This is a genomic window from Streptomyces sp. NPDC007971 (assembly GCF_042958635.1).
Lineage (GTDB): Bacteria > Actinomycetota > Actinomycetes > Streptomycetales > Streptomycetaceae > Streptomyces.
The window spans coordinates 339,406-396,052 of the sequence record NZ_JBIBJK010000007.1 but is presented as its reverse complement, the minus strand read 5'-3'; the positions used below and the strand labels follow the sequence as shown (position 1 = coordinate 396,052).

At 71.9% G+C, this 56,647-nt stretch carries 49 protein-coding genes, 1 tRNA gene, 3 pseudogenes and 1 riboswitch (2 of these 54 running past the window's edge); of the genes and pseudogenes, 16 read left to right on the top strand and 37 right to left on the bottom strand.

What is annotated here, in order from left to right; all coding sequences use genetic code 11:
* Positions 1-478, bottom strand: partial view of an AMP-binding protein gene (locus ACFZCP_RS17655; RefSeq protein ID WP_391427902.1) — the 5' portion only. 1,034 nt of this gene lie to the left of the window's left edge; the window shows 478 of its 1,512 coding nt (coding positions 1-478); the start codon lies at positions 476-478; the stop codon falls past the left edge of the window.
* An 82-nt stretch (positions 479-560) separates the two neighbouring features.
* Entirely contained in the window at positions 561-1,748 is a 1,188-nt protein-coding gene (locus ACFZCP_RS17650) for an acetyl-CoA C-acyltransferase (protein ID WP_391427900.1), read from the bottom strand.
* A 156-nt stretch (positions 1,749-1,904) separates the two neighbouring features.
* Here ACFZCP_RS17650 and ACFZCP_RS17645 point away from each other — a divergent pair.
* Both ACFZCP_RS17645 and ACFZCP_RS17640 read left to right on the top strand, forming a co-directional pair.
* Positions 1,905-2,699, top strand: a pseudogene (locus ACFZCP_RS17645) (alpha/beta hydrolase); the annotation flags it as partial.
* Positions 2,700-3,028: 329 nt separating this feature from the next.
* Complete coding sequence (locus ACFZCP_RS17640; RefSeq protein WP_391427899.1) at positions 3,029-3,835, top strand: SAM-dependent methyltransferase; 807 nt, start codon at positions 3,029-3,031, stop codon at positions 3,833-3,835.
* A 301-nt stretch (positions 3,836-4,136) separates the two neighbouring features.
* Here ACFZCP_RS17640 and ACFZCP_RS17635 read toward each other — a convergent pair.
* Positions 4,137-5,006: pseudogene (locus ACFZCP_RS17635) on the bottom strand (Cof-type HAD-IIB family hydrolase).
* Positions 5,007-5,202: 196 nt separating this feature from the next.
* Between ACFZCP_RS17635 and ACFZCP_RS17630 the strand changes: the two are divergent.
* The 8 genes from ACFZCP_RS17630 to ACFZCP_RS17595 all read left to right on the top strand — a co-directional run bounded on the left by ACFZCP_RS17630 (position 5,203) and on the right by ACFZCP_RS17595 (position 14,417).
* On the top strand, positions 5,203-6,012 hold the full coding sequence (locus ACFZCP_RS17630; RefSeq protein WP_391427957.1) for an SAM-dependent methyltransferase: 810 nt from the start codon (positions 5,203-5,205) through the stop codon (positions 6,010-6,012).
* 60 nt (positions 6,013-6,072) lie between these two features.
* Complete coding sequence (locus ACFZCP_RS17625; RefSeq protein ID WP_362682287.1) at positions 6,073-7,476, top strand: glutamine synthetase family protein; 1,404 nt, start codon at positions 6,073-6,075, stop codon at positions 7,474-7,476.
* A 2-nt stretch (positions 7,477-7,478) separates the two neighbouring features.
* Positions 7,479-8,627, top strand: coding sequence for an amidohydrolase family protein (locus ACFZCP_RS17620; RefSeq protein ID WP_391427898.1), 1,149 nt, complete (start codon positions 7,479-7,481; stop codon positions 8,625-8,627).
* A gap of 42 nt (positions 8,628-8,669) precedes the next feature.
* Positions 8,670-9,197 (top strand): NUDIX hydrolase family protein, encoded by a 528-nt coding sequence (locus ACFZCP_RS17615; RefSeq protein WP_362683263.1) that lies wholly within the window; start codon positions 8,670-8,672, stop codon positions 9,195-9,197.
* Between the two features lie 296 nt (positions 9,198-9,493).
* Positions 9,494-10,288, top strand: a complete 795-nt coding sequence (locus ACFZCP_RS17610) for a hypothetical protein (RefSeq protein WP_391427896.1) — start codon at positions 9,494-9,496, stop codon at positions 10,286-10,288.
* A gap of 162 nt (positions 10,289-10,450) precedes the next feature.
* Entirely contained in the window at positions 10,451-11,863 is a 1,413-nt protein-coding gene (locus ACFZCP_RS17605) for an amino acid permease (RefSeq protein ID WP_391427895.1), read from the top strand.
* A gap of 70 nt (positions 11,864-11,933) precedes the next feature.
* Entirely contained in the window at positions 11,934-13,268 is a 1,335-nt protein-coding gene (locus ACFZCP_RS17600; protein ID WP_391427894.1) for a SpoIIE family protein phosphatase, read from the top strand.
* A 114-nt stretch (positions 13,269-13,382) separates the two neighbouring features.
* The gene (locus ACFZCP_RS17595; protein WP_391427893.1) at positions 13,383-14,417 is read left to right on the top strand and encodes an MASE1 domain-containing protein; all 1,035 of its coding nucleotides are present in this window, start codon (positions 13,383-13,385) and stop codon (positions 14,415-14,417) included.
* 28 nt (positions 14,418-14,445) lie between these two features.
* Here ACFZCP_RS17595 and ACFZCP_RS17590 read toward each other — a convergent pair.
* Positions 14,446-14,522 (bottom strand) — tRNA-Pro (locus tag ACFZCP_RS17590).
* A gap of 125 nt (positions 14,523-14,647) precedes the next feature.
* Here ACFZCP_RS17590 and ACFZCP_RS17585 point away from each other — a divergent pair.
* Together ACFZCP_RS17585 and ACFZCP_RS17580 are read left to right on the top strand one after the other, a co-directional pair.
* A complete protein-coding gene (locus tag ACFZCP_RS17585; RefSeq protein ID WP_391427892.1) occupies positions 14,648-15,355 on the top strand; it encodes a transketolase in 708 nt (235 codons plus the stop codon).
* A gap of 223 nt (positions 15,356-15,578) precedes the next feature.
* Positions 15,579-16,499 carry a transketolase C-terminal domain-containing protein gene (locus ACFZCP_RS17580; protein WP_362682308.1) on the top strand — a complete coding sequence of 307 codons (921 nt, stop codon included), beginning with the start codon at positions 15,579-15,581 and terminating at the stop codon, positions 16,497-16,499.
* Between the two features lie 77 nt (positions 16,500-16,576).
* On the opposite strand, the gene ACFZCP_RS17575 is transcribed toward ACFZCP_RS17580, so the two are convergent.
* The 11 genes and pseudogenes from ACFZCP_RS17575 to ACFZCP_RS17525 all read right to left on the bottom strand — a co-directional run bounded on the left by ACFZCP_RS17575 (position 16,577) and on the right by ACFZCP_RS17525 (position 27,306).
* A complete protein-coding gene (locus ACFZCP_RS17575) occupies positions 16,577-16,936 on the bottom strand; it encodes an MmcQ/YjbR family DNA-binding protein (RefSeq protein ID WP_391427891.1) in 360 nt (119 codons plus the stop codon).
* A gap of 118 nt (positions 16,937-17,054) precedes the next feature.
* The gene (locus tag ACFZCP_RS17570; protein ID WP_362682314.1) at positions 17,055-17,957 is read right to left on the bottom strand and encodes a LysR family transcriptional regulator; all 903 of its coding nucleotides are present in this window, start codon (positions 17,955-17,957) and stop codon (positions 17,055-17,057) included.
* Between the two features lie 170 nt (positions 17,958-18,127).
* Positions 18,128-19,327, bottom strand: coding sequence for a glycine C-acetyltransferase (locus ACFZCP_RS17565; RefSeq protein WP_391427889.1), 1,200 nt, complete (start codon positions 19,325-19,327; stop codon positions 18,128-18,130).
* Between the two features lie 145 nt (positions 19,328-19,472).
* Entirely contained in the window at positions 19,473-20,501 is a 1,029-nt protein-coding gene (tdh, locus tag ACFZCP_RS17560) for an L-threonine 3-dehydrogenase (protein ID WP_391427888.1), read from the bottom strand.
* 214 nt (positions 20,502-20,715) lie between these two features.
* The gene (locus ACFZCP_RS17555) at positions 20,716-21,291 is read right to left on the bottom strand and encodes a GAF domain-containing protein (protein WP_391427887.1); all 576 of its coding nucleotides are present in this window, start codon (positions 21,289-21,291) and stop codon (positions 20,716-20,718) included.
* A 61-nt stretch (positions 21,292-21,352) separates the two neighbouring features.
* Positions 21,353-21,952: an ATP/GTP-binding protein gene (locus ACFZCP_RS17550; RefSeq protein WP_362682327.1), complete on the bottom strand. Its 600-nt coding sequence runs from the start codon at positions 21,950-21,952 to the stop codon at positions 21,353-21,355.
* A complete protein-coding gene (locus tag ACFZCP_RS17545) occupies positions 21,930-22,301 on the bottom strand; it encodes a DUF742 domain-containing protein (RefSeq protein ID WP_391427886.1) in 372 nt (123 codons plus the stop codon). Before ACFZCP_RS17545 ends, ACFZCP_RS17550 begins: the two co-directional genes overlap by 23 nt.
* A gap of 2 nt (positions 22,302-22,303) precedes the next feature.
* Positions 22,304-22,738, bottom strand: coding sequence for a roadblock/LC7 domain-containing protein (locus ACFZCP_RS17540; RefSeq protein WP_362682333.1), 435 nt, complete (start codon positions 22,736-22,738; stop codon positions 22,304-22,306).
* Positions 22,739-22,812: 74 nt separating this feature from the next.
* Complete coding sequence (locus ACFZCP_RS17535; RefSeq protein WP_391427884.1) at positions 22,813-25,173, bottom strand: ATP-binding protein; 2,361 nt, start codon at positions 25,171-25,173, stop codon at positions 22,813-22,815.
* Positions 25,174-25,607: 434 nt separating this feature from the next.
* A pseudogene (locus ACFZCP_RS17530) lies at positions 25,608-25,827 on the bottom strand (IS5/IS1182 family transposase); the annotation flags it as partial.
* Between the two features lie 282 nt (positions 25,828-26,109).
* Positions 26,110-27,306: an MBL fold metallo-hydrolase gene (locus ACFZCP_RS17525; RefSeq protein WP_391427882.1), complete on the bottom strand. Its 1,197-nt coding sequence runs from the start codon at positions 27,304-27,306 to the stop codon at positions 26,110-26,112.
* A 184-nt stretch (positions 27,307-27,490) separates the two neighbouring features.
* Here ACFZCP_RS17525 and ACFZCP_RS17520 point away from each other — a divergent pair, with 184 nt between their 5' ends.
* Positions 27,491-28,669 (top strand): Glu/Leu/Phe/Val dehydrogenase dimerization domain-containing protein, encoded by a 1,179-nt coding sequence (locus ACFZCP_RS17520; protein WP_391427881.1) that lies wholly within the window; start codon positions 27,491-27,493, stop codon positions 28,667-28,669.
* Between the two features lie 405 nt (positions 28,670-29,074).
* The gene (locus ACFZCP_RS17515; protein ID WP_391427880.1) at positions 29,075-30,973 is read left to right on the top strand and encodes an AMP-binding protein; all 1,899 of its coding nucleotides are present in this window, start codon (positions 29,075-29,077) and stop codon (positions 30,971-30,973) included.
* 10 nt (positions 30,974-30,983) lie between these two features.
* Here the strand turns inward: ACFZCP_RS17515 and ACFZCP_RS17510 are convergent, their stop codons facing one another.
* Complete coding sequence (locus ACFZCP_RS17510) at positions 30,984-31,817, bottom strand: sterol desaturase family protein (protein WP_391427879.1); 834 nt, start codon at positions 31,815-31,817, stop codon at positions 30,984-30,986.
* Position 31,818: 1 nt separating this feature from the next.
* The gene (locus ACFZCP_RS17505; protein ID WP_391427878.1) at positions 31,819-32,532 is read right to left on the bottom strand and encodes a GntR family transcriptional regulator; all 714 of its coding nucleotides are present in this window, start codon (positions 32,530-32,532) and stop codon (positions 31,819-31,821) included.
* Positions 32,533-32,765: 233 nt separating this feature from the next.
* On the opposite strand from ACFZCP_RS17505, the gene ACFZCP_RS17500 reads away from it, so the two are divergent.
* A complete protein-coding gene (locus tag ACFZCP_RS17500; RefSeq protein WP_391427877.1) occupies positions 32,766-33,386 on the top strand; it encodes a TetR family transcriptional regulator C-terminal domain-containing protein in 621 nt (206 codons plus the stop codon).
* A 62-nt stretch (positions 33,387-33,448) separates the two neighbouring features.
* Here the strand turns inward: ACFZCP_RS17500 and ACFZCP_RS17495 are convergent, their stop codons facing one another.
* From ACFZCP_RS17495 to ACFZCP_RS17485, 3 genes are all read right to left on the bottom strand, one after another.
* Complete coding sequence (locus ACFZCP_RS17495; protein ID WP_391427956.1) at positions 33,449-34,234, bottom strand: GDSL-type esterase/lipase family protein; 786 nt, start codon at positions 34,232-34,234, stop codon at positions 33,449-33,451.
* A 257-nt stretch (positions 34,235-34,491) separates the two neighbouring features.
* A complete protein-coding gene (locus tag ACFZCP_RS17490; RefSeq protein ID WP_391427876.1) occupies positions 34,492-35,508 on the bottom strand; it encodes a peptidoglycan DD-metalloendopeptidase family protein in 1,017 nt (338 codons plus the stop codon).
* Between the two features lie 4 nt (positions 35,509-35,512).
* A riboswitch (cyclic di-AMP (ydaO/yuaA leader) is annotated at positions 35,513-35,709 on the bottom strand.
* A gap of 270 nt (positions 35,710-35,979) precedes the next feature.
* Positions 35,980-38,064 carry an alpha-galactosidase gene (locus ACFZCP_RS17485; protein WP_391427954.1) on the bottom strand — a complete coding sequence of 695 codons (2,085 nt, stop codon included), beginning with the start codon at positions 38,062-38,064 and terminating at the stop codon, positions 35,980-35,982.
* 171 nt (positions 38,065-38,235) lie between these two features.
* Between ACFZCP_RS17485 and ACFZCP_RS17480 the strand changes: the two genes are divergently transcribed.
* Positions 38,236-39,033 (top strand): tyrosine-protein phosphatase, encoded by a 798-nt coding sequence (locus ACFZCP_RS17480; RefSeq protein ID WP_391427875.1) that lies wholly within the window; start codon positions 38,236-38,238, stop codon positions 39,031-39,033.
* A gap of 28 nt (positions 39,034-39,061) precedes the next feature.
* On the opposite strand, the gene ACFZCP_RS17475 is transcribed toward ACFZCP_RS17480, so the two are convergent.
* From ACFZCP_RS17475 to ACFZCP_RS17395, 17 genes are all read right to left on the bottom strand, one after another.
* Positions 39,062-39,184 carry a DUF6126 family protein gene (locus tag ACFZCP_RS17475; protein ID WP_391427874.1) on the bottom strand — a complete coding sequence of 41 codons (123 nt, stop codon included), beginning with the start codon at positions 39,182-39,184 and terminating at the stop codon, positions 39,062-39,064.
* Positions 39,181-39,804, bottom strand: coding sequence for a helix-turn-helix domain-containing protein (locus ACFZCP_RS17470; protein ID WP_391427873.1), 624 nt, complete (start codon positions 39,802-39,804; stop codon positions 39,181-39,183). Before ACFZCP_RS17470 ends, ACFZCP_RS17475 begins: the two co-directional genes overlap by 4 nt.
* 264 nt (positions 39,805-40,068) lie before the next feature.
* Positions 40,069-41,454 carry an aminotransferase class III-fold pyridoxal phosphate-dependent enzyme gene (locus ACFZCP_RS17465; RefSeq protein WP_391427872.1) on the bottom strand — a complete coding sequence of 462 codons (1,386 nt, stop codon included), beginning with the start codon at positions 41,452-41,454 and terminating at the stop codon, positions 40,069-40,071.
* The gene (gene dxs, locus ACFZCP_RS17460) at positions 41,451-43,499 is read right to left on the bottom strand and encodes a 1-deoxy-D-xylulose-5-phosphate synthase (protein WP_391427871.1); all 2,049 of its coding nucleotides are present in this window, start codon (positions 43,497-43,499) and stop codon (positions 41,451-41,453) included. The genes ACFZCP_RS17465 and dxs overlap by 4 nt, the downstream gene beginning before the upstream one ends.
* Before the next feature lie 35 nt (positions 43,500-43,534).
* Positions 43,535-44,650 (bottom strand): flavodoxin-dependent (E)-4-hydroxy-3-methylbut-2-enyl-diphosphate synthase, encoded by a 1,116-nt coding sequence (ispG, locus tag ACFZCP_RS17455; protein ID WP_391427870.1) that lies wholly within the window; start codon positions 44,648-44,650, stop codon positions 43,535-43,537.
* 4 nt (positions 44,651-44,654) lie between these two features.
* On the bottom strand, positions 44,655-45,677 hold the full coding sequence (gene hpnH / locus ACFZCP_RS17450) for an adenosyl-hopene transferase HpnH (RefSeq protein ID WP_391427869.1): 1,023 nt from the start codon (positions 45,675-45,677) through the stop codon (positions 44,655-44,657).
* A gap of 5 nt (positions 45,678-45,682) precedes the next feature.
* Positions 45,683-46,375 carry a 1-hydroxy-2-methyl-2-butenyl 4-diphosphate reductase gene (locus ACFZCP_RS17445; RefSeq protein ID WP_391427868.1) on the bottom strand — a complete coding sequence of 231 codons (693 nt, stop codon included), beginning with the start codon at positions 46,373-46,375 and terminating at the stop codon, positions 45,683-45,685.
* Positions 46,376-48,403, bottom strand: coding sequence for a squalene--hopene cyclase (shc, locus tag ACFZCP_RS17440; RefSeq protein ID WP_391427867.1), 2,028 nt, complete (start codon positions 48,401-48,403; stop codon positions 46,376-46,378).
* 116 nt (positions 48,404-48,519) lie between these two features.
* Positions 48,520-49,584, bottom strand: coding sequence for a polyprenyl synthetase family protein (locus ACFZCP_RS17435; protein ID WP_362683272.1), 1,065 nt, complete (start codon positions 49,582-49,584; stop codon positions 48,520-48,522).
* 71 nt (positions 49,585-49,655) lie between these two features.
* Complete coding sequence (hpnE, locus tag ACFZCP_RS17430) at positions 49,656-51,176, bottom strand: hydroxysqualene dehydroxylase HpnE (RefSeq protein ID WP_391427866.1); 1,521 nt, start codon at positions 51,174-51,176, stop codon at positions 49,656-49,658.
* Complete coding sequence (locus ACFZCP_RS17425) at positions 51,173-51,313, bottom strand: DUF6380 family protein (protein ID WP_391427865.1); 141 nt, start codon at positions 51,311-51,313, stop codon at positions 51,173-51,175. The genes hpnE and ACFZCP_RS17425 overlap by 4 nt, the downstream gene beginning before the upstream one ends.
* The gene (gene hpnD, locus ACFZCP_RS17420) at positions 51,313-52,263 is read right to left on the bottom strand and encodes a presqualene diphosphate synthase HpnD (protein ID WP_391427864.1); all 951 of its coding nucleotides are present in this window, start codon (positions 52,261-52,263) and stop codon (positions 51,313-51,315) included. Before hpnD ends, ACFZCP_RS17425 begins: the two co-directional genes overlap by 1 nt.
* Entirely contained in the window at positions 52,260-53,156 is an 897-nt protein-coding gene (gene hpnC, locus ACFZCP_RS17415) for a squalene synthase HpnC (RefSeq protein ID WP_362682396.1), read from the bottom strand. Before hpnC ends, hpnD begins: the two co-directional genes overlap by 4 nt.
* A gap of 360 nt (positions 53,157-53,516) precedes the next feature.
* The gene (locus tag ACFZCP_RS17410) at positions 53,517-54,311 is read right to left on the bottom strand and encodes an ATP-binding cassette domain-containing protein (protein ID WP_391427863.1); all 795 of its coding nucleotides are present in this window, start codon (positions 54,309-54,311) and stop codon (positions 53,517-53,519) included.
* Positions 54,298-55,227 carry an ABC transporter permease gene (locus ACFZCP_RS17405; RefSeq protein ID WP_391427862.1) on the bottom strand — a complete coding sequence of 310 codons (930 nt, stop codon included), beginning with the start codon at positions 55,225-55,227 and terminating at the stop codon, positions 54,298-54,300. The genes ACFZCP_RS17410 and ACFZCP_RS17405 overlap by 14 nt, the downstream gene beginning before the upstream one ends.
* Before the next feature lie 172 nt (positions 55,228-55,399).
* Positions 55,400-56,281, bottom strand: coding sequence for a glycosyltransferase (locus tag ACFZCP_RS17400; RefSeq protein ID WP_362682406.1), 882 nt, complete (start codon positions 56,279-56,281; stop codon positions 55,400-55,402).
* 5 nt (positions 56,282-56,286) lie between these two features.
* Positions 56,287-56,647 carry the 3' end of a CDP-alcohol phosphatidyltransferase family protein gene (locus tag ACFZCP_RS17395; RefSeq protein WP_391427861.1) on the bottom strand. It continues 419 nt past the right edge of the window, so 361 of the gene's 780 nt are visible here — the last part of the coding sequence; its start codon lies off the right edge, out of view; the stop codon is at positions 56,287-56,289.

The following is a 56,647-nucleotide window of genomic DNA, read 5'->3' as shown; positions in this document are numbered from 1 at the left end:
TGTAGAAGACGACCGCCGGGTCGTCGGCGCTGCGGGTGACGTACGACGGCAGGGGCTCGGCGCCGGCCGCGAGCCCGTCGAACTCCTCGCCGAGGGTGACGGTGCGCACGCCGAGGGCACCTGCGGCGGCGCGTCCCGTCTCCGCCTGCGCCGGGTGCACGAGCAGCAGCGTGGCTCCGCTGTCCCTGAGCACGTGCTCGACCTCCGGCGCCGAGAGGAGCAGGTGCACGGGGACGACGACTGCGCCCGCCGCGGCGATCGCGTAGTAGGCGATGGGGAACGCGGCGGTGTTGGGAGCCATCAGGGCGACCCGGTCCCCCGGCCGTACGCCCAGTTCGGTGAGCGCGCCCGCCTGCCCCCTGGCCCGTCGCCACACCTCGTGGAAGGACAGCCGCAGATCCCCCTCGACCAGCGCGGTCTTCTCGGGACGGCGCCGGGCGTTCTCGGCGAGGATGGCGGCGACGGACAGGGTTGCCATGGAGTGATGCTCCGTTTCCTTGCTGCGGCTCGTGCTACCGAATCCCCTTGCGGGGAGCCCCCGTTGAAGAGTTGAAGAGCTGTCAGTGCCTCTCGACCAGCACCGCGCTCCCCTGGCCCACTCCGACGCACATGGTCGCAAGGCCCCGCTCGGCGCCCGTGCGCCGCATCCGGTGCAGGAGCGTGGTCAGGATGCGGGCGCCGGAGCAGCCCAGCGGGTGGCCGAGAGCGATCGCGCCGCCGGAGGGGTTCACCAGGTCCGGGTCGATGCCGAGCTGGTCGACGCAGGCCAGGGCCTGGGCGGCGAACGCCTCGTTGAACTCGGCCTCCTGGAGATCGCCGACCGTCCAGCCGGCCCGGGTCAGTGCCTTGCGGGTGGCGGGGACGGGGCCGATGCCCATCACATCGGGGTGGACGCCCGCCGAGGCACCGGCGACGTACCGGCCGAGGGATTCCAGGCCCAGTTCGTTCAGGGCCTCCTCGCTGACCAGCAGGAGCGCAGCCGCGCCGTCGTTCATCGGGGAGGCGTTGCCCGCCGTGACCGTGCCACCTGCCCGAAAGACCGGCCTGAGACGGGCCAGTTTCTCCAGCGAGGTGTCCTCGCGGACGCACTCGTCCTGCTCGACGAGGATGCCGTCGGGGGTTTCCACGGGCAGCAGTTCGCCGTCGAAGTGGCCGTTCTTGCGTGCTGCCGCGGCCCGTTGGTGGCTGCGCAGCGCGAACTCGTCCTGCCGCTCGCGGGAGATGCCGTACCGCTCCGCGACCTCCTCGGCCGTCTCGCCCATGGACAGCAGGCCGTGCAGGTCCTTCATGGCCGGGTTGACCAGGCGCCAGCCGAGGCGGGTGTCGTAGGTCTCGATGCGCTGCGGCAGGGCCTCGTCGGGGCGGGGCAGCACGAAGGGGGCGCGGCTCATCGACTCGGAGCCGCCCGCGAGCACGATGTCGGCCTCGCCCGCGGCGATGGTGCGCGCGGCGGTGGTGACCGCTTCGAGGCCGGAGGCGCACAGCCGGTTGACGGTGGCGCCGGGCACGGAGTCGGGCAGGCCTGCCAGCAGCGCGGCCATGCGGGCGACGTTGCGGTTGTCCTCGCCGGCCTGGTTGGCGGCGCCCCAGTAGACGTCGTCGATGCGGGCCGGGTCGAGGGCGGGCACGTCGGCCACCAGACGGCGGATCACGGTCGCCGCGAGGTCGTCGGGCCGCAGGGCGGACAGGGCTCCGCGGAGCTTGCCGATGGGGGTGCGGCGGGCGGCCGCGAAGTGGACGGGACGCACGGCTGGGACTCCTGACCGACGACGCTGTGGATCAGCACGAATCTGTGACTGTGGCGCAGCACCACTTAATTAGCACTGCTAGTTTTAAACTATAGACCTCGGACCGGCTCCCTGGGAAGATCCTCCGGAACCTTCACCCAGGCAGCCGGAGGAGACATGTCTCACGTCCGCGAGCACGTACTCGACGGCATCGCCGTGCGCGAGTGGCCGCACCCCGAGCCGCACTACCTGGCGCTCGTGGTGCACGGCTACGGCGAGCACGCGGGCCGGTACGACGCACTGGCGGACCTGCTCACCGGGCACGGCGCGGCTGTGTACGGGCCCGATCACGTCGGGCACGGGAAGTCGGCCGGGGAACGGGTGGTGATCGAGGACTTCGAGGACGTGGTCACCGACGTGCACGCGGCGGCGGACCTCGCCCGTGCCGCGCACCCGGGCCTGCCGCTCGTCATGGTCGGCCACTCCATGGGCGGGCTGATCGCGGCTCGCTACGCCCAGCGCCACGGCGGCGAACTGAGCGCGCTGATCCTGTCCGGGCCGGTGATCGGGGCCTGGGAGCTGCCCGGACGACTGCTCGCTCTGGACGAGATCCCGGACACCCCGATCAGCCCGGCCGCACTCTCCCGCGACCCCGCCGTGGGTGCCGCGTACGCGGCCGACCCGCTGGTCTGGCACGGGCCGATGAAGCGGCCCACGCTCCAGGCGTTCGTCCGGACCCTGGAGTCGGTCGCCGAGGGCGGGGACGTGGGCCCGCTGCCGCTGCTGTGGCTGCACGGGGACGACGACCGTCTGGTGCCGCTGCCCGGGAGCCGGATCGGCGTGGAGCGGCTCAGCGGCGGCCGCCGGGCCGAGCGGATCTTCCCCGGGGCACGGCACGAGGTGTTCCACGAGACGAACAAGGCGGATGTGTTCGCGGAGGTGATCCGCTTCCTCGACTCGACGCTCCCGGGACGGCACCGGCAGGTGGGCACCGCCGCGGCGGACACGGCAGGCACCCCCGCGGCGGACACGGCAGGCACCGCCACGGGCAGCGCCCTCACGGGCAGCACCCCCACGGGCGGCGCCCCCGCATCGGGCACCCCCACGAGCGGCGCCCCCGCGGCGGGCATCGGCGCCCCGGCGAGCACCCCGCCGTCCAACCACGCGCCCAAGAGCAGCCGTTGACCGGGTCCGGAGTGGGACACGTGGCCGAAGCTCGTCTGCGCCGCCTCCCATGATCGTGTCAGACTGCTCGCGCGCCCCCGACGCGCACGGGGGCCAGTCGAGCGGAGGAGCAGCACGTGACGGGGACCCAGCCGGCCGGGTACGAGATCGACACCACCCGGCCGCATCCGGCCAGGGTGTACGACTGGTTCCTCGGCGGCAAGGACAACTACCCCGTGGACGAGCAGCTCGGGCGGCAGATCACGGCGATCGACCAGGGTGCCCCGCGGGCGGCGCTCGCCAACCGGGCGTTCATGCGCCGGGCCACGCGGGCGCTGGCCGCCGAGGCGGGCATCCGCCAGTTCCTGGACATCGGCACCGGTATACCGACCGAGCCCAACCTGCACCAGATCGCCCAGTCGGTCGCCCCGCAGGCGCGGGTCGTCTACGTCGACAACGACCCGATCGTACTGGCACATGCGGGCGCCCTGCTGCGCGGCACCCCCGACGGCGTGACCGAGTACGTCCAGGCCGACGCCCGCGATCCGCACGCCATCCTCGAACAGGCGACGGCGATCCTGGACTTCGACCGCCCCATCGCCCTGTCCCTGATCGCGCTCCTGCACTTCATAGCCGACGAGGACGGCGCCCACGACCTGGTCGCCACGCTGGTCGGGGCGCTGGCCCCGGGCAGTTGCCTGGTGGTGTCGACGATGACGGCCGACTTCGAACCGGAGAACGTCCGCAGGGGCATCGACGCGTACGCCGCCGGCGGGGTGACCCTGGTGGCCCGCTCGCAGGCCGAAGTGGGCACGTTCTTCGAGGGACTCGACCTGCTGGAGCCGGGCATCGTGTCGGTGGCCGACTGGCGCCCCGAGGACGCACCCGACGGAGCCGGGCCGATCTCGCTGTACGGCGCGGTGGGCCGCAAGCCCGCGGCCTGACCCCGCCGCAGCCCGCGGACGGGTCGCACTCCGCGCACCGGGCACACCCACAGACCGGTCACACCCACGGACCGGTCACACCCACGGACCGGTCACACCCACGGACCGGTCTCGCCCACGGACCGGTCTCGCCCACGGACCGGTCTCGCCCGCGAGGACGCCCCGTCCCGGGTCCGGCGACGCTCCCCTCCCGGCTCACTGTCGGCCCGCGCAGGCCGACGTCGGGCAGTCGGTGCACGTCGGTCGACGTCGGTCCCCGACTGCCGTCGGGCACGGCGGCCGGTCCGGACCCGGAGCCGGCCTACGAGCGCGGCAGCGGTATGCCGAGGACCTCGGCGACGGTCCGCAGGACGCCGTTGTCGTTGTTGGACGGGGCGAGGTGGCGGGCCCGGCGGAGGACCTCCGGATGGGCGTTGGCCATGGCGAAGGACCACTCGGCCGCGTCCAGCATCTCCAGGTCGTTGAGGTAGTCGCCGAACACCATGGTCTGGGCGGGCGTGATGCCCAGCTCGCGCTGGAGTCCGCGCAGCGCGGCGCCCTTGTCGGCGGTGCGGTTCATCACGTCGACCCAGTGCTCGCCCGAGACGACGACCCGGTGGGTGGCGGCGAACGCCTCCAGGGCCGGGGCGGTGGTCCGCTCGGCGGGCCCGAAGTCGAACAGCGCCACCTTGATCACGTCGTCCTCGACGGCGGTGACGTCCTCGACGATCCGGTGCTCGACGTAGTACTTGCGGACCTCCGCGAGGAACGGCTCGTCGCTCCGCTCGACGTACGCCGACCGCTTGCCTCAGACCACGGCACCGACGTCGACGCCGTCCGCGCGCAGCCGCCGTACCGTGCGGGCCAGGTCCCCGGCGACGGAGCGCTCCAGCGGATCGGAGCTCAGCTCCACGCCGTCACGGACCACATAGGTCCCGTTCTCCGCGATGAACACCATGCCCTCGGCGACCTCGGCGAACTGCCGGGCCAGGGTCGCGTACTGGCGGCCGCTGGCCGGGCTGAACAGCACGCCGCGGCGGCGCAGTTCGGCGAGCATCGGCCAGAGGCCGTCGGGTAGCCGCTTGTCGTCGTCCAGCAGGGTTCCGTCCATGTCGGTGACGACGAGCCGGATGCCGGCAGAAGGGGCGGTCGGACCGGGGGCTTCGAGCAGGGACGCGGGCGTGGCGGGCATGTCCTTCTTCCGGTCGTGAGCGGGATGCCGGGTGGGCCCGCGGGAGCCCCGGGGCAGCTCCAGTGTTCCTCATGTCTCCGGACGCCCCAAAGGCCGCCCGGGCCCGCACGCTGCGCGGTTTCCGGGACAGCACGATCGGGCGGCGGCACAATGGCTCGCGGACGTGAGCACGGGAGAACGGGAGAAGGGCGGCTACGTGAACGAGGACCGGTCCCCGACCGCAGGGCCCGCGAGGCTGAACACCTCCGTGGCGCACAACGCGCGGGTCTGGAACTACTGGATCGGCGGCAAGGACAACTACGAGGTCGACCAGCGGGTCGCCGAGCACGTGGCCGGGATGTTCCCGGTGATCCGGGCGGTGGCCCGCGCGGACCGGGACTTCCTCGGCCGGGCGGTGCGCTTCCTGGCAGCCGAACGCGGGATGCGGCAGTACCTCGACGTCGGCACCGGCCTGCCGACCGTGGACAACACGCACGAGATAGCGCAGCGGATCGCATCCGAGTCGCGGATCGTGTACGTCGACAACGACCCGATCGTGCTGGTGCACGCCCGTTCCCTGCTCACCAGCTCACCGGAGGGCGTCACCGACTACGTCGACGCCGACGTGCGCGACCCGGACGCCATCATGGGGCGCGCCGCCGAGACCCTCGACCTGGACCGGCCGGTCGCGGTGATGATGCTGGGCATCCTCAACTTCGTCCTGGACACCGGACAGGCCCGGGACATCGTGCGGCGGATCATGGCGGCGGTGCCCTCCGGCAGCCATCTGGTGCTCACCCACCCGACGTTCGACGCCGAGGTGGGCGGCGAGGGCAACCTCGCCGCGATGGAGTTCTGGAACGCCAACGCCACCCCGCCGATCACCGCCCGCAGCCGCGCCGAGATCGCCTCGTTCCTCGACGGTCTGGAGCCGGTCGGGCCGGGGCTGGTGCCGTGCTCGCAGTGGCGCGCCGGGCCGGACGCCGCCGTGGTGCCGCAGTACGGCGCGGTGGCCGTGAAACCCTGACCCCGCCCCCGCGGGGCCGACCCCGGCGCCGGCCGGGGCCGAGCCCGTCGAGGAGGACGCATGACCACCCTTGCCGATCCCGTGCCCGGCGGGCGCCCCGCAGACCTGGGCCGGGTCGCCGCCCTCACCGCCGACCTGGCCGCCCGGGGAGTGCACGGGATCGTCCTCGCGTACGTCGACACGGCGGGCGTCGGCCGGGTCAAGACGATCCCCACGGCCCGGCTGGAGGCCGCCGTGGCCCGGGGTGTCGGCATGTCGCCGGTGTTCGACACGTTCCTGGCCGACGACTCGATCGTCAGCACCGACGTCCTCGGCTCGCCCGACGGTGACCTCAGGCTCTACCCCGACCTCGACCAGTTGGTGGTGCTGGCCCGGCAGCCCGGCTGGGCGTGGGCGCCCGTGGACCGGATCACCCAGGAGGGCGAGCGGCACCCCGGCTGCGCCAGAACCTTTCTGCGCCGGATCGTCGCGGACGCCGCCGAACGGCACGGTCTCGCCTTCAAGGCGGCCGTCGAGGTCGAGTGGGCCTTCGGGCTCGGCTCGGCACCCCGGGGGGAGTTCGTCCCGGCGGTGTCCGGCCCGGCGTACGGCGCGACCCGGCAGGTGGAGCTGAGCGACTGCACCGCCGACCTGCTGGCGGCCCTCGCGGCGCAGGGTGTGGACGTCGACCAGATCCATCCCGAGTACGCGGCGGGCCAGTTCGAGGTCTCGGCGGGCGCGCTGGACCCGGTGGCGGCGGCCGACCGCAGCGTGCTGGTGCGGCAGACGATCCGGGCGGTGGCGCAGCGCCACCAGTTGCGGGTCTCCTTCTCGCCCGCGTACCTCGCCGAGGGCGTAGGCAACGGCGGCCATCTGCACCTGTCCTGCTGGCGCGACGGGGTGAACCTGCACGCGGGCGGGGACGGCCGCCACGGCATGACGGCCGCCGCGGAGTCGTTCGTGGCCGGGGTGCTCGCCCGTCTGCCCGCGCTCATGGCGGTGACGGCGCCGAGCCCGGCCAGCTATCTGCGGCTCAGGCCCTCGCAGTGGGCGGGCGTGTTCACCGCCTGGGGCCGGGAGACCCGCGAGGCCGCGCTGCGGATCGTCACCGGCACGTCCGGCTGCCAGGACCAGGACGCGAACCTGGAGGTCAAGCCGGTCGACCTGGCCGCCAACCCGTATCTGGCGCTGGGCTGCGTGATCGCCGCGGGGCTCGACGGGATGGCGGCGGCCCGGACGCTGCCGCGGGAGATCACCGGCGATCCGGCCCGGTACGGCCCGGACGAGGCCGCCGCCCTCGGGGTGGAGCGCCTGCCCGTCGCACTGCCCGAGGCGGTCGAGCGGTTCCGGGCCGACCCGGTGCTGCGGACGGCGCTGGGCCCGGTCCTGGCGGACGCAGTGAGTGCCGTACGGCTCGGGGAGGCGGCGGCCGTCGACGGGCTGGACGACGCGCAGGTGGCCGCCGCCTACCGCTGGACGTACTGACGATGCCCGCCGCCGGCCCGGTCCACGAGGCGCTCGCCGCACTGCCGCTGGTCGACCACCACTGCCACGGCGCCGTGACGGCCGACCTGGAACCCGGGCAGTTCGAGTCGCTGATCACCGAGGGCGACGCCTGGCCCGGCGTGTCGCCCTTCGACAGCCCGGTCGGGGTGGCCGTGCGCCGCCACTGCGCGCCGCTGCTGGACCTGCCCCGGCACGCTCCTCCCGCCGACTACCTCGCCCGCCGCTCGGCCCTGGGCTGGCGCGAGGTCAACCGGCGTTTCCTGACCGCCGCGGGTGCCGGGGTCTTCTGCGTCGACACCGGCTACGCCCCGCACTCCGTCACCTCCCCGGCCGAGCTGGCCGAGGCCTCCGGCGGCACCGCCCACGAGGTCGTACGGCTGGAGCAGATCGCCGAGGCGGTGGCTGCCCGCGGCGGGCCGGCGGGCGCGTACTCGGCCGCGTTCCGGACGGCCGCCGAAGAAGCCGTCCGGCGCCCGGGCGTGGTCGCGGTCAAGTCGGTGGCCGCCTACCGCACCGGCTTCGCCCTCGACCCGGGGCGCCCCGCGGACGCGGAGGTGGCCCGGGCTGCCGGGCACTGGTTCGCGGCCGGCGGACGCCTGAGCGATCCGGTCCTGGTCCGGCACCTGCTGTGGACGGCCGTCGAGCTGGGCCTTCCCCTCCAGTTGCACACCGGCTTCGGCGACGCAGACCTGCGGCTGCACCGCGCCGATCCCGCTCTGCTCACCGACTGGCTGCACCTGACGGCCGGTGCGATCCCGGTCCTGCTGCTGCACTGCTGGCCGTACCAGCGCCAGGCGGCCTACCTGGCCTCGGTGTTCGAGCAGGTGTACCTGGACGTCGGCCTGGCCCTGCACTACACCGGCCCGGCCCGCTCCCGGGCGGTGCTGGAGGAGGCACTGGAGATCACCCCGTTCCGCAAACTGCTGTACAGCTCCGACGCCTATGGTGTGGCCGAGTTCCACCACCTGGGTGCGGTGTCGTTCCGCCAGGGGCTGGCCGAAATGCTGCAAGCCCGGGTGGACGCCGACGAGTTGAGCCTGACCGACGCCCTGCGCATCGCGGCCTGGACGGGACGTGACAACGCCGGCCGGCTGTACGGACTTCCCGCAAACGATCCGGCCCGTGACTGAGCGGGCGCCCCACTCGGAAAGTATGATCAAGCAATGGCTGACATGACCGAAACCACGCCCGGCTGGCTCACCACGGACGAGCTGGAAATGGCCAGGGCCCGGATGCCGATCCTGTACGTCGAGGCCGTGCCCGTACGCGTGGACGACAGCGGCGAGGTCACGAGCATCGGACTGCTGCTGCGCATCGGCCCGGACGGAACGGTCAGCCGGACCCTGGTCTCCGGCCGCGTCCTGCACCACGAGCGGGTCCGCGACGCCCTTCTGCGCCATCTGGAGAAGGACCTCGGCCCGGTCGCGCTGCCCCGGGTACCGGCCTCGATGCAGCCGTTCACGGTCGCGGAGTACTTCCCGACGGCCGGGATCACGCCGTACCACGACCCGCGCCAGCACGCCGTGTCCCTCGCCTACGTCGTCCCGGTGACCGGCGACTGCCGGCCCCGGCAGGACGCCCTGGACCTGGTGTGGTTCAGCCCGCAGGAAGCCGCTTCCGAGGCCCTGCACAGCGAGATGCCGGGCGGGCACGGCGTGTTGCTGAAGCAGGCGCTCGCGCACGTGGGCGTCGTGTCCTGACACCCTGCCCCCGCCGCTCCTGACGCCCGCGCCCGCCGCCGGGGCCGCCTGCCGCCCATACCGCCGGGGCCGCCTGCCGCCCATACCGTCGGGCCGCGGGACGGCCCGCGCGGCGCGGCCGGCGGTCCAACCGATCTTCGTACCCCTCGCGTCCCGGCGGTGACCAGGGTTTTCTCCACGTCGTTCAGGTTGTGGTCAGGCTCGCCGCGACGCGTGGCAACACCTGTACCTGAAGCCCCAAAACAATGGCAAAGGGGACTGGGGAACAGGCAGTTGACCGTGCGAGGGTGCGAGCCATGAGCACAGAGCACGTCCTCGACCAACGGCACCGCAGCACCGCCCGCGCCCTCCTCGGCGAGAGCGCGAACAAGGTGCCCGAGGTGACCGTCTACTTCTGGATCATCAAGGTCCTCACCACCGGCATGGGCGAGACCGCGTCCGACTTCCTGGCGCACCAGCTCGGCCCCGTCCCGGCGGTCGGTCTCGGCGGTCTCGCGTTCGCGGCCTCGCTCGTGCTCCAGTTCGCCGTCCGCCGGTACGTGGCCTGGGTGTACTGGACGGCGATCGTCATGGTCAGCGTGTTCGGCACGATGGCGGCCGACATCCTGCACGTGGGTCTCGGCGTTCCCTACACCCTCTCGACGCCGCTCTTCATGGTCGCCCTGGCCGCGGTCTTCGCCCTCTGGTACGCGAGCGAGCGGACCCTGTCGATCCACAGCATCCGCACCCGCCGCCGCGAGGCGTTCTACTGGGCGGCCGTCCTCGCCACCTTTGCCCTCGGCACCGCCGCGGGCGACCTCACGGCGACCATCGGCCTCGGCTACCTCGGCTCGGTCGTCCTGTTCGCCGTCGCGATCTGCGTCCCCGCCCTCGCCCACCGGGCGGGCACCCTCGGCGCGGTGACCGCCTTCTGGACGGCGTACGTCATCACCCGTCCCCTCGGCGCCTCGACGGCGGACTGGATGGCCCTTCCGACGGCCCGCGGCGGCCTGGACTGGGGCCTGGGCCCGGTCACCCTGTCCTGGACGGTGGCGATCCTGGGGTTCGTCGCCTACCTGGGAGTGTCGCGGCGGGACGCCGGCAGCGCGTAGGACATTCATCGGCCAGATCCCCCCTGAGCTGCAGTTCTTGCGCTCCGGGGCGGGTGAGGCGAAACAAGAAACGGTGATTTGGTGCCAGGTCGGGGCGTCCCCGACCATGGCCTCGCCCCGGTGATCCCGGGAACATCAGTTTGATGAGAGGCGCACCACCCCATGCACGTCACCGGGACCGCCCCGCAACCGGCTCCGACCCAGCCGGAGACCCGCACGGTTTCCCCCGAGGACCCCGAGGGCGGCACCGGCCGGCACACCCGCCGTTTCGGACTGCCCGTCGCCACCGCCCTCGTCATGGGCAACATCATCGGCGGGGGCATCTTCCTGCTCCCGGCCTCCGTCGCCCCCTTCGGCACGGTCAGCCTGGTCGCCTTCGGCGTCCTGACCGTCGGCGCCATCGCCCTCGCCCTGGTCTTCGGCCGCCTCGCCGAGCGCGACCCGCGCACCGGCGGCCCCTACCTCTACGCCCGCGAGGCCTTCGGGGACTTCGCCGGCTTCCTCGCCGCCTGGGCGTACTGGATCACCACCTGGGTGTCGAACGCGGCCCTCGCGGTCGCCGCGGTCGGCTACCTCGACGTGCTGATACCGGTGGGCGACCACCGTTGGAGTGCCTGTCTGGCCGCGCTGACGCTGCAGTGGCTGCCCGCGCTCGCCAACTTCGCGGGCACCCGCTACGTGGGCGCCGTCCAGCTGGTCTCCACCGTGCTGAAGTTCGTCCCGCTGCTGCTCGTCGCCCTCGGCGGGCTGTTCTTCTTCGACCCGGCGAAGCTCGGGCCGTTCAACGCGGGCGGCGGCAACGCGGTCGGCGCGGTGTCCGCGTCCGCCGCCCTGCTGCTCTTCTCCTACCTCGGTGTGGAGTCCGCCGCCGTCAGCGCGGGCGAGGTCGAGAACGCCCGCCGCAACGTGGGACGCGCCACCGTCATCGGCACCGCCGGCGCGGCGCTCGTGTACCTGCTGGGCACGCTGTCCGTCTTCGGTACGGTCCCGCACGACCACCTGGTGACCTCCACCGCGCCCTTCTCGGACGCCGTGAACGCCATGTTCGGCGGCACCTGGGGCGGCTGGGCCGTCGCTCTGGCCGCGCTCGTGTCGATGACCGGCTGCCTCAACGGCTGGACGCTGCTGAGCGCCCAGACCCCCTACGCCGCGGCCCGGGACGGCTTGTTCCCCGCCGTGTTCACCCGGCGCCGGCGGGGTGTGCCCGTCGTCGGGGTCGGCGTCACGGTCGTCCTGGCCTCGCTGCTCACCCTCTACAACTACGTGTCGGGGTCGGCGAAGGTCTTCGACATGCTGGTCCTCGTCACCACCTTCACCGCGACCGTGCCGTACCTGCTGGCCACCGCGGCACAGGTCTTCCACCTCGTCTCCGGCCGGGGCGGGCCGGTCGACCGGGCACGGCTCGTGCGCGACGCGGTGATCACCGCCGTGGCGACCGCCTTCTCCGTCTGGCTCGTCGCCGGCGCCGGATACGCGGCGGTGTACCAGGGCGTGCTGTTCCTGTTCGTGGGGATCATCGTGTACGCGGTGATGGCGGCGCGGCGACAGCGTCGTGGCGCGTATATGTACAAATAGCTGTTTACCCTGATTCGTACCACGCTGTGGTCCCGAATCGACCGGGACCGTGCCAGGAGGCCGGAATGTGATGGCGGGAGACAAGGGCGGGAATCGGCCGCGCCGCCAGCAAATCCCCGACCTGCACGCACGCCTCCGTTCCGAGCTGGGCCGGATCGACGAGCAACTGCGCGGCCTGGTGTCCTCCATCGACCGGCTGCAGGGCCTGCTGGACGCGGTCGTGGCCATCAGCCGTGAGGTGGAGCTGCCCGCGGTGCTGCGCCGGATCGTCACCACCGCCATGGAGCTGGTGGGCGCCCGCTACGGGGCACTGGGTGTGCTCAACGAGAACGGAGAGCGCCTGGCGCAGTTCATCACGGCCGGCCTGTCCGAGCAGGAGCGCCTCGATCTCGCCGAGACGGGCCTGCCGCGGGGTCTGGGAGTCCTCGGTCACCTCATCCGCCACCCCGAGCCCCTGCGGGTCGACGACATCCCGGCCCACCCCTCCTCCGCCGGGTTCCCGCCCGGCCACCCGCGCATGAGCACCCTGCTCGGTGTCGCCATCAGCGTGCGCGGCGAGATCTACGGTGACCTCTACCTCGCCGAACGACGCGACGGACGGCCCTTCGACGCGCAGGACGAGAACGTCGTCGTCGCCCTCGCGAGCGCCGCCGGCATCGCGATCGACAACGTCCGCCTGTTCGAACGGGTACGTGTCGGGGCCGAGCAGTTCCAGCGGCTTCTCCTGCCCACGCTGCCCGACCTGCGGCCGTTCACCGCGGCCACCATCTACCGGCCTGCCGCCAAACCCAGCCAGCTCGGCGGGGACTGGTACGACGCCGTCCGCCTGCCCGACAACGCCGTGGCGATCGTGATCGGCGACGTGGTCGGACACGATCTGCATGCCGCGGCCGCCATGGCCTCCACCCGCAACATGCTGCGCGCGCTGCTGTTCGACCTGAGCAGTCCGCCCGGGGCGATCCTCGCCCAGCTCGACCGGACCCTGGAAGCCCTCACGCACAACCCCGTCACGACCACCACCCTGGCCCGCATCGAACCGGAGGGCGCGGGCTGGCGGCTCCGCTGGAGCACCGCGGGCCACGTCCCGCCCCTGGTGATCACCCGCGAGCGCCGGGTGGACTACCTGCTCGGCGAACCCGGGCTGCCGCTCGGCGTCGACACCGCGCAGCCCCGCCCCGACCACTCCCGCCTCCTCCCGCCGGACGCGACCCTGGTCTTCTTCACCGACGGACTGATCGAACACCCCGACCAGCCCATCGACGAGAGTCTCGCCCGGCTCGCCCGGCTCGCGGCGGCGTACGCCGCCCTGCCCCTGCCGGAGTTCGTCCAAGCACTGGCCGACCACCACCCGAGCGACGGTCACGACGACATGGCCATCGTCGCTCTGCGCACCCCGGGCGTCTGACCTCCGGGGCTCCCCCCTGCGGGGCCCTGCTCCCGCAGCCCGGCGGTGCCGTGGAGGATCCGTGGGATCCGGCGGATGATGAGTTGCGGGGCGTGACGACACGGAGGTCGCCCGATGGCTGTCGTGCGGCGTGAACGGCTCCGGCGCGGCAGCGTCGCCGCCCTGGAGATCTGCGTCATCGCCGCGCTGTACTTCGGGGCGGCCAAGCTGGGTCTGCTCCAGCAACTGGTGCGCGACCAGGTCACGCCACTGTGGCCGCCGAGTGGCATCGCGGTGGCGAGCCTGCTCCTCCTGGGCCCCCGGATCTGGCCCGGGATCGCACTGGGTGCGTTCCTGGCCAACGCCTCACTGGGACCGTCGCCGCTGGCCGTGATCGCGATCATGACGGGAAATACCCTCGCCCCCGTCTGCTCCTACGCACTGCTGCGCCGCGTGGGGTTCCGCAACGAGCTGGACCGCCTGCGGGACGCCCTCGCCCTGATCTTTCTCGGCGCGTTCACCGGGATGCTGGTCAGCGCGACGGTGGGCACCACGAGCCTGGTCCTGTCGGGCGGGCTGAGCGCCGGCGACTTCTGGCCGACGTGGTCGGTCTGGTGGACCGGCGACGCGATGGGCGTCCTGGTGGTCACGCCGTTCCTTCTCGTCCTGCGTTCGGCGCACCGGCCGAGGGGTGCGTCGCCCGTCCGGTGGGTGGAGGCGCTGCTGCTCCTGGCGGCCACCGCCGCCGTCGGCGTCCTCGAAGCCAGCCACGCCCCGCTGCTGTTCCTCGGCTTCCCCCTGCTGATCTGGGCGGCCTTCCGCTTCCAACTGGCCGCAGCAGCGCCCTGCGCGCTGGCCGTGTCCCTCTTCGCGATCATCGCCGCCGCCAAGAGAGCAGGCCCGTTCGCCGGTCAGGAGCTGCTCATCGACATGATCACCCTGCAGGCGTTCAACGGTTCCGCCGCACTGACCGCGCTGCTGCTGTCGGCAGTGGTCAGTGAGCGCAACGAGAACCAGCGGGAGATCGCGCGCGCCTGCGGACAACTCGCCGGAATGGTGGCCAGCGTCGCCGCCGGAGACCACCACCTGCTGCTCGGCTGCGCGGAGGACGAGGAGGAACTGCCGGCGGAAGGCCCAGGGACACAGCAAAGGCCGCCTCCTCAGTTCTGAGAAGACGGCCTCCGACCGGCTGTGAAGCTGGTCGGGACGACAGGATTTGAACCTGCGACCCCTTGACCCCCAGTCAAGTGCGCTACCAAGCTGCGCCACGTCCCGGTGCCGTTTGACCTGGGGTTTCCCTGGTCGAAACGCGCAGGGAAACTCTACCGCACTCGGGTCGGTGGTCGCGCATCCGTTTCCGACTTGACCTCGAGTTTGGTTGAGGTTGCACGATCCTCGGTATGACGATCACTGCGGACGACAGCCGCACCTACGGCTACGAGGACCTTCCCCGGCTGATGGGGCTCATGACGGGCGACGAGAAGCACGGTCCGGCGGCCACCTCCACGCTCGACGTGCTGTGGGTGCTGTACGACCGGGTGCTCCGCGTCACGCCGCAGCGCGGCGAGGACCCCACCCGGGACCGCTTCCTGCTGAGCAAGGGGCACGGACCGATGGCGTACTACGCCGTGCTGGCGGCGAAGGGCTTCGTGCCGGTCGAGTGGCTCGCGGACTTCGGGGCGTACGACTCCCCGCTCGGGCACCACCCCGACCGGGTGCTGGTGCCGGGAGCCGAGATCGGCAGCGGGTCGCTCGGGCACGGGCTGCCGATCGGCGTGGGCACCGCGCTGGGGCTGCGCGCGCAGAACCTGCCCGAACCGGCCGTCTGGGTGCTGATCGGGGACGCCGAGCTGGACGAGGGCAGCAACCACGAGGCGATCGCCTTCGCCGGGCCCGCCGCGCTCGACCGGCTGCACACTGTCGTGATCGACAACTCCTCCGCCAGCCACGCGCGGCCCGGCGGGATCGCCGCACGGTTCGAGGCCGCGGGCTGGTCGGCGGTGACGGTCGACGGGCGCGACCACGAGGCGCTGCACACCGCGTTCACCGCCCCGCATCCGGGACGCCCGCACGTGGTCGTCGCCCGTGTCGAACCGAAGAACACCTAGAGCCGGAGGGCGCTCGGAACCGAAGACCACCGGGAGCCGGAGAGTGCCTAGAACCAAAGGGTGCCTGGAACCGGAGAGTGCCTGGAGCCGCACAGCAGAGCGCCCGATGCCACTCGTCCGCCCCGCTCGTCCGCCGCGCCCCTCTTGCCCTCCGCGCTCCTCCGGCCCGCTCCTCCGCCCCTCTTGTCCGTCCCGCGACATCTCCGTAGAAAGGTCCAGCCTCATGGACACCATGCGTGACCGTTTCGCCCCCGTCGTCTCCCGGCTGCTGGACGAGGATCCCCGTGTCGCGGTGGTCCTCGCCGAGATCGGCAAGGACGGCTTCGCCGAGGCCGCGCGACGACATCCGGAGCGGGTGATCAACGTCGGCATCCGCGAGCAGCTCCTGGTCGGGGCGGCGGCCGGGCTTGCGCTCACCGGGCTCAGGCCCGTCGTGCACACCTTCGCCAGCTTCCTGGTGGAGCGGCCCTTCGAGCAGGTCAAGCTGGACCTCGGGCACCAGGACGCCGGTGCGGTACTGGTGAGCGCCGCCGCCTCCTTCGACTGGCCGTCCGGCGGCTACACGCACATGGCGCCCGGCGACGTGGCGCTGCTCGACACCCTGGACGGCTGGACCGTGCACGTGCCCGGGCATCCCGACGAAGCCGAGGCGCTGCTGCGGCATGCGGTCGCCGCGGGGGACGACAAGGTGTACGTCCGGCTCTCCGTCCAGGCCAACCGGCAGGGCCGAGCGGTCGGCGGGGAGCGCTTCCTGACGGTCCGCGAGGGGCGCCGCGGGGTGGTCGTCGCCGTCGGTCCCGTGCTGGACGCCGTGCTCGCCGCCACGGAGGGGCTGGACGTGACCGTGCTGTACGCGACGACCGTACGGCCCTTCGACACGGCCGCGCTGCGCCGGGCCGTGGACGCGGCGGGCACCGACGTCGTGCTGGTGGAGCCGTATCTCGCGGGAACGTCGACGACCGCCGTGAGCGAGGCGCTGGCCGATGTGCCGCACCGTGTGCTGGGGCTCGGCGTCGGCCGCCGCGAGCTGCGGCGGTACGGCACGATCGAGGAGCATACGGCCGCGCACGGGCTCGACGCGCGAAGCCTGCGGGAGCGCATCGGCCGGTTCGTGCACACCGGACGGACGGCCGTGCCGGCGTGACCGCCGCGCCGGGGGCAACCGCGCCACGCGGCCGGGCTGCCAGGCTGCCGGGCTGCCGGGCTGCCGCCGGGGGATTGTCAGCGACCGCCGCGCAGGCCCAGCTCCGGGTAGGCGTCGATGAGCCGGGACGGAGCGGCCTGCCGCCAGGAGTCGGCGAGGATGTCCCGCAGTTCGTCCTCGTCCTCCAGGGCGGCGAGTCTCGCTCTCACCCAGGCGAACTGGGCCTCGTGGTCGGCGATCCAGAACTTGTCGGGCTCGGCCATGACCAGTTCGTCGCGCTCCTCCTTGGGGCAGCGCACGGCGATGGACGTCTCGTCCTCCGGGAGCGTGGCGAACATCTTCCCGGCCACCCGGAACGTGGGCATGCTCCAGGCGATCTTCTCCGTGGTGTCCGGCAGGGACAGGGCGATTCGGCGTACGTCTTCGGCATCCGGCATGCCACGCACGGTAGTCCGTGCCACTGACAGTCACCCGGTCGGCGGGCACCGGTGCGGCGGGGGCGGAGCGCAGGTGGCCGGACGGGCCCGCCGAGGAGGCGGGCGGACTACGGAAGCCTCACGCCCGTGCCGCCTCGCCCAGGGCGGCCAGCACCGGGCGGATCAGGGGATGTCCCTCGGCTCCTCGTCGTATCGCCGCGAAGACACGGCGGGTCGGGGCCACGCCGTCGACGGGGCGGACGACCACGCCCGCGAGATCCATCCCGCGCAGGGCCGAGCGCGGTACGAGAGCCACGCCCGCGTCGGCCGAGGCCAGGGCGACCACGGCACGGAAGTCGTCGGAGGAGTGCTCGAAACGGGGCTGGAATCCGGCGTTCTCGCAGGACAGGACGACCACGTCGTGGCAGGGGTTGCCGGGGTACGGGCCGATCCACGGGTCCTTGGCCAGTTCGGCGAGGGGGACCTCGGGACCGTCGGCGAGGCGGTGGCCGAGCGGGACGACCGCGTCGAAGGGCTCGGCGTACAGGGGCACGTAGGTGAGCCGGGGGTCGTCGGCGGGCGGGGCGCCCCGGTACTCGACGGCGACGGCCACGTCCACCTGCCGGTCCAGGACCATGGGCAGGCTCGCGTCGCCCTCGGCGTCCTGGACGCGCAGACGGATGCCGGGCGCGCTGGTGGCCAGCCTGGCCACGGCGGGCGCCACGACCTGGGCGATGCCCGTCGCGAAGGCGGCCACGGTGACCGTGCCGGCCTCCCCGGAACTGTAGGCGGCCAGCTCCGCCTCGGCCCGCTCCAGCTGGGCGAGGACCGCGTTGGTGTGGCTGAGCAGGATCTCGCCCGCCGCGGTGAGCCGTACGCCCTTGGCGCTGCGCTCGACCAGGCGGTGACCGGTCTCCTGCTCCAGGGCCGTCAGCTGCTGGGAGACGGCGGAGGGGGTGAGATAGAGCGCGGCGGCTGCCGCGGTGACCGTGCGGTGGTCCGCCACCGCACGGAGGATGTGGAGCCGCCGTGCCTCGATCATGCCGTCAAGTATCCCAAGGCACCGGCGCCTGATGTCCCCCGGTACCGGCACCGTTTGTCCCGAGGTACCGGCACCCTTCGTCCCGGGGTGCCGGCACTGCATGTCCCGGGGCTCGGCACCACAGGTCCGCGGGCCGGGCACCACACGCCTCCCCGGGGAGGCGGCATCGCTCAGGCAGCCAGCTCCGCGCGCGCCGCGACGAACGCGTCGACCGCGCGGTTCACGTCCTCGGTGGAGTGCGCGGCGGACAGCTGGACCCGGATGCGCGCCTGGCCCTGCGGGACGACCGGGTAGGAGAAGCCGATCACGTACACACCCCGCTCCAGCAGCAGCTCCGCCATGCGGGCCGCCTCGGCCGCGTCACCGATCATGACGGGCGCGATGGCATGGTCGCCGGGAAGGACGTCGAAGCCCTCCGCGGTCATCCGGCTGCGGAAGAGGGCCGTGTTCTCGTTCAGTCGGACACGCAGGTCGTCGGCCGACTCCAGCAGGTCGAGGACCTTCAGGGAGGCGGCCGCGATCACCGGGGCGAGCGTGTTCGAGAACAGGTACGGGCGGGAGCGCTGGCGCAGCAGGGCGACGATCTCCGCGCGGGCGGCGACGTAGCCGCCGGAGGCACCGCCGAGGGCCTTGCCGAGGGTGCCGGTGATGATGTCGACACGGTCCATGACGCCGTGCAGCTCGGGGGTGCCGCGGCCGGTCGGGCCGACGAAGCCGACGGCGTGCGAGTCGTCGACCATGACCATGGCGTCGTAGCGGTCGGCGAGGTCGCAGATCTCGGCGAGCGGGGCCACGTAGCCGTCCATGGAGAAGACGCCGTCGGTGACGACCAGCTTGCGCCGCGCGCCGCCCTCGGTCGCCTCCTTGAGCCTGGCCTCCAGCTCCGCGAGGTCGCGGTTGGCGTAGCGGAAGCGGCGGGCCTTGGACAGGCGGATGCCGTCGATGATGGAGGCGTGGTTGAGGGCGTCGGAGATGACCGCGTCCTCCTCGCCGAGCAGGGTCTCGAAGACACCGCCGTTGGCGTCGAAGCAGGAGGAGTACAGGATCGTGTCCTCCTGGCCGAGGAAGGCGGACAGCCGCGCCTCCAGCTCCTTGTGCACCTCCTGGGTGCCGCAGATGAAGCGCACGGAGGCCATGCCGTAGCCCCAGCGGTCCAGGGCGTCGTGGGCGGCGGCGACCACCTCGGGGTGGTCGGCGAGACCGAGGTAGTTGTTGGCGCAGAAGTTGAGGACCTCGCCGGGGCGGCCGCCGGCGGTGACGTTGACCGTCGCGGACTGCGGGGTGCCGATGACGCGCTCGGGCTTGTGCAGGCCGGCGGCGCGGATCTCGTCCAGCGTGGCACGCAGGTCGTCACGGACAGAGGTGAACATCAGGAGGACTCCATCGAGTACGAGGGCGAGTGGGCCGATGGGGCGCGCCGGTGTCGCGGGGTCGGGCGTGCGCAGGCCCGCAGGTCTGAGCACGGCCGGTCTCCCGGCACCGGCTTCGGCGCCCCGGAGGTGAACCGGGCCGGAATCAGGCAGTCCAGTCGAGGATGATCTTGCCGCCGGTGCCGCTGGCCGCGTCGGCGAAGGCCGCCTCGAAGTCGCGGTAGTCGTACCGGCCGGTGATCACGGGGGCGAGGTCCAGGCCGCCCTCCAGCAGCACCGACATCGCGTACCAGGTCTCGAACATCTCCCGGCCGTAGATGCCCTTGATGGTGATCATCGAGGTGACGATCCGGGACCAGTCGACCGGGAACTCCTCGGCGGGCAGGCCGAGCATGGCGATCCGGCCGCCGTGCGTCAAGTTGGCGATCATCTCCCGCATGGCCTCGGGGCGGCCGGACATCTCCAGGCCGATGTCGAAGCCCTCGCGCAGCCCCAGCTCCCGCTGCCCGTCGGCGATCGTGGACCGCGAGACGTTCAGGGCGAGGCTCACGCCGATCTTGCGGGCGAGCTCCAGGCGCTCCTCGCTGACGTCGGTGACGACGACGTTGCGGGCGCCGGCGTGGCGGGCCACCGCTGCGGCCATCAGGCCGATCGGGCCGGCGCCGGTGATCAGGACGTCCTCACCGACCAGGGGGAAGGACAGCGCGGTGTGCACGGCGTTGCCGAACGGGTCGAAGATCGCGGCGACGTCGAGGTCGACCGGGACACGGTGCACCCAGACGTTGGACGCGGGCAGCGCGACGTACTCGGCGAACGCGCCGTCCCGGCCGACACCGAGGCCGACGGTCGCGCGGCACAGGTGGCGACGGCCGGCCAGACAGTTGCGGCACTTGCCGCACACCAGGTGGCCCTCGCCGCTGACCCGGTCGCCGACCCGGATCTCGGTGACGTCGCGGCCGGTCTCGACGACCTGCCCGACGAACTCGTGTCCGACCACGAGCGGGGTGCGGATGGCCTGCTGCGCCCAGCCGTCCCAGGCCCGGATGTGCAGATCGGTGCCGCAGATACCGGTCCGCATGACCTTGATCAGTACGTCTCCGGGGCCGATGGCGGGCTCCGGGACGTCCGCGAGCCAGAGGCCCGGCTCCGCCTTCTGCTTGACCAGCGCCTTCAACGCTACGACTCCCGTGGGTGAGGTCCCGGCCGCGGGTTCGCCGAAGGGGCCCGCACCAGGTCAGAGGGGTGGAATCACTCCGCAATCTGCCGCATCCACGGGCACGGGTCCATCGAGCTTTTCTTAACCGGCGCCTCAGCTTTCCTTCACGCCCCTCGCCGCTCGCCCCGTGCAGCCGTCGCTCCGGGCGGCCGTCGCCCCGCGCGTCCGCCGCTCAGAGCGGAAGCTCGTCGCCCGCGGATCGCTCGATGTGCAGGGCGAGTTCGGCGGCCAGCGCCTTGATGGTCTCCAGACCGGATCTCCCCCAGGCGCGGGGTGCGACGTCGGAGGCGCACACGGTGCCGAGCGCCATGCCCGAGCGGTCGATGAGCGGGGCGCCCAGATACGACCGAATGCCGTACTCGTCCACGACGGGGTTCCCCGCGAAGCGGGGGTAGTCACGGACGTCCTCCAGGACCAGGGCCTTGCGGCGGACCACCACATGGGGGCAGAAGCCGTGGTCGCGCGGCAGGACACGGCCGACCTCGGGCCTGCTGCCGTCCTCCCGGACCACCGGCGCGGTCACGGGGGTACGCAGGCCCGCGAAGAACTGGTGGTCCTCGCCGATGAAGTTGACCATGGCGTACGGCGCTCCCGTGAGCCGGGCGAGATGGTCCGCGAAGGCGTCCAGGGCGGGCTCGGGCCGCTCCCCCAGGCCGAGTCGGCGCAGCCGGGAGATGCGGGCCGGGGCCTCTTTGTCCTCCGGGGTGAGCAGCAGACCACGGACCGGCCGCGGCGGCTCATAGCTCATGGCCGGACTCCGTCGCAGTGGGCATGTCTCATAGGGCGGCTCCGTCGGCGATATGGCTGGGTCACATGTGGGCGCCGTGGCTCGGCGCGGGCGCGGGGGCGTGGGCGATGAGGTGGCGTACCAAAGTGAGCAGGGTCTGCACACCGGAGCTGGAGATACGGGCGTCGCAGCAGACGACCGGGATCCCGGGGTCGAGATCGAGGGCCGCGCGGACCTCGTCCGGGGCGTAGCGGTAGCCGCCGTCGAACTCGTTGATCGCGACGATGAAGGCGAGGCCGCGCTCCTCGAAGAAGTCCACCGCCGCGAAGCACTCCTCCAGACGGCGGGTGTCGGCGAGGATCACCGCGCCGAGCGCCCCTTCCGACAGCTCGTCCCACATGAACCAGAACCGCTCCTGCCCGGGCGTGCCGAACAGGTACAGGACGTGTTCCGGATCGAGGGTGATCCGGCCGAAGTCCATGGCGACCGTCGTCTCGACCTTGTTCTCGATGCCGTCGAGGTTGTCCGTGGCGGCACTGACCGTGGTGAGGAGTTCCTCGGTGCTCAGCGGGGCGATCTCGCTCACCGCTCCCACGAAGGTCGTCTTGCCGACCCCGAACCCGCCCGCCACCAGGATCTTCAGCGCGGTGGGGAACGGGTCAGAGCTGTCGTCGTAGTCCATCGAGCACTGCCTCCAGCAGAGACCGGTCAGTGGGGTTGTGGTGGAAAGCGGGGGGCTTGGTGGTCAGCGCCCCGCAGTCGACGAGGTCCGAGAGCAGCACCTTGGTGACCACCGCGGGCAGCTTCAGATGCGCGGCCGCCTCGGCGACCGAGACGGGCGCGCGGCACAGGTCGAGTGCCTGGGCGTGCTCGGGGCCGAGGTAGCCGAGCGGAGTGACACCGGTGGCCATCACCTGCGACATCAGGTCGAGAGCGATGCTGGGCTTGGTGCGACCGTTGCTGACCGTGAACGGGCGCACCAGCCGCCCCGCCGCGTCGTCGAGCCAGGGCCCGTCGCCGGCTGCGGCCACGCTCAAGGCCTCATCGCCGTGGAATCGACGGCGTGCTGCCGGGGCGCGGTCACGAGATAGGGACGGACGCTCTTGACCAGCATCGCCATCTCGTAGCCGAGCACGGCGGCGTCGGCCTCGCGGCCGGCGAGCACCGCCAGGCAGGTGCCGGACCCCGCAGTGGAGACGAACAGCAGCATCGAGTCGAGTTCGACGACGACCTGGCGGACGTCCCCGCCGTCGCCGAACCGGATGCCCGCGCTGCGGCCGAGGGAGTACAGGCCGGAGGCGAGGGCCGCCATGTGGTCGGCGCTGTCGGGGTCGAGGCCGTGCACGGACTTCACCAGTCCGTCGCAGGACAGGAGCACCGCGCTGCTGGTGTGCGGTACGCGCTGCACAAGGCCGCTCAGCAGCCAGTCGAGGTCGGATGCCTGGGCGGTCGGCGCATCGCTCGCCATGGTGGATCGACTCCTTGGGGTACGAAGATCTGTGGGAGCGCCGGGGGTGGGGAAGCGCTCGGAAACGGGGGTGGTCATCGGGCCGGTGTGCTCCCGTCGGTCCGGCCGGTGCCGTGGAGGCCGTCGGACGCGGGCGCATGAGCGTGCGCCTGGCGTATGGGGGCCGATTCCCTGGAGGGAGTGTGCAGGGAGGTTGCCTCCGGGGAGCCGGTGTCCCGGTGCGCCGGAGTGACCGGAGTGAAAGGGTCGGGATCCAGGTGTCCGGACCCCACCTGTCCCGAAGCCGTACGGGGCGGCTCTCCGGGCAGTGACCGGGTGAGTGCCGGGTCCCTGGGTGCCGGGTCCCTGTGTGCCGACTCCGGGTGGCCGGAGTCCCTGTGCGGGGAGGCCTGGTGCGCGGAATCCATGTAGGCGGACTCCATGTACGCGGACTCCATGTACGTGGACTCCACGTCCGCGGACTCCACGTGCGCGAACTCCACGTGCGGGACGGTGGTGTGCCCGGACTCCATGTGCGGGACATCCGTGTGGTCGGACTCCATGTGCTGTTGTGCCTCGGCGAGGCCGACCCCGCGCTGGAAGGCCGCCATCAGGCCCGGGTCGTGGCCCGCGACGGTCTCGGAGTCCTGCCGGGGGGCCGGACCGCCCCGCAGCTGGGGCACGATGTGCTCCTGGGCACGGCGGCGCGGCAGTTGGGGCTTGCCCATGGTGCCGCGCACCGCGCCGCCGCGCGGAGTGGGCACGGTGCCCGCGTTCGCCTCGACCGCGGCCCGGTCCTCGGCTCTGATGCCGGGAACCGCCTCCGCGGGGTTGGGCCGCTGCATGTGGGCGCCGCGCACGGGGAGCGGGTCCGGCGCGCCCGGGCCCTGCGCACTCCCGTGCTGCGCGCCCTCACTCCGGGCGGTGCCATCGCCTTGGGACCCGCGCTGCGCGTGCCGCCGCCGACCGGTGCCCGGGGCCTGTCCGGCCCCGCCCCGCCCTGCCGTGTCCGGCTGCCCGGCCACTGTTCCCGTCCCGGCCGTCCCGCTCCCGTCGGTCGCCGTTCCCGACCCGGCGGTCGCCTCGGCCCGGACCTGGTGGTTCTCCGGAGCGCCATGGTGCGCCTGCATCGGCCCGGCGTCGCCGGTGGCGCCCCGAGCCGCGGCGGCCGCGTGCGGGGGCGGGGGTACGGGCGACTGACCGGTCGAGGCCGGGCCCTGCGGCTGCGCCGCGGCCCCGGGCAGGCACGGCGCCGTGCCCAACAGGGCCTGCGGGACGACGAGTACCGCCTGCACACCGCCGTAGATGTTGGTCTGGAGCCGGACGGTGATGCCGTGCCGGCGGGCGAGCTGGGAGACGACGTAGAGGCCGATGCGGCCGTCGGCCAGCAGACTGGCCACGTTGACCTGGTCCGGGTCGGCGAGCAGGGCGTTCATCTTGCTCTGCTCGCCGACCGGCATGCCGAGTCCGCGGTCCTCGACCTCCACGGCGAGCCCGGAGGTGACGAGGTTGGCCCGGAGGAGCACCTGGGTGTGCGGGGCGGAGAACACCGTGGCGTTCTCGACGAGTTCGGCCAGCAGGTGGATGACGTCGGCGACCGCGTGGCCGCGCAGTTCTCCGTCGATGGGCGGCACCAGCTTGACCCTGGAGTACTGCTCGACCTCGGCGATGGCGGAGCGCAGCACCTCCGTCATGCTCACGGGGTTGCTCCACTGCCGCCGGGAGACGGCACCGCCGAGCACGGCGAGGTTCTCGGCGTGCCGCCGGATGCGAGTGGCCAGGTGGTCCACGTGGAACAGGCCCTTGAGCAGGTCCGGGTCCTCGATCTCGTTCTCCAGCTCGTCGAGGATCGAGATCTCCCGGTGCACCAGGGACTGGAGCCGCCGCGCGAGGTTGACGAACACCTCCAGCTTCTGTTCGTTGCCGGCCTGGCTGGAGAGCTGGGCGGCCTGTACGACGGCGGTGACGGCGCCGTCGTACGCCCGGGCCAGATCGGCGGCGAGCAGTTCGAAGTCGTCGGCGTCCTCGGGCGCGCGGCGGCGCTGCCCCCGCTGGCGCGGCGTCTCGCCGCGGCGCAGGGCCTCGACGAGGGCGCGCAGTTCGGCCTCTCCGCGGGTGGCGCTGCGGCGCAGGGCGTCGACGCGGTCGTGGACCGAGCGGGCGGCGCGGTCCGCGGCGACGGCGGCGATCAGGATGCCCGCGACGGTCACCGCGACCGCACCGGCGAGCACGGCCCACAGGGTGATGCCGGGGCGTGCGCCGGTGGAGCGCACGGTGAACAGGACTGCCGCAGTGCCGCTGAGTGCCACCGCGACGGGCGGGAGCACGGCGAGCCGCATGAGCTGAGGCCGTATGTGCGTCTCGGGCAGTGCGGGAGCGGTTCGGGCGACCGGTCTCCCGTGCCGGCCGCCCTCTTGGCGGTCGGCACGGGCGGCCGGTGCGCGGAGGTGAGACATCTGCGTCCTCGTACTGGTCCGTCGGGCTGCCATCCGGACACTCACAGTAGTCGCCTGAGCATCACGTGCGGTGGGCAGTTGACAAAGTCACCCGGCCAGGGTCCCGCTCTGGTATGAGGCTTCGTACGACAGACCGATAAACGCGCCCCATGCATCCGACTGACCCGAAAGAGATCGAAACGACCTGTTCAAAAGCGGTCAACGAGGCGAGCGGGCACTCCAGGGGTCCATGACCGTCCGGGCTCCATCAGGCACCCTCCCTCCGCAACGGGCCGCCCGCCACCCCCACCACCCGGACCCGCCCCAGGTCGTCCGTCCCCACAAAAATGTCACGGAGAGTGTCAGCATTGGCCTCGACTCCCGTCTTCGCTCGGTCACCGACGGCGCAGCCGTCAGTCGGTGCGGTCGAGCCCCGTACGCATGCCCCGCTCCGTGCCTTCGTGTGCGATCACCATGGTGTCGCCGAGGGCTGTCTCGGCTTCGGACTCCTCCCCCGCCTTGCCGTCGTTGCAGTTGGCGGGCGCAGGCCGGCCGACCGGCACGACGGGCCGGGTGTCGGCGTCGATGACGACCTGGTGGTGGGTGGGGTACCGGTAGTTCTTCGACTGCTCGGCCGTCGCAGGAGTCGCGGGTGGGCACCAGGGTGCCGTCCACGTCGGCAGAGGGCTGCCCAAGACGGCTCCGACGCCGTGATCACACCAGCCACGACAGGAACGTTCCACCCGCCGCTTCGTCTGACCTGGATTCTCTCAACGCCGAGTTCGTCGGTTGCGGAGAGCCCAGCCATCCGCGGACCGCTCATGCCACGGTGACTGCGGGACGTTCTTCGACGAGGGAATCCCGTCGAGACCATGCGTGGACGCACAAGGACGGGGGAAGGCCCGTTCGAAGACGGCTATGGCGGCGTGCATTCCTGTGCCGGGGCAGCATCCGGCGTCAGCGGTCACCCGCCATGTCGAGATCACCGCTGAGCTTGTCGTCCGAAACCACTTCGGCGATCCTGGGCCGCCGCCACGGATGCCCGACGGGCTGGGACACAGCCCTCCACCACCGGTCGGCGGGCAGCTTGCCCGTGGGCTCGAAGGGCTCGCCCGGCCGGGGCAGCGCCACCGCCTGGCCGACCTCCTCGGCCTCGTCCCGGGTCCACTCCCCCGGCTCGGCCCAGGCGTGCGGGGCGAGATTGAAGGTGCCCCAGTGGATCGGCAGCAGCACGCCGTGCGGCACCCCGCCCTGCAGGTCGAGGTGGGCACGCAGCCCCTCCTGCGGGGTCATGTGGATGTCGGGCCAGAACTCGCTGTACGCGCCGATCTGGATCATCGTGGTGTCGAAGGGGCCGTGCTCGGCGCCGATCTCCTTGAAACCGTCGAAGTAGCCGGTGTCGCCGCTGTGGTAGATCCGGTGCTCCTCGCCGGCCACGACCCAGGACGCCCACAGTGTGTGCTGGGTGTTGCGCAGGCCGCGGCCGCAGAAGTGGCGCGCCTGGGTCGCGGTGAGGGTGAGCCCGCCGATCCGCGTCGACTCGTGCCAGTCGAGCTCGTGCAGCCGGTCCGGGGAGACGCCCCAGTGTTCGAGGTGGGCACCGACGCCGAGCGGCACGGCGAACACCGTGTCGGTACCGGCCAGCGCCTTGATCGAGGGCAGGTCGAGATGGTCGTAGTGGTCGTGCGAGATGACCACCACGTCGACCGGTCCGAGCGCGGCCAGCGGCAGCGGCACCGGATGCAGCCGCTTGGGCCCGGCGAACGGGAAAGGGGAGCAGCGCTCGCCCCAGACGGGGTCGAACAGCACCCGGTGGCCGTCGATCTCCGCGAGCACGCTGGAGTGTCCCATCCAGGTCACCCGCAGGCCGTCGGCCGGCGGCTTGGCCAGGTCGGCGAGGGTGGTGGGGTGCACCGGGACGGTGCCGCGGGGGGCGCGCAGGGGCCGCGTCTCCTTGTCCAGGAACACCTTGGCCAGGTCCACCATGGAGCCGGAGGGGCGGGTACGGGCGAGGCCGCCCGGGTTCTGGAAGACGCCGTCCTTGAAATGGGGGGAACGGCGGATGCGCGCGAGGCGCTCACCGCTCGGTTCCGCGCCGAAGGCCTCGGGCTGAAGTGCGCGGAGCCCGGAGCTCAGGGAACGCAGACCGGTCACGGTACCTCCATGTGGAGTCGCTGAGGCCCTCCATTATGGTCGGCCCCTCCGACAGGTCCGGTGCCGCATGGGTCACAGGCGGCCGACCGCCCCACGCTACTGAACGAACATTCAGCACGTTGACACGCCGCCCGCCACCTCCGAATACTGACTCATGATTCAGTAAACACACCCGGGAGATCCCATGACCGCCCCCCTGATGTCGCTCGTCTGGACCGACCACGTCACCGGTCGGCAGGGCTTCCTGGTCGTCGACCGGCTGGTGCGGGGTGTGGCCAGCGGAGGACTGCGCATGCGGCCCGGCTGCACCCTCCGGGAGGTCACCGGACTGGCCCGCGGCATGACGATGAAGGAGGCGCTCCACTACGACCCGGCCGGCCGCTACGTCCCCCTCGGCGGCGCCAAGGGCGGCATCGACTGCGACCCGCGGGACCCGGAGGCGTACGGGCTGCTGGTGCGCTATCTGCGCGCCATGCGGCCGTACATCGAGAGCTTGTGGACCACCGGGGAGGACCTGGGCCTCACCCAGGAACTGGTGGACCGGGCGGCCGCCGAGGCGGGACTGGTCTCCTCCATCCAGGCCGTCTACCCCCTGCTGGACGACGAGACGGCCGCCCGCAAGCGGCTCGCGGACGCCTTCGCGGTCGAGGTGGACGGCATCGGCCTGGACGAGCTGGCGGGCGGCTGCGGGGTCGCCGAGTCGGTGCTCGCCGCCCTGGACCGGGCGTCGGTGCCGTACAACGGTACCCGGGTCGCCGTCCAGGGCCTGGGCACGATGGGCGGGGCGACGGCGCGCTTCCTGACGCGCGCGGGGCTCACGGTCGTGGCCGTGGCCGACGTCCAGGGGACCATCGCCAACCCGGGGGGCCTGGACGTGGAGGCCCTGCTGGACGCGCGGGACGCGTACGGCACCGTCGACCGCTCGGCCCTGCGTCCCGGCGACCGTGAACTGCCCGGCGACGCCTGGCTGTCCGCCGACGCGGAGGTGCTCGTGCCCGCAGCGGTGTCGTACGCGATCGGCACCGCCGAGCAGGAGCGGATCACCGCCCGCTGGATCGTCGAGGCCGCCAACATGCCCGTCCGGCCCGAGGCGGAGGAACTGCTCGCCGCGCGCGAGGTGATCGTGCTGCCGGACGTGGTGGCCAACTCCGCCACCAACGCCTGGTGGTGGTGGACGCTGTTCGGTGACATCGGCCCGGACGCCGACGAGGCGTTCACGCACATCCGCCGCTCGATGCGCGCCCTGATCGACCTGACGCTCACCCGCGCGGAGACCGACGGGACCACCCCGCGCGCCGCGGCCCACGCGCTGGTGACGGACCGGTTGCGGGTGATCGCGGAGCGCTTCGGCTGGTATCGCTGACGGACTTCGGGGGTGGACCGTCGGGGGACTCCGGGGGCTTCGGGGGCTTCGGGGGGCCGACGGGGGACGCCGGGGGCTTCAGGGGGCCGACGGGGGACCTCGGGTGGCACCGCCGGCGGCCGTCCCGACGGGGGACTTCGGGGGGGCCGACGGCGGCGCGGGCGAGACGCCCCCCGACCCCGGGCATCACCGGTGGGGCGCGTTCGGCGACACCGGGACGAGAGGCGCGTGATGCTGGATACAGGCGCCGGACGCAGTGCCGCACGGCTGCTCGGCCCGCCGGCACGACCCGCCGGTGACGGAGCCCACAGGGCACCGTCGGCGGGTTGAGGAGCCGTGCGCAGCGACGCGCGGCACGCTGCACAGGCGAACAGGCGCAGGGACGAAGAGAAGAGGGGAAACGCAATGCCAAGCACTCTCGAAGAGGGCGGATACCTCGCCGCCTACCGGCGCAGCCTGGAGGATCCGGAGGGCTTCTGGCTGGACGCCGCCCGCGCCATCGACTGGGAGACGCCGCCCGGCCGTGCACTCGACTCCTCGCGCGCGCCCCTGTACGGCTGGTTCCCCGACGGGCGGCTGAACACCTGCCACAACGCTCTCGACCGTCACGTCGACAACGGCCACGGCGACCGCGTCGCGCTGGTGTACGACAGCCCTGTCACCCAGACCGTGGCCTCCTACACCTATCGCGAGCTGCGGGACGAGGTCGCGCGCTTCGCCGGTGTGCTGAGCGGCCTCGGGGTGGGCGAGGGGGACCGTGTGGCGATCTACCTCCCGATGATCCCGGAGGCCGTCATCGCGATGCTGGCCTGCGCCCGCATCGGGGCCGTGCACTCGGTGGTCTTCGGCGGCTTCGCCGCGCACGAACTGGCGACCCGCATCGACGACGCCCGCCCGAAGGTGGTCGTCTCCGCCTCGTGCGGCATCGAGCCGACCCGCCTGGTCCCCTACAAGCCACTGCTCGACGCCGCCCTCGCCCGCACCCGGCACCAGCCGGACCACTGCGTCATCCGGCAGCGCCACCAGCTCCCGGCCGAGCTGACCGAACGCGACATCGACTGGGACGAGGCCATGAGCAAGGCGGCCCCGGCGGACTGCGTCACGGTCGGTTCCCGGGCCCCGCTGTACGTGCTCTACACCTCCGGCACCACCGGCCGGCCCAAGGGCGTGGTCCGGGACAACGGCGGCCACGCCGTCGCCCTGCGCTGGTCCATGGAGAACGTCTTCGGTGCCGGACCCGGCGACGTGTTCTGGGCCGCGTCCGACGTCGGCTGGGTGGTCGGCCACTCGTACATCGTCTACGCCCCGCTGCTGACCGGGTGCACCACGGTGCTCTACGAGGGCAAGCCGGTCGGCACCCCGGACGCCGGCGCGCTGTGGCGGGTCGTCGCCCAGCACGGGGTGAACACGCTGTTCACGGCGCCCACCGCGATCCGTGCCGTCAAGCGGGAGGACCCGCAGGGAACCCTGCGGCGCGCGCACGACACCAGCTCGCTGCGTCATCTGTTCCTCGCCGGGGAGCGTCTGGACCCCGGGACCCAGCACTGGGTGGGCGACCTGCTCGGCATCCCCGTGATCGACAACTGGTGGCAGACGGAGACGGGCTGGCCGATCGTGGCCAACCCCGTCGGCCTGGATCCCCGGCCGGTCAAGCCGGGTTCCGCCACCGTGCCGATGCCCGGATACGACGTACGGGTCCTCGACGCGTCGGGCCGCGAGGTGGATGCGGGCACGGACGGGGCCGTCGCGATCCGGCTCCCCCTGCCGCCCGGCACGCTGACCTCGCTGTGGGGCGACGACGAGTGGTACGTGCGCTCCTACCTCTCCGCGTACGAGGGCTACTACCTCTCCGGGGACGGCGGGCACAAGGACGCGGACGGCTACGTGTTCATCATGGGCCGCACCGACGACGTGATCAACGTCGCGGGGCACCGCCTGTCCACCGGTGCCCTGGAGGAGGTTCTCGGCGGACACCCGGACGTCGCGGAATGCACCGTCGTGGGCGTTGCCGACGCGCTCAAGGGCCAGGTGCCGCGCGGCTTCGTCGTCCTCAAGGCGGGCACCGTGCGAAGCCCCGAGGACGTCGCGGCCGACCTCGTGGCCTCGGTGCGCGAGACCATCGGCCCGGTGGCGGCGCTGCGCCGCATCGACATCGTCGCCGCACTGCCCAAGACCCGGTCGGGGAAGATCCTCCGGCGCACCATGCGGGAGATCGCCGACGGCAACGACCCGGAACTCCCCTCCACCATCGACGATCCGGCCGTGCTCGACGCCCTGCGTCCCGTGCTGCGCGGCGAGGTCTGAACCCCGGCCGTCATCCGTCCGCCCGGGGCTTCCAGCCGGGCGGGCCGAGCAGGTGGCCGGCGCGGTCGCGCCAGCACCGCGCCGCACATACGTCCTGCCAGACGGCGGCGAACTCGTGGAAGGCGACCCGCACCGGATTGTAGGTGCCGATGTTCTTGGTCAGGCCGTACCGCACCTGCTCGCCCTCGGGCTCGAAGGTGCCGAAGATCCGGTCCCAGACGATGAGGATGCCGCCGTAGTTGCGGTCCAGGTAGGCGCGGTTGGAGCCGTGGTGGACGCGGTGGTGGGAGGGTGTGTTGAAGACCCACTCCACGGGCCGCCACAGCCTGTCCACCCGTTCGGTGTGCAGGAAGAACTGGTAGACCAGGCTGAAGGACTGCTGGAGCAGGATCATCCACGGCGGAATGCCGAGCAGCGCCAGCGGCAGCCAGAACGGCAGGCCCGTCATCGGCGTCCAGCTCTGCCGCAGGGCGGTGGAGAGGTTGAACCTGAGGCTGGAGTGGTGCACCACGTGGCTCGCCCACAGCACCCGGACCCGGTGATGCGCGCGGTGGAACGCGTAGTACGCCAGGTCGTCGGCGAAGAGCAGCAGCACCCAGGTCCCCACGGAGGAGGCCGACAGGTGCCAGGGAGCGACGGTGTACAGGGCTGCGTACACCACGATCGTCACGGCTTTCCAGGGCAGCGCCACGACCTGGCTGCCGGCCCCCATGGACATGCTGGTCACGGTGTCGCGCAGTTCGTAGCCGCGCTCGTCGTCGTCCGGGAGGAAGCGGTAGGAGAGGGCTTCCACGACGACGAGGAGCACGAATGCGGGTATCGCGTAGAAGACTGCCGGGATCACGTCAGCGCACCGCCTTCCGGGGCGTCACGGGAACACTGCGGGACAGCAGCTCGCGCGCCAGCCGCTCCGCCGCGCCGGACTCGCGTGCCGTGATGTGCGATGCGAGCCTCACATGGGCCTCGACGTCGAGGAGTTCGGCCGTGCGCAGGTCGTCGGGGACGTCGGCGACCGGGAGCGTGCCGCCGGTCAGGCTGTTGAAGGCCAGCAGATAGGCCAGGTTCCCGGATCCCTCCACGATCAGCCGCCACCAGGCGACGTCCGCCTCCTCCAGCTCGGTCAGATCGGGTCCCCCGGCCAGGTATCGGTCCGTGGCCTCGGCGAGCCTCCCGGCGGTGCGGTCGGAGCACCGGATGGCGCACAACCGGGCCGCGTCGGCGCCGATGCACGCCCGCATTTCCAGGGCGTCACGGGCCAGGTCCGCCACCGAGGGTCCGCCGTCGGCCGCAGCGATCCCCAGGGCGAGGTCGAGGCCGGCGGTCTGCCGCCAGTCCAGGACGAGCGTGCGCCCGCCGTGGCTGACCTCGACGAGCCGTGCCTGCTGGAGGCGTTTGACGGCCTCACGGACCGCGTGCCGGTTCACGCCGAACTCGGCCGCCAGGTCTCTTTCCGCGGTGAGCGCCGACCCCGATGCCAGTTCCCCGCCGAGGATCCGGTCCCGCAGGAGAACGAAGAGCTGGTCGGAAACGGCCTCACGACGGATGCGCCGCTGCGTCATGGCCGACAGAGTGGACCCCACCCGGTCACTGGTCAACTGGTTGGACCAGATGGGGGAGCCCGGGTTCCGGCAGGCGCTGAGTGCGAGGGTCCGGCTCGGTCCGGAGGGGTCCGGGGTCCGGGGTCCGGCAAACACCGAGTGCGGCGTCCGGCTCGGGCCCGGCGGGCGTCCGATGCACCACCGCGGAAGCCGGCACAGCCCACCGGGGTGAACGGGCAGGCTAGGGTGACCGCGTGGCGAGAGTGCGGTTGAGTGTGGCCGAGCGGCGGGAGGAACTGCTGCGGGCGGCCATCGGGCAGATCGAGGTACGGGGTGTGGCGGCGGTCAGGATCGCCGACGTCGCCTCTGCCCTCGGTGTGAGCAATGCCCTGGTCCTGTACCACTTCTCCACGAAGGAGAAGCTGGTTGCCGCCGCGTTCGCCCGCGCGGCCGAGGACGATCTGGCGCATCTGCGGGGGCTGCTGGGGCGGCGGACGTCCGCGCTGCGCCGGCTGCGGGCGGCGGTGCGCTGGTACGCGCCCACGGGCCAGGCCAAGGGCTGGCGGCTGTGGATCGAGGGCTGGGCCGCGGCGCTGCGGGAACCCGCCCTGCGGGAGGTCACCCGCGACCTGGACAGGCAGTGGAAGGCCGCGATCACCGAGGTCATCGCGGAGGGGGTGGCGGCCGGCGAGTTCGTGTGCGCCGACGCGGCTGCGGCGGCCCTGCGGCTGACCGCGCTCCTGGACGGGCTGGCCGTGCAGCTGACGTCCTATCCGGGCGCGGTGCCGCGCTCGCGGGCGCAGGCCTGGGTGGACGATGCCCTGGCCCGTGAACTCGGTCTGGAGCGCGAGGCGTTGACCGCGCCGACGCGGTGAGCGGGCCGCACACGCGTGCCCCGCACCGCTGAGCCTGCGGCACGGGGCACGGGTGCAGGCCGTCAGGCCACCGACGCGATCCTCATCTTGATGTCGTCCGGCGACAGGGTGCCCTTCGCCGTCACATGGTCCCCGGAGGACTCGCCGCGCAGTCGGCGGCCGATCCACGGCACGAGGTACTCGCGGGCCCAGTGGACGTCGTCACGGCGGATCTCCAGGGTGCCCCGGGGCGGGAGCGAAGGCCATGCCTGCTCCGGGTCGGCCGGGACTTCGAGCCCCAGGGCCTGGCCGGCCCGCAGGGCCACGCGGGTGTGCCCCTCGGGCGACAGGTGCAGGCGGTCGTCGTCCCAGGCCCTGCGGTCCTGGACGGACTTGAGGGACCACAGGTCGAGCACGGGGCACCCGTACCGGTCGGCGATGGCGCGCACGTGCCCGTTGTAGGTGGCGATCTTGCCGCGCAGGTGCTTGAGCAAGGGGACGCCACGGGTGTCGAAGCCGGTCGTCACCAGGACCGTGCCGACGGCCTCGGTGAGCTGGGACACGGCCCGCTCGAAACGCTCGGCCACCTCGTCGGGGTCGGTGCCGGGCCGGATGATGTCGTTGCCGCCCGCGCAGAAGGAGACCAGGTCCGGGGCCAGTTCGACGGCCTGCTGAAGCTGGTCGGCCATGATCTGGTCGAGCAGCTTTCCGCGTACGGCCAGGTTCGTGTACACGAAGTCGCCCTCGGGCCGCCGGTCGGCGAGCAGCACCGCGAAGCGGTCGGCCCAGCCTACGAACGCCCCGTCGGGCCCGGGGTCGCCGACGCCCTCGGTGAAGCTGTCCCCCACCGCCACGTACGACCCGATCACTGATGTGTTGTCACTCTTCGAATCGTCTGCCACGGCGGACCATGATTCACCCTCGGATGTGACCTACGCGACCGTAATACGGGGTTGACGAGCGGTGACATAAGACACTTTTGAAAGTGACCGATCCCGGAATAAGGCCCTGGTCACAGGCGTTGACGGGCTGAACAGCCGTGCAGGACGCCGAGGGCCGGACCCGGGGATCGGGTCCGGCCCTCGGCGGCGTGTCAGGAAGGTGGGGCGAGGCGGTCGCCGGTGGCTCAGCCGACGGCGACGCCGTGCGCGCGGAGGTAGCCGACCGGGTCGACGTCCGAGCCGTAGTCCGGCGTGGTCCGGATCTCGAAGTGCAGGTGCGGGCCGGTCACGTTGCCGGTCGCACCGGACAGGCCGACCTGCTGGCCCTCGGTCACGGTCTGGCCGGCCGAGACGGACAGCTGGGAGAGGTGGGCGTACTGGGCGTAGTAGCCGTCGTTCAGCTTGATGACGACCTGGTTGCCGTACGCGCCGCCCCACCCGGCGGAGACGACGGTGCCGGCGGCGACGGCCTTGACCGAGGTGCCGGTCGGGACGACGAAGTCGACGCCGGTGTGGTACCCGCTGGACCACATGCTGCCGGGCACGTGGTAGCCGGTGCCGACGGTGGCACCGGTGACCGGGAGGGTGTAGCCGGTGTCGGGGGTGGTGGCGGCCCCGGAGGCCTGGCCGGCCGGGGACGTCTGCGCGGCGACGCCGGAACCGGAGGCCTGTGCACCGGCGTCCGACGACTGCGTGGCCTGCGCACCGGCGTCCGACGACTGAGAGGGCTGCGCACCGGCGTCCGACGGCTGATAGGTCTGCGCGGGCCGGGAGGGCCGGGCGGGCTCGGTGTGCGCCGGGGCGGCCTTCGCGCCGAGCGACAGCTTCAGGCCCGGGTGGATCAGCGAGGGGTTCTCGCCGACGGCCTGCCGGTTGTCCGCGTAGAGCCGGTGCCAGCCACCGCGGACGTTGTGCTCGTCGGCGATCTTCGCCAGCCAGTCGCCGGGCTTCACCGTGTAGCTGTGTGCGCCCGAATTCCGCTGCGCTGCAGCCTTTTTCACAGCCGCCTTTTCCGCGACGTCCTTTTCCGCGTGCGGAAGCGACTGCACGGCTTTTCCGGAAACTGTCTGGGGGGTGGCGGCGTGTGCTCCGGCGGCCCCCATGAGCGGCAGAGCCAGCGCGGCGCCGCCGGTTCCGGCGACGGCGATCGAGCGGGTGAAACGCCGGGGCTTCGGGCGTCGGTGCTTACCCTTCGCGGGCATGGCGCGTTCCTCTCCGGCGCCTGCGAGGTGAGCTGTCGGGTTCGGACTGGAGCTGTCCGGCCGCGCGCTGCACGGCTGCACCCCAAGCCTGTCGCGGAGACCGGGACAGGCTGTCGTACCTGGTGGGTCCCCCGCTCCTGCCGCGCACGGGTCATGGGTGTGGGGACTCCGGGCGGCGGCAGGATTCGGCGTTCCGTCCGGATTGATGGCGAACGTAAGCGAGCAAGACGCAGCCGGACAAGCGGCAGGTTCCCGGCGTAGGTTCCCGAGGTGATCGAATTCGGGAATTCACGGTCACCCTCCGTGAATTCCCCCGTCGGGAGCCCTTTCACATTCCGTCGCCCGTACGAGAATTACGTGGACATGACGCGCGACACACGGTCACGGATATGACGCTCCTCACGCGCCGGCGCGCCACATTCGCCCATTCCAGAGCGAGTTGCAATGAAGGCCTCAATTCAGGCAGAAGGCTCAGATGCGTCGAAGACGGAGAACTCTCGCATCCAGGTCACCCGTCAGCCCCGTGCGCAGTCCGTGGTGCAGCAATACGGCACCGCGGTGCACTTCGCCCGTTTCGCGGCATTCATACTGTGCGGCCGGATCGAGGCCCCGCAGCCGCAGCGCCGGTACCGGCTCGCCGTAGTGCTGCGCCTGGAGGCAGGCGAGGACCACGGTCTCGTCCCCGAGGACGTACTGCACGGCGCTCAGGCCACCCGTCGGAGGGCGCAGCCGGTAGAGGTCGCCACGCTGGACGACCGGACGGATCTCCTTGTAGAGGCTCACCCATTCGCCGGCCTCGGCCAGCTCCTCGGCGGTCCACTCGGTGAGGTCGCCGCCGACGCCGAGCACTCCGGCCATCGCGCTGACGAAGCGGAACCGAAGCGAGCTGACCCGCCCGTTGAGCTGCGCGTTCGGACTGTCGGTGACCCAGGCGGCCATGACCCGCGCGGGATGGATCTGACTGAAGCCGTGCTGGATGGCGAGCCGGTCGAGAGGGTCGGTGTTGTCGGAGGTCCACACCTGGTCCGTGCGGCTGAGCACACCGAGGTCGATCCGGCCACCGCCGCCCGAGCAGGACTCGAAGGCGACGTGGGGGTGGGCGGCACGCAGCCGGTCCAGCAGGGCGTACAGGGCGCGGACGTGGTCGACCCACAGGCGCTGCGGGTACGGCTCCCCCGACCAGCCGGCGTCGGTGAAGCAGCGGTTGAAGTCCCACTTCACATAGTCGATGGGCGCGCCGGACAGGAGGGTGTCCAGCTGTTCCCAGAGGTACTCCTGGACGTCCTCACGGGCGAGATTGAGGACGAGCTGATTGCGCAGCTCTGTCCGATTTCGCCCCACTTGATACTGAACCCAGTCGGGGTGGGCGCGGTAGTGGTCGCTGTCGGGGTTGACCATCTCGGGCTCGACCCAGATGCCGAACTGCATGCCGAGGCCGTGCACCTGGTCGGCGAGGGGCTTGAGGCCGTGCGGGAAGCGGTCGGGGTTGGGTGTCCAGTCGCCGAGCCCGGCCCGGTCGCTGGTGCGGGCGCCGAACCAGCCGTCGTCCACGACGAACAGCTCGACACCGATTCCCGCAGCCAGCCGGGCGAGGGCGGCCTGCTGCTCCTCGGAGATGTCGAAGGTGGTCGCCTCCCAGGAGTTGAACAGCACCGGCCGGTCCCGCTCCGCGTCCGGGACGACATGCGCCCGCTGGTAGGCGTGCCAGGCACGGCTGGCCCCGCCGAAGCCGCCGTCGCTCCACAGGCCCGCGAAGACGGGAGTGGTGTACGACTCCCCCGGCTGGAGGAGCAGCAGGCCCGAGTCGTCGTAGCCGGCCCCGCCGGTGATCTGGACGCGCGCGTCCGGGAGTTGGGCGACGGCGATGCGCCAGGATCCGGACCAGCCGAGCGCGCAGCCGTAGACCTCGCCGCGTTCCTCGGTGGCGTCGGTGTCGAGCGCGACCCAGGGCAGGTGCTGGTGGCCGGTGTGGCCGCGGCGGCTGCCGATGATCTTCTCGCCGTGGGTGAGGGGGGCGGTCGTGAGCAGGGACTCGGCGGCCCAGCGGCCGTGCAGCTGGGACAGCCGCCAGCCCTCGCGGTCCGGCAGGGTCCAGGTGGCCGCGTCGGCACGCAGCAGCTCCACGCGCGCGTGCGCACCGTTCTCCACGGTCACCCAGCGCTCCACCACGTCGCCGCGCATCCGGTAGTGCAGCGTGACGGCGATCCCGTCGTCGTCGAAGCGCAGCCGCAGCTCTTCGCCGCCCGCACCACCCTCGGTGTCGTGGGTCACGAAGCGCCACTCGGTGCCGCGCCGTTCCCCGGTGCGTACGGACAGGGCCGGGCGGACGAAGCGGGGCCCGCCCTCCACGGGGTACTCCTCGCGGCCGTCGAGCGGGGACTCGAAGGGCCAGTAGGCGGGCAGCGGGCCGGCCGCCAGGGCTTCGGCGTCGGCGAGCGTGATCCGTGGTCCCCAGTGGAGGTGCAGCAGTTCGTCCGCGTCGGTGAGATGCAGCGCATAGCTGCTGGTGGGCCCGGACAGGAGCCACGTGCGACCGTTTTCGGCGATGTCCGCCATCGAGACCTCACAGGTGCCAACAGATCCGCTCAAGTGCGAACATCATCGGGCCCTGCGGCCCCTGGTGGCAACGCCTGTGAGCAACTCATTGCCTGAGGAAATCGATGTCGTATCGTCGACTGAGCGCCCGTCGACGAACCGTGCCGGCGGGGCCGACTGGGAGGAGTCCCCGTGACGCAGCAGGTCCCCTCGACCGAGCCCGAGCTGGCCGGAGTGCGCAATTTCCGTGACGTGGGCGGGCTGCCGGCCGAGGACGGACGGCGGGTGCGCCACGGAGTGCTCTTCCGCAGCGGCCACCTCGCGCACGCGACCGAGGACGACGCGGCCTTCCTCGCCTCCCTGGGCCTGCACACGATCTTCGACTTCCGCAACGCGGCCGACCAGAAGCTGGAGGGCCCGGACGTCGAGCTGCCCGGCGTGCAGAACGTGAACCTGCCGCTGAGCGACCCGGCGGACGGCGCCGAGTTCTGGAAGATGGTCCGCGACGGCAACATCGACCAGCTGCGTGGCATCCTCGCGGACGGCAGGGCAGCGGACCGGATGATCACCTCCTACCGGACGATCGTCAAGGAGCGCACCGCCGAGCACTCCCGGGTGCTGCACGCGCTCGCCGGGGACAGCGTGCCCGCGCTGATGCACTGCGCCGCGGGCAAGGACCGCGCGGGCATCTCGATAGCCGTCACCCTGCTCGCCGTGGGCGTGGAGCGCGAGGCGATCGTCGCCGACTACCTGGAGTCCAACGCCAAGCACCGGCGCTACAAGGTCCGCCGCAACGGCAACCCCGACACCGCGTACACACCCGAGGTGATGGAGCTGCTCAGCCCGCTCTTCGACGCGCGCGCCGAGTACCTGCAGGCGGCGTTCGAGAGCATCGAGGAGACGTGGGGCGGTGTCGACACCTACCTCGGACAGGGCCTCGGGCTCGCCCCCGCGACCCGCGAGCGGCTGCGGGAGCGCCTGCTCGACTGAGTCCGCCCGGCTCCCGTTCCGGCTCCCCTCAGCCCTTGGCCCCGACCGTGAACAGCAGGTAGAGGAACGCGGCAAGGACGTGGCCGAGCGCGATGTAGATGATGAGGCGGATCCACAGGGTGCGGGGGAACTTCTCCTCGAAGTTGCTCATGGCATCTCTCCGGTCTGGGGGCCCAGGCACAGCGTGGCCGTGGGGCTCTGCAGCAGGGTGTGGACGAACAGCAGCTCCACGCCGTCGTGGTCCTCGGCGGCGAGGCGGTGCGGGGTGAGCGAGTCGAAGTGCGCGCTGTCGCCGGGCCCGAGCAGGTGCGCGCTGTCACCCAGGCGCAGTCTGAGCCGCCCCTTGAGGACGTGGAGCCACTCCTCGCCGGGGTGGACGCGCACCATGTCGCCCTGGGTGCCGTACGGCACCCGGACGCGCAGCGCCTGCATGGCGCGGCCGCGGCCGCCGGCCTGGATGTACGTCCAGCCGCCGGCGCGGGTCGGCTCCATGTCGGCGGCGCGTACGATGGCGTCCCGTTCGGCGACCGTCTCGCCGAGCAGCTCCGACACCGTCGTACCGTAGATACGGGCGAGCGCGAGCAGCATCGGAAGCGAGGGCTGGCGCTGCCCGGTCTCCAGGCGGGACAGATGGGCCGGCGAGAGGCCGGCGGACCGGGCCGCGGCCTCCAGGGTCAGGCCGGTGCGCCGACGCAGGGCGCGCAACTGCGGCGCCACGGCGGGCAGGTCGTCGCCCTCACCCGCCGGTGACGCGCCTTCTGAGGCGTTCATGCTTCCATTGAGGCGCACTTTTGCCTGAGCGGCAATTTTCTTGCCTCTGAGGCAAAGTGTCCCCGATCTTCCCGCGGCGACGCGCGCCAGGACCCTCAAGGCCCTGCAGGCCGGACCGCCCGGGCGGCGGGAACTGGAACGACAAGGCCGACACCTTCCCGGTCAACCGCGCGTAGGAGACGCCTTGAGCACCGGGGTACGGCTCCGTCGCACGAGCGGCGCAGCCGTACCCGTCCGGTCTCCGGAAGCGGGCTGCGTCCGGGGTCAGCGGTTCGCCACCGCCTGCTTGATCAGAGTCTTGCCGAAGTCCCACATCAGGCCGCCGCCGCTGTGGGCGTCGTCCATCACGGCCGTGAAGGCGTCGAGGAACCGGTCCACGTCGGCCTCGTCGATCACCAGCGGCGGGATCAGCTTGATCACCTCCAGGTGGTCGCCGGAGACCTGGGTGAGGATCCGGTGCCGTTGCAGCAGCGGGACGACGACCATCTGGGCGAACAGGCCCTTGCGCGCGGCCTGCAGCATGGTCCAGCGGCTGCGCAGCTTCAGCGACGCGGGCCTGCCGAACTCGATGCCGATCATCAGGCCCCGGCCGCGGACGTCGGCGAGCAGCTCGTACTTGTCGGTCAGCGCGGTCAGCCGGGACTTGAGCAGGTCGCCCGTCGTGCGGACGCCGGCGACGATCTGCTCGTTCTCCATGACCGAGAGCACGGCGAGGCCGGCCGCCATGGCCTGGGCGTTGGCCCCGAAGCTCGCCGAGTGGACCAGGACCCGGTCCATGGACGAGTAGACCTTCTTGAAGATCCAGTCCTTGCCCAGGGTGGCGCCGACGGGGACATAGCCGCCCGACAGCGCCTTGGCCACGCACACCAGGTCGGGTTCGACGCCGTCCTCGTGCTGGTAGGCGTAGAAGTCACCGGTGCGGCCGAGACCGGTCTGCACCTCGTCGGCGATGAGCAGGGCCTTGTGCCGGTGCAGCAGTTCCTGCGCGGCGCGCAGATGGCCGGGCGGGGCCTCGTGCACGCCCTTGCCCTGGATCGGCTCGACGATCAGGGCGGCGACGTCGCCCTTCTTCAGCTCCCGGGCGAGGGCGTCGAGATCGCCGAGGGGCACGGCGGTGTCGGGCAGCAGCGGGGCGAAGCCGTCACGGAAGCCGTCCTCGCCGTTGACCGACAGAGAACCGGTGGTCAGGCCGTGGAAGGCGTGGTCGCAGTAGAGGACGCGCGGCCTGCCGGTGGCGTACCGGGCGAACTTCAGGGCGGTCTCGACGGCCTCCGTGCCGCTGTTGCCGAAGAACACCCGGTCCAGGTGCGGGCTGTGGGCCAGCAGCCGTTCCGCGAGCAGACCGGGCAGCGGCTGGCAGTCGAAGCGGGTCAGATCGGCGAGATTCAGGTCCAGGACGTCGTGCAGCGCCTTGCGGACGACCGGGTGGTGACGGCCGAGGCCCATCACCCCGAACCCGGCGAGCATGTCCAGGTAGTCGTTGCCGTCCGCGTCGTAGAAGTGGGCGCCCTCGGCGCGCTCGTAGACCTTGTCGAAGCCGATGGTGTGCAGCATGCGCGGGAGCTGGGGGTTCAGGTACTTCGCGTGCAGCTCGTAGCGCTCGGCTCCGCGTCCGGCGACGAGGGCCCCGAGGTCGAACTCCGTGGTCATTCAGCTCTCTCCTTGACTGTGCCCCCCGGGTCGATGACGGCGGCACCGGCGTCCAGGCCGACGAGGCCCGCGTCCGCGTCGGCGGCACCGGCATCCGTGACGGCCGGGCCCGCGTCCTTGACGGCGGCACCTGCATCCTCGGCAGCGGCGCCGGTATCCGTGACCGCCGGGCCCATGTCCGCGACGGCCAGGCTCGCGCCGATGCGTCCCGCGATCTCGACGGGCGTGAGCCCGATGTCGGCCAGGACCTCGCCGCGCTTGGCGTGCGCGAGGAACTGCTCCGGAATGCCGAACCGCCGTACCGGCACGTCCACGTCCGCGTCGCCGAGGGCGAGCGCCACGGCCGAACCGACCCCGGCGGCCCGGCTGTTGTCCTCCACCACGGCCACCAGCCGGTGCTCGGCGGCCAGCCCCGGCAGGGCCGGGTCGACGGGCTTGACCCAGCGCGGGTCCACGACCGTGCAGGTGATGCCCCGGGCCTCCAGCAGGTCGGCGGCCTGCAGACACACCGGGGCCATCACGCCGACGGCCACCAGCAGCACCCGCGCGCGCTCACCGCGGTGCAGGACGTCCATGCCGCCGACATGGCCGATCGCCGGAACCTCCGGTCCGACGGACTCCTTGGGGAAGCGGACCAGGGTCGGCGCGTCGTCCACGGCGACGGCCTCCCGCAGCTGGGCGCGCAGCTGGCCGGCGTCGCGCGGGGCGGCGATCCTCAGGCCCGGCACGACCTGCAGGACGGACATGTCCCACATGCCGTTGTGGGAGGCCCCGTCCACACCGGTGACACCGGCCCGGTCCAGCACGAAGGTCACCCCGCAGCGGTGCAGGGCGACGTCCATCAGCAGCTGGTCGAAGGCACGGTTGAGGAAGGTGGCATAGACGGCGACGACCGGATGCAGGCCCCCGGTGGCGAGACCGGCCGCGGAGACGGCCGCGTGCTGCTCGGCGATGCCGACGTCCCACACCCGGTCGGGAAAGCGCTCGGCGAACCGGCCGAGTCCCACCGGGTGCAGCATGGCCGCCGTGATCGCCACGACGTCCTCGCGCTCCTCACCGATCCTGACGATCTCGTCCCCGAACACCGAGGTCCAGGACGGCCCGCCCGAGGGCGCGAGCGGCTCGCAGGTCAGCGGGTCCATCACGCCGATGGTGTGGAAGTGGTCCTCCTCGTGGGCGAGGGCCGGCTCGTAGCCGCGGCCCTTCTCGGTGAGGCAGTGGACCAGGACCGGCCCGTGGAAGCGCTTCGCCCGGCGCAGCGCCGACTCGACGGCCTTGATGTCATGGCCGTCGATCGGGCCGACGTACTTCAGCCCCAGGTCCTCGAACATGCCCTGGGGGGCGAAGGCGTCCTTGAAGCCCTTCTTCGCGCCGTGCAGGGACTCGTACACGGTGGGTCCGACGACCGGGGTCCGCAGCAGGACGTCCTTGCCCCAGGCGAGGACCTTCTCGTAGCCGTCGGTGGTGCGCAGGGTGGCCAGGTGGTTGGCGAGGCCGCCGATGGTCGGGGCGTACGACCTCTCGTTGTCGTTGACGACGATGATCAGCGGCCGGTCCTTGGCGGCCGCGATGTTGTTGAGCGCCTCCCAGGCCATGCCTCCGGTGAGTGCCCCGTCGCCGATGACCGCGACGACGTGGCCCTTCTCCCCCTGCACCCGGCGGGCCTTGGCGAGGCCGTCGGCCCAGCCCAGCGCCGTGGAGGCGTGGCTGTTCTCGATGACGTCGTGCTCGGACTCCTCGCGCGAGGGGTAGCCGGACAGGCCCCCCTTGCCGCGCAGCTTGGAGAAGTCCTGGCGTCCGGTCAGCAGCTTGTGGACATAGCTCTGATGGCCGGTGTCCCACAGGATGCGGTCCACCGGTGACTCGAAGACCCGGTGGAGCGCGACGGAGAGTTCCACCACCCCCAGATTGGGTCCTAGGTGCCCGCCGGTTCTCGTCACCGCGTGCACCAGGAACTCACGGATCTCTGCGCACAGTTCGCCGAGTTCCGCCTCGGACAGTGCCTTCAGCTCGCGTGGTCCCCGGATGCTCTCCAGAATCGTCACGCTCGGCCCCCTCTCGGTCCGTGCCCTGCCTCACATCACTTCGTCCGGTCGGCCAGCTTCATGGCTTCCTCGATGAGCGTCTGAACGATCTTCGACTCGGGCACGGTCCTGACGACCTCGCCCCGGACGAAGATCTGCCCCTTCCCGTTGCCCGAGGCAACTCCGAGGTCTGCCTCGCGGGCCTCGCCCGGACCGTTGACCACACAGCCCATCACCGCGACCCTGAGCGGCACGTCGATGCCGTCCAGTCCTGCCGTGACCTCGTCGGCGAGCCTGTAGACGTCGACCTGGGCGCGCCCGCAGGACGGACAGGAGACGATCTCCAGGCGCCGCTGCCTGAGCCCCAGGGACTCCAGGATCTGGATGCCGACCTTGACCTCCTCGGCGGGCGGGGCCGACAGGGAGACACGGATGGTGTCCCCGATGCCCCGCGACAGCAGCGCCCCGAACGCCACCGCCGACTTGATCGTGCCCTGGAACGCCGGGCCCGCTTCCGTGACCCCCAGGTGCAGCGGGTAGTCGCACGCCTCGGCGAGCTGCCGGTACGCCTCGATCATCACCACCGGGTCGTTGTGCTTGACGGAGATCTTGAGGTCCCTGAAGCCGTGCTCCTCGAAGAGGGAGGCCTCCCACAGCGCGCTCTCGACCAGCGCCTCGGGGGTCGCCCTGCCGTACTTCTGCAGCAGACGGCGGTCCAGGGAGCCTGCGTTGACGCCGATCCGCACCGGGGTGCCGTGGTCCTTCGCGGCCCGGGCGATCTCCTTCACCTGGTCGTCGAACTTCTTGATGTTGCCCGGGTTCACCCGTACCGCCGCGCAGCCCGCCTCGATGGCCGCGAAGACGTACTTCGGCTGGAAGTGGATGTCCGCGATCACCGGGATCTGCGACTTGCGGGCGATGGTCGCGAGCGCGTCCGCGTCGTCCTGCGTGGGGCAGGCGACACGGACGATCTGGCAGCCGGACGCGGTGAGTTCCGCTATCTGCTGGAGGGTGGCGCCGATGTCCGACGTCCGGGTCGTCGTCATCGACTGCACCGACACCGGGGCTCGGCCCCCGACCGCCACCGGCCCGACGTGGATCTGACGCGACGCGCGCCGCGGTGCGACGGGCCGGGCCGGTACCTCGGGGACGCCCAGGGGGACGGCGGTCATGGCGTCACTCCCGGTTTCCGGAGACGGTCTCGCGCATGGCCCGCAGCGACTCCTTCAGGGAGCCCATGGTGGCGAGGACGGCGGTGGGCTCGTAGCCGCAGTGCGCCATGCAGTTGGCGCAACGCGGGTCCTTGCCGCGGCCGTACTTGTCCCAGTCGGTCTCCTCGACGAGTTCGCGGTACGTCGGCACGTACCCGTCGCTCATCAGGTAGCAGGGGCGCTGCCAGCCGAAGAGCGAGTAGTTCGGGATCGCCCAGGCCGTGCACGGGAAGTCGACCTTGCCCTCCAGGAAGTCCAGGAAGAGCGGGGAGTGGTTGAGCCGCCACTTCTTGCGGTTGCCGCCCGCGAAGGCCTTCCTGAACAGTTCGCGGGTCTGCTCCACGCCGAGGAAGTGCTCCTGGTCGGGAGCCTTCTCGTAGGCGTAGGCGGGCGAGATCATCATCTCGTCGACCTTGAGGTCGTCGTTGAGGAAGTTGAGCACCTCGATGATCGTCTGCGGGGTGTCGGTGTTGAAGAAGGTCGAGTTGGTGGTCACCCGGAAGCCGCGCCGCTTGGCCTCCTTGATGGCCTCCACCGCCTCGTCGAACACGCCTTCCTTCGCGACGGATTCGTCGTGCCGCTCGCGCAGCCCGTCGATGTGCACCGCGAACGCGAAGTACGGGGAGGGCGTGAACTGGTCCATCTTCTTGCGCAGCAGCATGGCGTTGGTGCAGAGGAAAACGTATTTCCTCCTGGCCACCAACTGGCGCACGATCTCGTCGATCTGGGGGTGCATCAACGGTTCTCCACCGGCGATGGACACCATCGGAGCACCGGACTCCAGTACCGCGCCCACCGCCTGGGCGACCGGCATGCGCTGCTTCAGCACCCCGGCCGGGTGCTGGATCTTCCCGCAGCCCTCGCACTTGAGATTGCAGGCGAAGAGGGGTTCCAGCTCGACGATGAGCGGAAACTTGTCGCGCCTTCGGATCTTCTGTTCAGCCAGGTACGTAGCGACCTTGATGGACTGACGCAGCGGCATGGCCATCTGGCTCACCTCCGGGGGAGCAGCAAAGAACGGTGCCATTCCAAAAAAGCGGGAAGGACGGAACGAAGAACACGGAAAGCTGATATTCCACCGCGCACCGTCCCGATCCGGACGAGTTCATGTTCTGGAGCGTCCACGACCACCCGTACGGCCGCAACCGGGCGCTCGCCCGCGCGGACGGCGCTCAGGAGTGTGGCCGCCGACTCCATGTCGACCGCGATCGCGCCGGTCGCGGACAGGTCGGACCGCGCGGGTCCGCGCACGACATGGTCGGAGCCGGTGAGGGGGCCGGTGTGGACGGTGCGCCCGGGCAGGATGCGCGCGAGTTCCTTGACGAGCAGGTCGGTGCCCACGCACGGGACGGTGCCGCGCGGGTCCCGGGTCTCCTCGGCGACGACCAGGTCGCCGGGGTGCATGCCGGGGGCGAGTCCGGCGCAGAAGCCGGTGGCCAGTACGGCCGCCCCGGCCAGGGCCGGCGCGGCCAGGTGCCGGGAGACGGAGCGCTCCGCCGCCCTGGGCCCCATGCCCGTACGGACGACGGTGAACGGCCCTCCGGCGGAGTACTGGTCCCCTCCGCCCGCGGGACGCAGGAAGCCGCCCGGTCCGGCCGGGTGCCGGTCGCCGGTGCGCAGGGCGAGGTGCTCGATGCCGAGCGCGCAGGCGATCAGCAGCGGGGCCGGTGCGGGCCGGGTGCTCATTCAGCGCCCCTCGGCCTCGGCGAGCGGCCTCCTGCCTGCGGCGAGATGCTGCTCGAAGGGATCGCCGTGCAGATAGCGGCCGAGGGCGGTGAGCGGGAAGACCTGCCGGTAGAGGTGGTAGTTGATGGAGAAGTCCCAGGGGAACCCGGTGCCCGTGAAGTACGGCTCGTCCCAGGAGCCGTCCTCGCGCTGGGTCTCGGCCAGCCACCGGATGCCGTGCTCGACGGCCTTGGAGTCCTTCTCCCCCGCCGCGAGCAGCGCCATCAGCGCCCAGGCGGTCTGGGAGGCGGTGGAGGCACCGCGTCCGCTCCATTCCTTGACGTACTTGTACGAGCGCAGGTCCTCGCCCCAGCCGCCGTCGTCGTTCTGGACGTTCTCCAGCCAGGTCACGGCGCGCCTGATGGCGGGATGGGAGCCGGGCAGGCCGGCCGCGGTGAGAGCGGGCACCACCGAGCCGGTGCCGTAGATGTAGTTGACGCCCCAGCGGCCGAACCACGAGCCGTCCGCCTCCTGCTCGGCCAGCAGCCACTCGATGCCGCGCCGGGTGCGCGGGTCGTGGGCGAGACCTTCGGCGGCGAGCATCTCCACGACGTGCGCGGTGACGTCCGCGGACGGCGGGTCGATGACCTCGCCGAAGTCGCAGAACGGCAGCCGGTTCGGGAACGGGCTGGTGTTGTCGACGTCGAAAGCGCCCCACGCCCCGTTCTTCGACTGCATGCCGAGGTTCCAGCGGACCGCGCGTCCGATCGCCCGGTCCACCCGCTCGGGGTCGTGATGCCTGATCCGGCGCAGCGCGAGGGCGACCTCGGCGGTGTCGTCGATGTCCGGGTAGTTGTCGTTGTGGAACTCGAACGCCCAGCCGCCCGGCGGGAGCCCGGGCCGCTTGACGGCCCAGTCGCCGGGCCGCACGATCTCCTCGCCGAGCATCCAGTCGGCGGCCCTGACCAGCTGCGGATGGTCGGCGGGCAGTCCGGCGTCGGCCAGCGCGATGGCGGCGAGGCAGGTGTCCCACACCGGGGACTGGCAGGCCTCGATCATCCGGGCGCCGTCCTTCCGCCACACGGCGAAGCGGTCCAGCGACGCGAGGCCCTCGCGCATCACCGGGTGCTCCAGGTCGTAGCCGACCAGGTGCAGCGCGATGACCGAGTACACGGCGGGCGGCTGGATGCCGCCCCAGCAGCCGTCGTTCTCCTGCCGCTCGATGATCCAGCGGGCCGCGGAGTTCATCGCGGCTCTGCGCAGTCTGCGCGGGGCGACCTTGCGCAGCTGGTGCAGCGCCTTGTCCAGACGCTGGAAGGCGCCGTCCCAACTGGCCACCGGGGCAAGCGGTCTGGCCGGGTTGGGGTCGGCCGGGTCGGTGTGCAGCTCGTCCAGCGGGAAGGGCGCGGGGCGCACCGGGCGCTTGGCCGAGACGATCGTCAGCGGCACGATGGTCTGCCGGGCCCAGCAGCCGAAGTCGTAGATGTTGAGCGGCATCCAGCTGGGGAAGTAGATCAGCTCCGGCGGGAGTTCGGGCAGGTCGTCCCACTTCCACCAGCCGAACAGGGCGAGCCAGATCCGGGTGAAGACCCGGGCGGCGGCGATGCCGCCGCGCTCGCGGATCCAGGCGGAGGCCCTCGCCATGTGCGGGGCGTCGGGCGCGTCACCGGCCAGCCGGAGGGCCACGTAGGCCTCGATGGTGGCGGAGAGTTCGCCGGGGCCGCCGTAGAAGGTGGCCCAGGTGCCGTCCTCGCGCTGCTCGCCGCGGATGAACAGGGCGGCGGCCTGTGTGGTCTCCTCGTCGCGGATACCGAGGAACTGACGGAGCAGCAGGTCCTCGGCGTCCATGGTGACGTTCGTCTCGAGGTCGCCCTTCCACCAGCCCTGGGCGTCCTGCCGGGCGAGCAGGAAGTCGGTGGCCCGCCGTGCGGCGCGTTCGGCGGCTTCTTGTACCCCGGCCGCCGCGGGGGTGGTGACGTCGGTTTCGCTGGCCGAGGCTGCTCGGGGCGGCAGGGTCGCCCCGGTGCTTCCGTCGGTCGTCGCTGTCATGGCTTCCCCTTCATGCAGTCGTGCGAGTCGTGCTGCTGCGGGTCCGCCGTCGGCCGGTGTCCGTCGTCCCTCGACACCGGCCGGCGACTACGCGAGGGTTATGCGACCGATAGTGATCATCTCTTTCGTACGACGACGAAGTCGGCGAGCGCCGTGAAGGCCGCCCGTACCTGCTCGGGCATGTCGACGGCGTCGAGGGCCTCGACGGCGATGACGTGCTGGCGGCGTGCCTCCCCGGCCGTCCACTCGCGGCCGCCCGCCGCCTCGATGAGGGCGGCGCGGGCCGCGAACTCCTCCTCGGAGAAGGTCGCGAAGTCGCTGCTCTTGGCGTCGGCCGCGAGGATCTCGCCGAGCTGCTCGGAGGCGGAGCCGCCCGCCGCGAGGGCGGCGACGACCGGCAGGGACTTCTTGCGCTGGCGCAGGTCGCTCCAGGTCTGCTTGCCGGTGGCCTCGGGGTCGCCCCAGATGCCGAGCAGGTCGTCCACGGCCTGGAAGGCCAGACCCAGGTGGTAGCCGTACTTCTCCAGAGCGTCCGCGGTGCGGTCGTCGGCGCCGCCGAGCACCGCGCCGATGGAGCTGGAGGCGGCGAGCAGGGCGCCGGTCTTGTTGCCCTCCATCTCCAGGCACTCCTCGACGCTGACGCGGTCGCGGTGCTCGTAGGAGATGTCCTGCGCCTGACCGTCGATCAGGGCGCGGGAGGCGGTGGTCAGCCGGCGGGTGGCGCGGCCCGCCTCGACGGTGCCGAGTTCCAGCAGGATCTCGTTGGCGAGGGCGAACAGGGCGTCGCCGACCAGGATGGCCTGCGCGGGGCCGTGCACCTTCCAGACGGTGTCGCGGTGGCGGCGCTGCTCGTCGCCGTCCATCAGGTCGTCGTGCAACAGGGAGAAGTTGTGGACCAGTTCGACGGCGACGGCGCCGGGGATGCCCACCTCGGGTGCGGCGCCGGTGACCTCGGCGGAGAGCACGGCCAGGGCCGGGCGCACGGCCTTGCCGCCGTCGCCGTCGGCCGGGTTGCCCGCGGCGTCGATCCAGCCGAAGTGGTAGGCGGCGACGGTGTCCATGGGGGGCGCCAGCCGGTCGACGGCCGCACGCAGCACCGGTGTGGCCAGGGTCCGGCCGCGCTCCAGGAGCGCGGTGACGTCCACCGCGGACCTCCGAGCGGGCGTCGAAGCCGGGGGCACAGTGGGCACAGTCTCTCCTCTAGTTGCGGTACCGGGGGTGCGGGGGCCCGCCGCCGGCTGCTCATCGACCTTCACCGGATCTCACCTCGCAGGGAAGCGCCGGTGCGCTCCGCTTGCCGGCCGGGTCCCCGGGGGTTGTCCCCCGGGTCGGTGCAGTGGGCCGCCTCCTCGAACGCGAAGAGATGGCGGGGGCGGGGCCGGCCCAGGGTGCTCAGCGCGGCGTCGGCCGCGCTGACTCCGCTGCGGACCGCACTCTCCATGGTTGCGGGCCACCCGGTGGCGGTCCACGCTCCGGCCAGGTACAGGCCGGGGGCCTTGGTGCGGGCGCCGGGCCGCAGCCGCCCGACGCCGGGGGCGGGGGCGAACGTGGCCGTGCGCTCGCGGGTCACGAAGAAGTCCTTCACCACCGCGTCGCGGGTGCCCGGGATCAGGCGCTCCAGCTCGGGCAGGTAGCGCTCGCGGAGCACGGCGACGGGTGCGTCGATCTCGTCCTCGGCGGCCGACTGGGACAGCGCCAGGTACTGCCCCTCGGCGAGCCCGGAGGCGTCGGTGCGGTCGAAGACCCACTGCACGGGGGTGCCGAGTGCGGCGAAGAAGGGCCTGGCGAGCACCTTGCGGTCGTAGACGACATGCACGTTGAGGATGGGCGCGGTCTCGATCCGCAGCAGCTGCTCGGGGGCGTCGAGGGCGCCGGGCGGCAGCAGGTCGTGGGTCTCGCGCTGGGGTACGGCGAGGACGACCGCGTCGGCCCGGAGCGTCTCGCCGGGAACCTGAACGCTCCAGGTCCCGTTCTCGTTGTGGGAGACGGAGGTGACGCGTGTACGGACCTCGGTACGGACGCCCGCGGAGTCGAGCGCCTTGCGGGCCAGCCGGTCGTGCAGTTCGCCCAGCGGGACGTGGGCCCAGCCGATGTCGGCCGCGCCCGGGTCGGACAGCAGACCGGTCTTGAACACCATCGCGGCGAGCCCCAGCGAGGCGTCGCCCGCGACCGCGTTGAGGGTGGCGACCCCGACCAGGTCCCACAGGGCCTCGATGGCACGCGCCGACTGGCCGTGAGCGGCCAGCCAGCTGCCGAAGTCCTGGGTGTCCAGGGTCGGATCGGCGAGGTCGAGCCCCTTGAGCGCGAGCGCGGCCCGACCGACCGCGGCACGCTCGGCGAGCGAGAGATGCGGATAGGAGGCCAGGCTGCGCCCCAGGTGGAGGGGGACGGGCAGCGGGTCGCGCCGCAGCCTGCCGAGCCGTCTGCCCTCGGGCTTGGCGACGTCGACGACGGGCACGTCCAGGCGGTCCTGCAGCGGTGCCAGCGCCGCGCCCTCGATCCGGTCGAGGAACCAGCGGTAGGCGGTGCAGCAGCGCAGGTACACGTGCTGGCCGTTGTCGACGGTCAGCTCGCCGCGCCGGAAGGAGAAGGCGAGGCCGCCCAGCCTGGGTCTGCCTTCGAGCAGGGTGACCCGGACACCCGCGTCGGCGAGCGCGAGCGCCGCGGTGATCCCGGCGAGGCCGCCGCCGACCACCACGACGCTGCGGCCTGCCGTGGCCGCGGGTCGCGGTGTGTCAGCGGGCGCCCCCTCCGGGCGCGGGCCGTCGCTCATCGTGCGTCCTTCCGTGCGTGCCGAGCGTGCAGGTTGAACGCTGCACGGTCGGCCGTCGCAGTCAGGGACGCCACGCCGCAGCGGAAAGTTGCCCGCCGCGGCCAGCTCGCCGGACTTGCCTGGTCCACGGGGTCCATCAGGCGCGCCTCCTGACGGTCCGCCGGGACGCGTGCCGGGCGTCGAGCCCGGACAGGCCGCGCACGGCGACGAAGGCCTTCTCGCGTCCGGGCAGCGAGACCCGGCCGCGCAGCACGGCGTCCGGTTCGCGCTCGATGCGGTCCAGCAGCCGGCGGTAGATACCGGCCATGGCGGCCACGCAGGCGCCGCTGCGGCGGTCGAGCATGGGGAGCAGCCGGTAGCCCTCGGCGAAAAGGGCACGGGCCCGGCGTACTTCGAAGTGGACGAGCCCCGCGAAGTCGGAGCCCTCCGGCGGTGTCGGCCCGTCGAACCCGGCCGAGCAGCCGAACTTGGCGAGGTCGTCGGCGGGCAGGTAGGTGCGGCCGCCCTCGGCGTCCTCGCGGACGTCCCTGAGGATGTTGGTGAGCTGGAGCGCGAGGCCGAGGGTGTCGGCGTACTCGGATGCGCGCTCGGCGCCACGCGCCCCCGGTTCCGTGCCGAACACACCGAGCGAGAGACGGCCGATGGCTCCGGCCACGCAACGGCAGTAGACCTTCAGGTCGTCCCAGGTCTCGTAGGTCTCCCCGCGTACGTCCATCTGGACGCCGTCGATCAGCTCGTCCAGACCGCCGAGCGGGATCGGGAAGGCCTGTGCGGCATGGGTGAGCGCGACGGCCACCGGATCGGTGTCGTCCTCCTCGACCCCGCCCTCGCGGACGCGGGTGAGCAGCGCGCGGGTGTCCTCCAGCCGCTTCACCTTGACCTCGCCCGGCAGGTCGCCGTCGCCGATGTCGTCGACACGCCGGGAGAAGGCGTACAGCGCCGACATGGCGCGGCGCTTGGGCGTCGGCAGCAGCCGGATGCCGTACGCGAAGTTGCGGGCCTGCTGCCCGGTCACGGCCTCGCAGTAGCTGTAGGCGGCGAGTACCGGTGCGGACACGTGCGGTGGAGAATCCACGGTCCGGATCACCCCTCTCCTCGCAGGATCACGCCCACCTCACGCAGCAACTGGACCTTGCCGGGTCTGGGAGGGCCGGGAAGTACGTCGTATTCGGCGGCGGCGATCGCCCGGACCGCCGCCCTTCCCCCCGCCACGAACCCTGCGAGCAACAGCTTCAACCTGCCGTGGACGCTACCCACCAGGGGGGCGCCTTCATTCAGCAGATCGCGGGCGCGTTGCGCTTCGTATGCGACCAGGGCGCGCACCGATGCGCCTGCGGTTTCTGCCGCGAGATCGGTTTCCTGGACGTGGAAGCGTTTCATGTCGGCGGCGGGAAGATAGATCCGGTCCCGGGCGAGGTCCTCGGCGACGTCCTGGACGTGCTCCACGATCTGCAGAGCGGTGCAGATCGAGTCGGAGAGACGGTTCCTCTCGGCGGTCGCGGTGCCGGTGACGGCGAGGACGAGGCGGCCGACGGGGTTGGCGGACAGTTCGCAGTAGGCGAGGAGGTCGTCGTAGGTCTCGTACCGGGTGACGAGCTGGTCCTGGCGGTTGGCGGCGATCAGTCCGAGGAACGGCTCGGGGGTGAGGGAGCGGCGGCGGACGGTGGGCTGCAGACGGCGCAGCAGGGGGTGGCGGGGCGTGCCGTCGAAGACGCGTCGCAGATCGGCCTCGAAGGCGTCGAGGAGGACGAGGCGGTTCCCGGCCTCGGCGGCGGACACGCCGAGGATGCGCGCGTCGGCCCCGCCGGGGGCCAGATCGCCGTCACCGATGTCGTCCACGAGACGCGCGAAGCCGTACACGGCCATGAGGTCGTCGCGCCAGGCACGGGGCAGAAAGAAGGGGGCCACGGGGAAGTTCTCGCTCGCAGCCTTGTCCAGCGTGGCGCGCTCCAGGTCCGGCGCCGTGTCGGTTCCCGTCACCGCGCGCTGCCCGTGGCGGGGACGGCACATGCTGCGCTGAGCTGGGGAGTTTCCGTAGCCATTGCCGTCACATCTCCCGTTCTACACTGCCGATCCGATACACACTATTTCGGACACGCCGCCTGGCCTGGCGCGGGGCTTCCCCGCAGAGGGTGTCGCGCATTATCGCCCCACTTGCCGCTTTCCGGGACCGGTACAGCTTACGTTGTACAACGCAGGCAGGTCCGGCGGGGTGTCCCGCGCATCACAACAACACACCGATTGGCGTCAAGATTCCTAAGAACAGAGCGAGTTGACGCCTCTTTTGCAGACGCGGGGCCCCACCGGAGGGTTCCGGCAGGGCCCTGGCCCAATCGGGGGTTACTTGCCCGTGAACTTCTCGTACTCCTTGAGGACCTCTTCGGTGGGTCCGTCCATGCGCAGCTCGCCGCGTTCCAGCCACAGGACGCGGTCGCAGGTGTCGCGGATGGACTTGTTGTTGTGACTGACCAGAAACACCGTGCCGGCGTCCTTGCGCAGCTCCCGGATGCGGTCCTCGGAGCGCTTTTGGAACTTGCGGTCACCCGTGGCGAGCGCCTCGTCGATCATGAGGACGTCGTGGTCCTTGGCGGCGGCGATGGAGAAGCGCAGCCGGGCCGCCATGCCGGAGGAGTAGGTGCGCATCGGAAGGGTGATGAAGTCGCCCTTCTCGTTGATGCCCGAGAAGTCGACGATCTCCTGGTAGCGCTCCTTGACCTGCTCGCGGGACATGCCCATGGCGAGACCGCCGAGGATGACGTTGCGCTCGCCGGTCAGGTCGTTCATCAGGGCCGCGTTCACGCCGAGCAGCGAGGGCTGGCCGTCGGTGTAGACCTTGCCCTTCTCGGCGGGCAGCAGGCCGGCGATGGCACGCAGCAGCGTGGACTTGCCGGAGCCGTTGGAGCCGATCAGGCCGATCGCCTCGCCGCGGTAGGCGACGAAGGAGACACCGCGCACGGCGTGCACCTTGCGCACCCCGCGCGCCGCGTCGTCGGAGCCCCGCTTGAGGATGCGGCTGAGGGCGGCCGTCGCGCTGCCCTTGCCGGTCTTGGCACCGTTGACCCGGTAGACGATGTGCAGGTCGTCCGCGATGACCGTCGGACGCGGGTCCTTGCTGTTCTGCTCAGCCACGGCCATACCTCTCCTCAGCCTTCCAGAAGTACACGAAGCCGCCGGCGAAGACGACGACGGCCCAGAACAGGGCGATGGCCCACACGTGAGGCGGCAGGTTCGACGCGCCGTACCCGTCGATCAGCGCATAGCGCATCAGGTCCATGTAGACGGCGGCCGGGTTGACCTGGAGCAGCCGGACCGCGAGTTCGGAGCGGCCCTCCATCATCTTGTTGATGGAGAACATGACACCGGACGTGTACATCCAGGTGCGCAGGACGAACGGCATCAGCTGGGCGAGGTCCGGCGTCTTGGCGCCCAGGCGGGCCACGATCAGCGCGAGCCCGGTGTTGAAGAGGAACTGCAGCAGCAGGACCGGCACGATCAGCAGCCAGGAGGCGCTCGGGTAGCTGCCGAAACCGAGCGCGACGAGGAACAGCACGATCATCGAGAAGAGGAGCTGCTGGAGCTGCTGGAGCGAGAAGGAGATGGGCAGCGAGGCGCGCGGGAAGTGCAGGGCGCGCACCAGGCCGAGGTTGCCGGAGATGGCGCGGACGCCCGACATGACCGAGCTCTGCGTGAAGGTGAAGACGAACACACCCGTGACCAGGAACGGGATGTACACGTCCTTGGACATGCCTCGGCTCGCGTGCAGGATGACGCCGAAGATGAAGTAGTACACGCCCGCGTTGAGCAGCGGCGTCGCCACCTGCCACAGCTGGCCGAGCTTGGCCTGGCTGTACTGCGCCGTCAGCTTCGCCTGCGAGAAGGCGAGGACGAAGTGGCGCCGCCCCCACAGCTGACGGACGTACTCGACGAGGGAGGGCCGGGCGCCGCTCACGGCGAGCCCGTACTTGGCGGCGAGCTGCGCCGCCGGCAGTCCCTCGTCGGGTGACGGGGCCGCGGTCACCGCAACACCGCCGTCATGCGTTGTCTCACTCACAGGAGGAAGCTTTCGTCTTCGGGTACATCGTGTGCGTCGTACTGCGTCGTGTGCGTCGAACGGGCCGAGTGCTGCGGTACGTCGTCGCCACGCATGCCGTGTGTCTCGACCGGGTGCGCCCGACCGGTTCGCAGGCGCGCCCGCAGGGCACGGCCCCGCACCGTCGAGCTTGTCAGATCACCGGGGGACGGCCCAGTCGGGTGAGTCGCCACACCGTACGCCAGCGCATCGGGTGGCGCGGGCCGCACGAGGTGGTCCAGCCCTCCTTGAAGCCGCCGAACCAGGCCTTCAGGGCCGGTACCGAGGGGCGGCGCAGCAGGGTGAGCAGCAGCCAGACCCCGAGGTAGACGGGGACCAGGAGCACGGGGAGGTTGCGGCGGGCCAGCCAGACCCGGTTGCGGGCGACCATGCGGTGGTACACCGCGTGCCGCGAGGGCGCGGTGGTCGGGTGGTACAGGACCATGTCGGACCGGTAGTCGATCATCCAGCCCGCGTCGAGGGCCCGCCAGGCCAGGTCGGTCTCCTCGTGGGCGTAGAAGAACTCGTCCGGCAGGACGCCGGCGTCGGCGAAGACCCGGGTGCGGACGGCGTTGGCGCCGCCGAGGAAGGTGGTGACCCGGGAGGAGCGCATCGGGTCGGCGGCACGCAGCCTCGGCACGTGCCGGCGCTGGGTCTCGCCCGTGTCCGGGTCGGCGATGCGGAAGCTGATGATGCCGAGCTTCGGGTCGGCCTCGAACGCCTGACGGCACAGCTCGGCGGTGTCGTGGCGGGCGAGCAGGCCGTCGTCGTCGAGGAAGAGCAGTATGTCGACGTCACGGCCGCCGGGGCCGAAGGCCTCTATGCCGACGTTGCGGCCGCCGGGGATGCCCAGGTTCTCGGGCAGCTCCACGGTCCGTACGACCGACGAGAACTCCGTGACGTCCGGGACGGGCGAGCCGTTGCCGACGACGACCACCTCGACCCGGTCGCCGTCCTGCTTGGCGACCGAGTCGAGCAGGGCACGCAGCTCCTCGGGCCGGTTGCCCATGGTGATGATGACCGCACCGACCTTCATGCCGCTCACCTCAGCCTGCTGGAGGCGAGGATGGACACCAGGTGCAGCAGGGTCTGCAGCAGGGCGATGCCGGCGAGGACGGCGGTGCCGAGCCGGGTGAAGAACAGGTCGCCGTGGATCTGGTCGGCGATCGCGAGGACCAGGATCAGCAGCGAGGCCTCGATGCCGAGGATGAGCCGGTGGAACTTCAGCGCCGCGGCGGCGCGGCGGGCCAGTGCCATACCGGAGGAGCGCGGCTCGGACGCGGCCTCCTTGACCGGGGGCATGCCGGCCTGGTGCCGGGCGACGCCGACCAGGTCGGTCTCGGCCTTGATCAGGATGGCGCCGAGGGCGGCCAGCGTGCCGAGGAAGGCCCACAGCCAGTCG

Excerpts from the sequence above, each read along its gene's own strand:
- ACFZCP_RS17625 (WP_362682287.1), top strand. The coding sequence starts at position 6,073 with ATGACCACCCTTGCCGATCCCGTGCCCGGCGGGCGCCCCGCAGACCTG.
- ACFZCP_RS17620 (WP_391427898.1), top strand. The coding sequence starts at position 7,479 with ATGCCCGCCGCCGGCCCGGTCCACGAGGCGCTCGCCGCACTGCCGCTG.
- ACFZCP_RS17615 (WP_362683263.1), top strand. The coding sequence starts at position 8,670 with ATGACCGAAACCACGCCCGGCTGGCTCACCACGGACGAGCTGGAAATG.
- ACFZCP_RS17610 (WP_391427896.1), top strand. The coding sequence starts at position 9,494 with ATGAGCACAGAGCACGTCCTCGACCAACGGCACCGCAGCACCGCCCGC.
- ACFZCP_RS17605 (WP_391427895.1), top strand. The coding sequence starts at position 10,451 with ATGCACGTCACCGGGACCGCCCCGCAACCGGCTCCGACCCAGCCGGAG.
- ACFZCP_RS17600 (WP_391427894.1), top strand. The coding sequence starts at position 11,934 with ATGGCGGGAGACAAGGGCGGGAATCGGCCGCGCCGCCAGCAAATCCCC.
- ACFZCP_RS17595 (WP_391427893.1), top strand. The coding sequence starts at position 13,383 with ATGGCTGTCGTGCGGCGTGAACGGCTCCGGCGCGGCAGCGTCGCCGCC.
- ACFZCP_RS17585 (WP_391427892.1), top strand. The coding sequence starts at position 14,648 with ATGACGATCACTGCGGACGACAGCCGCACCTACGGCTACGAGGACCTT.
- ACFZCP_RS17580 (WP_362682308.1), top strand. The coding sequence starts at position 15,579 with ATGGACACCATGCGTGACCGTTTCGCCCCCGTCGTCTCCCGGCTGCTG.
- ACFZCP_RS17575 (WP_391427891.1), bottom strand. The coding sequence starts at position 16,936 with ATGCCGGATGCCGAAGACGTACGCCGAATCGCCCTGTCCCTGCCGGAC.
- ACFZCP_RS17570 (WP_362682314.1), bottom strand. The coding sequence starts at position 17,957 with ATGATCGAGGCACGGCGGCTCCACATCCTCCGTGCGGTGGCGGACCAC.
- ACFZCP_RS17565 (WP_391427889.1), bottom strand. The coding sequence starts at position 19,327 with ATGTTCACCTCTGTCCGTGACGACCTGCGTGCCACGCTGGACGAGATC.
- ACFZCP_RS17555 (WP_391427887.1), bottom strand. The coding sequence starts at position 21,291 with ATGAGCTATGAGCCGCCGCGGCCGGTCCGTGGTCTGCTGCTCACCCCG.
- ACFZCP_RS17550 (WP_362682327.1), bottom strand. The coding sequence starts at position 21,952 with ATGGACTACGACGACAGCTCTGACCCGTTCCCCACCGCGCTGAAGATC.
- ACFZCP_RS17540 (WP_362682333.1), bottom strand. The coding sequence starts at position 22,738 with ATGGCGAGCGATGCGCCGACCGCCCAGGCATCCGACCTCGACTGGCTG.
- ACFZCP_RS17535 (WP_391427884.1), bottom strand. The coding sequence starts at position 25,173 with ATGTCTCACCTCCGCGCACCGGCCGCCCGTGCCGACCGCCAAGAGGGC.
- ACFZCP_RS17520 (WP_391427881.1), top strand. The coding sequence starts at position 27,491 with ATGACCGCCCCCCTGATGTCGCTCGTCTGGACCGACCACGTCACCGGT.
- ACFZCP_RS17515 (WP_391427880.1), top strand. The coding sequence starts at position 29,075 with ATGCCAAGCACTCTCGAAGAGGGCGGATACCTCGCCGCCTACCGGCGC.
- ACFZCP_RS17505 (WP_391427878.1), bottom strand. The coding sequence starts at position 32,532 with ATGACGCAGCGGCGCATCCGTCGTGAGGCCGTTTCCGACCAGCTCTTC.
- ACFZCP_RS17490 (WP_391427876.1), bottom strand. The coding sequence starts at position 35,508 with ATGCCCGCGAAGGGTAAGCACCGACGCCCGAAGCCCCGGCGTTTCACC.
- ACFZCP_RS17485 (WP_391427954.1), bottom strand. The coding sequence starts at position 38,064 with ATGGCGGACATCGCCGAAAACGGTCGCACGTGGCTCCTGTCCGGGCCC.
- ACFZCP_RS17475 (WP_391427874.1), bottom strand. The coding sequence starts at position 39,184 with ATGAGCAACTTCGAGGAGAAGTTCCCCCGCACCCTGTGGATCCGCCTC.
- ACFZCP_RS17470 (WP_391427873.1), bottom strand. The coding sequence starts at position 39,804 with ATGAACGCCTCAGAAGGCGCGTCACCGGCGGGTGAGGGCGACGACCTG.
- ACFZCP_RS17465 (WP_391427872.1), bottom strand. The coding sequence starts at position 41,454 with ATGACCACGGAGTTCGACCTCGGGGCCCTCGTCGCCGGACGCGGAGCC.
- ispG (WP_391427870.1), bottom strand. The coding sequence starts at position 44,650 with ATGACCGCCGTCCCCCTGGGCGTCCCCGAGGTACCGGCCCGGCCCGTC.
- hpnH (WP_391427869.1), bottom strand. The coding sequence starts at position 45,677 with ATGGCCATGCCGCTGCGTCAGTCCATCAAGGTCGCTACGTACCTGGCT.
- ACFZCP_RS17445 (WP_391427868.1), bottom strand. The coding sequence starts at position 46,375 with ATGAGCACCCGGCCCGCACCGGCCCCGCTGCTGATCGCCTGCGCGCTC.
- shc (WP_391427867.1), bottom strand. The coding sequence starts at position 48,403 with ATGACAGCGACGACCGACGGAAGCACCGGGGCGACCCTGCCGCCCCGA.
- hpnE (WP_391427866.1), bottom strand. The coding sequence starts at position 51,176 with ATGAGCGACGGCCCGCGCCCGGAGGGGGCGCCCGCTGACACACCGCGA.
- ACFZCP_RS17425 (WP_391427865.1), bottom strand. The coding sequence starts at position 51,313 with ATGGACCCCGTGGACCAGGCAAGTCCGGCGAGCTGGCCGCGGCGGGCA.
- ACFZCP_RS17410 (WP_391427863.1), bottom strand. The coding sequence starts at position 54,311 with ATGGCCGTGGCTGAGCAGAACAGCAAGGACCCGCGTCCGACGGTCATC.
- ACFZCP_RS17400 (WP_362682406.1), bottom strand. The coding sequence starts at position 56,281 with ATGAAGGTCGGTGCGGTCATCATCACCATGGGCAACCGGCCCGAGGAG.